Consider the following 57326-nt stretch of genomic DNA (forward strand, 5'->3'; position numbering starts at 1 on the left):
CTGTCGAGCCCTGGCGAGGCTGCGATGGCGGTGGATCAGGCAATACATCTCTAGCGCCTGTACCGCCGCCATCGCAGCCTCGCTAAAGCTCGACAGCTCCCACAGGGATGGGTGGCAGGTCCGGGATTTTGGCCGCGACATGGATCAAATGTGGGAGCTGTCGAGCCCTGGCGAGGCTGCGATGGCGGTGGATCAGGCAATACTTCTCTAGCGCCTGTGCCGCCGCCATCGCAGCCTCGCTAAAGCTCGACAGCTCCCACAGGGATGGGTGGCAGGTCCGGGATTTTGGTCGCGACATGGATCAAGTGTGGGAGCTGTCGAGCCCCGGCGAGGCTGCGATAGCGGTGGATCAGGCAATACTTCTCTAGCGCCTGTGCCGCCGCCATCGCAGCCTCACTCAGTATCAGCCGTGCATCTGGCCGAACTGGCCGGACTGGAAGTCGGCGAAGGCCTGATGAATCTCTTGCTCGGTGTTCATCACGAACGGGCCGTGACCGACAATGGGCTCGTCGATGGGCTCACCGCTGAGCAGCAAGACCATGGCGTCGTTGTTCGACTCCAGGCTGATCTGCTCACCCTCGCGCTCGAACAACACCAGTTGCCCTTCGCGCGCCAGTTCCTTGCCATTGACTTGCACGGTGCCTTTGAGCACCACCAGCGCGGTATTGCGCCCGGCGTACAGGTCCAGGGTCACGGCCTTGCCGCCGTTGAGGCGCAGGTCCCACACGTCAATCGGCGTGAAGGTGCGGGCCGGGCCTTTCTCGCCGGCGAACTCACCGGCAATCAGGCGCAGGCTGCCGGCGCCATCGGCCAGGGGCAGCGACGGAATATCACCGTCGAGGATGGTCTGGTAGCCGGCGTCGCTCATTTTGTCCTTGGCCGGCAGGTTGACCCACAACTGCACCATTTCCAGGGCGCCGCCACTTTTGGCGAACGCTTCGGAATGGAACTCCTCGTGCAGGATCCCCTTGGCAGCCGTCATCCACTGCACGTCACCCGGGCCGATTTTGCCGCCGGCACCAGTGGAATCGTGGTGCTCGACTTCGCCCTTGTAGACGATGGTCACAGTTTCAAAGCCGCGATGCGGATGCTGGCCCACGCCACGCCGTTGAGTGGTGGGGGTGAAATCCGCCGGGCCAGCGTGGTCCAGCAGCAGGAACGGGCTGATATGTTTGCCCATAGTGTCGTAGGAAAACAGCGTGCGAACCGGAAAACCGTCGCCTACCCAGTGGCTACGCGGGCTGGTGTAGATACCAATGATGTTTTTCATGATGATCCTCCAAAGTGAATACACCTTAAATCCAATACCAATAAGGCGGTAGGCGGCGAATATGGCTCGCATCGTTCCATACATGGGACGATCCAATGACAGCGGCGCAAAACGAAAAGCAGGAAGCATGGGCGTAGACCTTCAGGATTGATCTCAAAAGAGAATCATCATCTGCACCCGTTTAACTTGGACAAAGTGTGACAACCACCACCCCGCGTATCCCGTAGTCACTGTCGAGCTTGAAAATGAAGGGCTGGATTTAATTATATTTCGGTCATAATATACGACTTAATATTACGACCGTAATTTTTTAATAGTCCAGCAGCAGGAGCCTGAAATGAGCCCACGTCCTCCCCTTCGCAGCCTTTTCCCGCCCCTGGCGCTGTTGATCCTCCTCAGCGGCTGCAACAGCCCGGCCGATACCGCCGCCCACACACCTGCGCCGCGCCCGGTGCTGGCGGCCAAAGTTGAAACCGCCGCCAGTCAGCAGAGTGCCTATACCGGCGTGGTGGCAGCCCGTACCGAAAGCGACCTGGGTTTTAGGGTCAGCGGCAAGGTGATCGAGCGTAAGGTCGATCCCGGCCAACATGTGTCCCGTGGCGACACCTTGCTGGTACTGGATATCGGCGACTTCGAACTGGCGCTACGTTCGGCGAAAAACCGCGTCAACGCCGCCCAGGCGCAACTGCGCCAGCGCCGTGATGACGCAAGCCGCTACCAACGCCTGGCCAGCACTGGCGCAGTGTCGCGGCAGATTTTCGACCAGTCGGCGACCAACCTGCGGGTCGCCGAAGCCGAACTGGCCGCCGCCCAGTCAGACGCCAGCCAGATCGAAAACCGCCGCACCTACTCCGTGCTCAGGGCCGATAACGACGGTGTGGTCACCGATGTGCGCGTCGAGCGCGGGCAAGTGGTGGCCGAAGGGCAGATTGTCGCGCGCCTGGCCCACGACGGTGCGCGGGAAGCAATCATCAACCTGCCGGAAAACCAGCGCGAGCAGGCCTCGCACAAAGCCCTGGCCCTGCCCTTCGGCGCGCCCGACCAGGCCGTCACGGCGACCTTGCGCGAACTGTCCGCGAGTGCCGATCCCGTCACCCGCACCTATCGTGCACGCTACGTGCTGCACGGCACCTTTGATCGCTTTGCGCTCGGCTCCACCATTACCCTGCGCCTGCAAGGCAGCGGCTCGTTGCCACAGACCCGCGTGCCGATCGGCGCCCTGCATGACACGGGTAGCGGCACTGGCGTATGGCTAATCGGCGATGACGACAAGGTCAGCTTTGCCCCAGTGGTCGTGGCCTACCTGGGCCAGGAAGACGCCGTACTCAGCAGTGGCGTCAGCCCCGGCCAGATCATCGTCGCCCTCGGCGCCCACTTGTTGCACAACGGTGACAGCATAAGGCTGCTGCCCGCCCAGGCGCTGGCACTCAGCCGTCGGCAGGGCCAATGATCATGCGCGGTATCAACCTCTCTGAACTGGCGGTCAAGCACCGCGCCGTGACGTTGTTCCTGATCCTCGCAATCCTGGCGGCGGGGATTTTCTCCTTCGGCAAACTGGGGCGCGCCGAAGACCCGCTGTTCACGGTCAAGGTCATGACCATCACCGCCGCCTGGCCCGGCGCCACGGCCCAGGAGATGCAGGAGCAGGTGGCCGACCGCCTGGAAAAGCGCCTGCAGGAACTGGACTACTACGAGCGCGTCGAAACCATCGCCCAACCGGGTTTTGTATCAATGCGCATGACCTTCCTCGAATCCACGCGCCCCAACGAAATCCAGGACCTGTTCTACCAGACCCGCAAAAAACTCAGCGATGAGGCCGCCAAACTGCCCAAGGGCGTGATCGGGCCGTTCTTCAACGATGAATATTCCGATGTGTACTTCGCCCTGTACGCCCTCGAAGCCGAACACCTGCCCCATCGCCAGCAGGTGCAAATTGCCGAAGCACTGCGCCAGGAATTTCTCAATCTGGCGGGGGTAAAAAAGGTCAACATCCTTGGCGAACAGGCCCAGCGGGTGTTTGTCGAGTTCTCCTATGAGCGCCTGGCCACCCTGGGCATCAAGCCCGAGCAGATCTTCGCCGCCCTCGCTGCGCAGAACGCCGTGGCCCCGTCGGGATTTGTCGAAACCGCTGGCGCCCGCGCCTATATCCGTATCGACGGGGCCTTCGACAGCCTGGCGCAGATCGAAAACGTGCCGCTGCCAGTGGATGGCAAAGTGCTGCGTATCGCCGATGTCGCCACCGTCAGCCGCGGCTACGAAGACCCGCCCAGCTACCGCATCCGCCACCAGGGCGACCCGGCGCTGATGCTGGGCATCATCATGGAAAAACACTGGAACGGCCTGGACCTGGACAAGAGCCTCAAGGCCCAGGAAGCCAAAATCCAGGCTGACCTGCCGTTAGGTATCAACTTCACAAAAGTCGCCGACCAGGCGAAAAATATCGGCCTGGCGGTCAACGAGTTCATGCTCAAGTTCTTTGTCGCCCTGGCCGTGGTGATGATCATCAGCCTGTTGGCCCTGGGCTTTCGGGTCGGGCTGGTGGTGGCGGCAGCAGTGCCGCTGACGCTCTCGATTGTGTTTGTCATCATGCTGTTGACCGGGCGCGAATTCGACCGCATCACCCTCGGCGCGCTGATCATTTCCCTGGGTCTGCTGGTGGACGACGCGATCATCGCCATCGAGATGATGGTGGTCAAACTCGAAGAAGGTTTCGACCGCATCCACGCCGCCACCTTCGCCTGGAGCGCCACTGCGGCACCGATGTTGACGGGCACCCTGGTGACAATCATTGGTTTTCTGCCGGTGGGTTTTGCCCGTTCGGCAGCGGGCGAATACGCCGGCAATATCTTCTGGATCGTCGGCTTTGCCCTGATTGCGTCCTGGTTGGTCGCCGTGGTGTTTACCCCATACCTGGGGGTCAAGCTGCTGCCCGACATCAAGCCGGTGCCCGGCGGCCACGATGGGATTTATGCCGGGCCCTGGTACCAGAAACTGCGCAACCTGGTGCAAACCTGCGTACGCCGTCGCTGGCTGGTGACCGGGCTGGTGGTGACCGCCTTTGTAGTGAGCGGGCTGGGCATGGGCCTGGTGAAAAAACAGTTCTTCCCCAACTCCGACCGTTCCGAACTGATCCTGGAGGTGTATATGCCGCCAGGCAGTGCCTTCAAAAGCACCGAAGCGGTGGCGGCGCAGTTGGAAAAGGCGCTGCTGCAAGAGCCGCAAACCACGATGGTCGACACCTACGTGGGCGGCGGTGCGCCACGCTTTTTCCTGTCGTTGAACCCCGAACTGCCGGACCCGGCCTTCGCCAAACTGATCGTACAAACCCCCGACGCCCATGCGCGGGACGCCTTGAAGCTGCGCATGCGTGAACGCATCGCCGCCGGCGAATTCCCGGCGGCGCGGGTGCGGGTCACGCAACTGCTGTTCGGCCCGCCCGTACCGTTCCCGGTGGTGTTTCGCGTGTCCGGCCCGGACCTGAACGTGCTGCGCAGTGTGTCCGAAGACGTACGCCAAGTAGTCGCCGCCAACCGACTGACCAAGGACGCCTTCCTCGACTGGGGCGAGCGCAGCAGCGGTTATCGCCTGGTGCTGGACCAGGATCGCCTGCGCCTGCTGGGCTTCACCCCCAACGAGGTGAAATCCCAACTCAACGCCCTGCTCAGCGGCAACCCCATCACCGAAGTGCGCGAAGGCAACCGCACCGTGTCCGTGGTGGCCCGCGCCCAGGGCAACCAGCGCGAAGACCTCGGCAACCTCGACAACATGACCCTGACCAACAGCGCCGGCGTATCGGTGCCCTTGGCCCAGGTCGGGCATTTCCAGGCGGTGATGGAAGAGCCGATTCTCAAGCGGCGTAACCGCGCGAGTACCGTCGAAGTGCGCGCCGACATCATCGACGGCGTGCAACCGCCCGATGTGGAAATGGCCGTCTATAAAGACCTGCAACCGCTGATCGCAGGCTTGCCGGCCGGCTATCGCATCGACATCGGCGGCCCGGTGGAAGAAAGCGCCAAGGCCAATGTCGCCCTGGCCGCGCTGTTCCCGATCATGATCCTGCTGACCCTCACGGTGATCATGTTCCAGGTGCGCTCGTTCGGCGTGATGTTCATGGTCTTCGCCACCGCCCCGCTGGGGTTGATCGGCGCGGTGCCGACCCTGCTGCTGTTCAACCAGCCGTTTGGCTTCAATGCCATTTTGGGGCTGATCGGGATTGGCGGGATCCTGATGCGCAACACCCTGATCTTTACCGACCAGATCCGCCAGAACCAGGCGCATGGCATGGCGACCGGCGAGGCGATTGTCGAAGCCACCGTGCGCCGTGCCCGGCCGGTGATCTTGACCGCGCTGGCGGCGGCGTTGGCGTTTATTCCGCTGACCTTGTCGGTGTTCTGGTCGTCGCTGGCGTATGTGCTGATTGGCGGGGTGCTGGTGGGGACGTTATTGACGCTGCTGTTTTTGCCGGCGTTGTGCAGCCTGGTGTTGGGGCGGGACAAGGTGCAGGCGGCAATCCCCCAGACACCATAAACCCCAATGTGGGAGCGGGCTTGCTCGCTCCCACACAAACCCGTTCCTACAGGTAGATCAGCGCTTGGCCAGCTCCATAATCATCCGGCTCAACAGATAAATCCGCGGTGCCACGCTCTCCACCTCGGCATATTCCTGCGCTGTATGGATATTGCCACCGACAATCCCGAACCCGTCCAGCGTCGGGGTGCCAACACCTGCGGACAAGCTGGCGTCCGCCGCCCCACCGCTGCCTTCAATGGTCAGCTTGCGGCCCAGTTCTGCATAGATACCCTGGGCGATAGCCACCAATTTATCGGACTCAGGTGTCTGCGGCATCGGTGGCAAACCCCGTTTCAGACTGGTCGTGACCTGCGTGTCAGGGATCAGCTTGTTGGCGGAAACCCGCGCCAGATCTTTCTCGATCCGATCAAACTCTTCCGGCAACGCTGCCCGCACATCCGCCTTGGCCGTGGCTTGATCGGGGATAACGTTAGTGCGGTCGCCAGCCTTGAGCACGGTGAAGTTGATCGTGGTCTTTTTCTCTTCATCCCCCAGTTTGCCCAGTTGCAGGATCTGGTGGGCCGCCTCCATCGCCGCATTACGCCCCAACTCCGGGGCCACGCCAGCATGAGCGGCCTTGCCTTTGACCTCGACCACCGCCGTGGCGCTGCCTTTGCGCCAGACCACCAGGCCATCGGCCGGGCGACCGGGCTCCAGGTTCAGGGTGACGTCATGGCCCTTGGCGGTTTTGCGGATCAGTTCGGAGGCGGCCTCAGAACCGGTTTCTTCACTGGCATCGAGCAGGAAGGTGATGTGCGCGTAGTCCGTGAAACTCTGGTTTTTCAGCACTTTCAAGGCATAGATTCCGGCGACGATCCCGCCCTTGTCATCCATCACCCCGGGGCCATAGGCGCGGCCGTCCTTGATATGAAACGGCCGCTCGGCCGCCGAGCCTTCCTTGAACACCGTATCCATGTGCGCCATCAGCAGGATTCTGGCCTTGCCCGTACCTTTGAGGGTGGCGATCACATGGCTGTTATTGGCCGCTGCATCCGGCACCAGTTCAATGCTGAAACCCAATTGTTTCAACTCATCGACGGCAATGTCGCGCACCTGGGTCAGGCCGGGCTCGTAGCCAGAGCCCGAGTCGATATTCACCAGACGCTCCAGCAACTTCAAGGCCGGCGCCTTGTACTGCTCGGCATCGGCCTGGATCTGCTGGTGAGGTTCGGCGCTGAAGGCCGGCATGGCGATGCCCAGGGAAAGCGCCAAGGCGGCGGACAGCATCGTGCGGTGGAGGTTGAAAGTCATGAACGGATCCTTGTTTTTTATTGGAGGGGGAATCTCATACCCTACCTGACAAGCATCGCTTTATTCATCCTCAAACCGACCTGACCCAACTCCCCTGCACCGACCTCACCCGGTTGCGCCCACTGCTCTTGGCCTCATACAACGCCTGATCCGCATCACTGAGCCAACTGGTCGCATCGCCGTGGGACGGTTGATACGGCGCCAGGCCGATGCTCAGGCTGGCGCGCAGGGTCGGGTCCTGGGCATAACCCAGGGAGCTGAAGCGATCGCGCAAGGCATCCATCACCTCCGTGGCGCGGCCCAGGGGCATGTCCGGCAGGATCACGCAGAACTCATCGCCGCCATAACGCCCCGCCAGGTCGGTGGCGCGCAGGTTCTGGCGCAGGACTTTGCTCAATTGGCGCAACACGATATCGCCGGTGACATGACCGTAGGTGTCGTTGATGATCTTGAAATGGTCGATATCGATCAACGCAATCGCGGCGCTTTGCTGGCCGCCGCGGCAGCGCTGGAATTCGAGCTCCAGATGGTCTTTCCAGGCGCCGTGGTTGAGCAGCCCGGACAGGCTGTCGGTGCGGCTCAGGGCCAGTAGTTCGCGCTTGTGCCGGGCCAGGGTGATGGCCTGGCGATAGCAGATCCAGCCCAGCGCCAACGGATAGAGCATCAGGATCGGCAAGCAGGCGTAGAGTTGGGTCGAGGTGGTCAGGGCGATATAGGCCGGGGCGAATATCAGCATCGCCACACCAACGCCCAACGCCTGGGCCACCCAGCCCAGCAGCATAAACCGCGGCCCGCCGATGGCGACGTTGTTCATGGTCATCATCGACAGTGTGGTGACACTGGGCAGCGGGTTGAAGTGCATGGCACCGACCCAGAAACCGCCACAAAACGAGTCAAACAATAAATTGCGGCGTTCAGTGCGCAGGGAGTTTGCGGCACGGCGTGAGCATTGGTAGGCCACGTGCGGCCAGACGAAAGCGTTGATCAACATCCACGCCCAGACCCATTTTGGCGGGTCCAGTGGGTACATACCGGCGACCACACACACAAACCCGAGCGTCAGCCCCAGGGCCCGCGATTTGTACAGGCGTTTGGCGAGCGGAAGTCCTTTCCCTCCTGCGGCTGGCATGATCTGGCTGATCCTGGATGAATGCTGGAAGTCTATCAGGGCAACGGCAAATAGCCACTACCGCTCAGAGGCTTATCCCGCGTGCAGGCCGCAGTGCCAACGACTTGGCGCCATTTCCTACTGGGAGAACCCACGCGCCAGCAGCATCGCCACGGCCAGCAGCAGCACTGCCGTGACCTTCTGCAACAGCACACGCTTGCGCGGCGACTCCAGCACATGCTTGATCCGTTGGCCGAAATAGCAATACAGGCAGCCACTGGCGAACTGCAGGATCAGGAATGTCAGGCCAAGGATGGCAATGTCGCCCACGGCGCTGTCCTGGCCCACGGCGGCAAATTGCGGGAACACCGCGCTGAACAAAATAATGGCCTTGGGGTTGGACAACCCGGTCAGCAGGCCCTTGCCGAACAGGCCACGGCGCGTCTGCGGTGCTTGCCCGGCAGTGCTGATCTGCACGCCGCTGCTGGTCCACTGCTTGTAGGCCAGGTAGAGGATGTAGGCCACGCCCACCAGTTGGATGCCTTGGGTAATCAGCGGGTAGCCCCTGATCAACTCGGAAAAACCCACGGCAAAGATCAGGATCGAAATCAGGTACGACACGCTGGCGCCAAACTGCGCCGGCAGCGAATGGCGCAAGCCGTCCTTCAGGCCAAGGCTCAATAGCAGCAAGGTCATGGGCCCGGGGCTGAAGGCCAACGTGCTGCACAGCAGCAGGAAGTACAGGAAGGATGACAGCGTCAGGGCGGTGACCATGGTGGGTAATTTCACGACAGGGGGGAATGTTGTGCAGTCTAGGGCGCGGACTCGACGGCGGGCAGGTAAACTCTGCGGTTATTCACGCAGACTTTACCGGTAAAGTGACCGGCAAACATCAGGACGTCGCGATGCCCCTTCCGCAGATACGCTTCCATGACCAAGGCCCCAAGGTCCAGCAAATCGTCGAGGCCTTTGCCCGTGCCATTGAGCAGGGCGAACTGGCCGCCGGCAGCAAACTGCCTTCCGTGCGTGAATTGGGCGAGCAACTGGGCGTCGGCAAATTCACGGTCAATGAAGCCCTCGACCGTCTGCGCGGCCAGCACCTGCTGACCTCGCGCCAGGGCCGTGGGCATTTTGTTGCCCAGCGCCAGGCACAGCCGTCGTCCAGCAACTGGGTCGACCTGCTGCCCCAGGATCTGCTCAGTGTCCTGCGCAGGCCCATGCTCATCGGCCAAGGCGAACTGCGCCCCGGTGGTGGTCACCTGCCTGAAGACTGGCTCAACTGCGAAGCCATGCGCCAGGCCATGCGCAGTGTGGTGCGGGCGCCGTCGCTGCGCATAGCCGGCATGGGCACCCCGGCGGGTTTCCTGCCGTTGCGCCAGGCCCTGCAGCAAAAACTGCAGGGCGATGGCCTGGCGGTACCGGTGGAACAGATCATCACCACGCCCAGCACCCTGCAGGGGCTGGATATGTTGATGCGTTTGCTGGCCCGCCCCGGCGATACAGTGCTGCTGGATGCGCCGTGTTACTTCAACTTCCACGCCAACCTGGCACTGCATGGAGTCAAGGTGGTGACGCTGCCACGGGGCCCGGACGGTTTCGACTTGGCCGCCCTGGAACAATTGCTGATCTTCGAGCAGCCCAGCCTGTATCTGACCACCGGTATTTTGCACAACCCCACCGGCCATTCCTTCAGCGCCGCCCAGGCCTTTGGGCTGTTGCAACTGATGCGCCAATACCACTGCCATATCATCGAGGATGACCTCTACGGCGACCTGCACCCCAACCCGCCGCCACGCCTGGCAGCACTCGCCGGCCTGGACCAGGTGACCTACCTGTCGGGCTTCTCGAAAACCCTCAGCGCCAATACCCGCGTCAGCTATGTGGTGGCTGCGCCGCAATTGGCGGCCAACCTGACCAATATGAAACTGATGAGCGGCGGTGTGACGTCAGAGTTGTTCGAGCAGATTGTCTATCGCTTGCTCAATGAGGGCAGCTATGCCCGGCACCGCAAGCGTATGGCCCAGCGATTGCTCGAAGCCGGCGCACGGGTGGAGCAGTGGCTGCGCCGTTGTGGCTGTGAACTGCCCATCGCCTATACGGCCGGGATGTTTATCTGGGCGCGCCTGCCGGCTGGGGTCAATGGTGAGCAACTGGCCGAGGCAGGGCTCAAGCGCGGCATGGTGTTGGCGCCGGGGGCGTTGTTTGGATATGAGCCAGGGCTACGGGATTTCATGCGGTTTAACGTGGCGCATTGTGATGACCCGCAGGTGTGGGCGGCGGTCGAGCAATTGTTGCGCTGATCCATTGTGGGAGCGGGCAAGCCCTAATGCCAGTCAGTTAAACGGATTCTGCTTTCTGTAGGAGCGAGGGGGACGCCTAGTTCTTGCTCGCGAAGGACGTCAACGATAACGCGTGTTTGCTAGATAAACGCGGCGCTCTCAAGTTCTTCGCGAGCAAGAACTAGGCGTCCCCCTCGCTCCTACAAAAAAACCTTAACTGACTGGCATTAGGGTAAGCCCGCTCCCACAGTCGTGGCCGTTGAGTGCACACAAAAACGCAACACTGCACCGCCTCGATTGTGATGGTCGATACCCCGGCAGGTTTATATAGTCCAGATCAACAGCCACCCGCCATGAGCCCCAAGGCCCATCACCAGGAAGCGCTCAATGACCGATCTTCACGACCTCACGGCCGCCCAGTTGCTGGAGCAATTCTCCAGCCGCCAGCTCTCCCCCATCGACTACTACGACCATCTGCTGGCCCACATCGACCGCTGGGAGCCGAAGATCCGCGCCCTGTATGCCTTCGACCCAGAGCAGGTGCGCCAGCAAGCCCAGGCCTCCACCGAGCGCTGGAACAAAGGCCAGCCCAACGGTGTGCTCGATGGCGTGCCCGTGACCATCAAGGAATTGGTCGCCACCGAAGGCACGCCGATTCCCCTCGGCAGCGCCGCCACCCGCCTGACCCCGGCCCTCCGGGACGCACCACCCGCCGCACGGATGCGTGAAGCCGGGGCGATTGTGCTGGCCAAGACCACTGTCCCGGATTTCGGCATGCTCTCCTCCGGCCTGTCGAGTTTCCATGGCATCACGCGCAACCCGTGGAACACCGCCAACAATACCGGCGGTTCCAGCTCAGGCGCCGCCGCTGCCGCCGCCGCCGGTTACGGCCCACTGCATATCGGCACCGATATCGGCGGTTCGGTGCGCCTGCCCGCCGCCTGGTGCGGCCTGGTGGGGTTCAAGCCGACCCTGGGGCGTATCCCGATTGATCCGTACTACACCGGCCGCACCGCCGGGCCCATGACCCGCACGGTCGATGACTGCGTATTGATGATGCAGCACCTGGCCCGCCCCGATGCCCGCGACGCCACCAGCCTGCCGCCTCTCACCCGCGAGTGGAGCAACCAGCCGCTGTCGGTCAAGGGCTTGCGCGTAGGCCTGATGCTGGAGCCCGGTGCAGGCCTGCAACCGGAAGGCTTCGTATGTGAAGCAGTCGAGCAAGCCGCGCGACTGTTCGAAGCCCATGGTGCCAAGGTCACGCTGATCCCGCCGATCATGGACCGCGCCCAACTCGACGGCCTCGACCAGTTCTGGCGCGCCCGGCAATGGGGCGACTTGTCGGCCTTGAGCAGCGAGCAGTTCGATAAGGTCTTGCCGTACATCCGCGACTGGGCCGCGCCCGGTGCCGACATCAGCGGTGTACAGGCGGTGCAGGGTTTCAACCAGACCTTTGAAATGCGCCGCCGTGCTGCCCAGGCCTTCAGCGACCTCGACCTGATCCTGTCACCGACCAACCAGGTCAATGCATTCCCAGCGCAATGGCCGTCACCGAGCAATGATCCGCAACTGCCGTTCGAACACATCGTGTTCACCGTGCCCTGGAACATGGGCGAGCAACCGGCGCTGTCGATCAACTGTGGTTTCGCCGCCGATGGCATGCCCATCGGCCTGCAGATGATCGCACCCCGTTTCGCCGATATCTGGCTGCTGCAAATCGCAAAAACCTATGAGAGCTGGCGTGGCGCAATCCACCAATGGCCGAACCCGATCTGACCTTGACGCTGTAACTGAACTGCCCACCCACACGCCCGTTCCCAGGCCCCAAGGCCGGGGCCTGGGCGACCTATAACTAAAACCGAGGGGCTGGTATGCACACTGAACAATTGACTCGCGAGGGTCCCGAGCACACACCTGAAACGCCATCGCCGGACGCCGGCCGCAAGAGCATCTTCGCCGTGGTGCTGGGCAATGCGGTGGAGTTTTTCGACTTTGGGGTCTACGCGACATTCGCGGTGATGATCGGCCACACGTTTTTCCCGTCCGACAGCGCCTTCGTCAGCTTGATGCTTTCAGTCACCGCCTTCGGCATCGGTTTTATCGTACGGCCCCTGGGCGCGGTGCTGATTGGCGCCTACGCCGACCGCGTCGGACGCAAGCCGGCGATGTTGCTGACCCTGGTGATGATGGCGGTGGGCACCGGCAGTATTGCGATATTGCCTGGCTACGAGACCATCGGGATTGCCGCACCGATCCTGCTGGTGGTCACACGCATGATCCAGGGCCTGGCCTGGGGCGGTGAAGCGGGCCCCGCCACCACCTACATCCTCGAAGCCGCTCCACCGCACAAGCGTGGCACCTATGCCTGCTGGCAAGTGGTAGCCCAGGGCGTCGCTGCCATGGCGGCCGGGCTGGTGGGTTATACCCTGACCAAAGTGATGTCCCCCGAAGACCTCAACAGCTGGGGCTGGCGCGTGCCGTTCGTGTTCGGCCTGCTGGTATTGCCGATTGGTATCTATATCCGCCGCAACCTGGCCGAGACCTTCCACGGCCAAGGCGAAACCACCAGCACGGGCGACCTGGTGCGCGAAGTCTGCGGCAAGCATCGGCGTGCCCTGGTCCTGGGTTTGCTGATTCTCTCGGGTAGCACCATCACCCAGTACTTCCTCAACTACATGACCACCTTTGCCCTCACCGAGCTGAAGTTACCCACCAGCATCTCCATGCTCTCGACCCTGGTGGCCGGCGCCGCCATGGCGGTGTGTGCCATTGCCGGTGGCATGTTGTGCGACCGCTTCGGGCGCCGCGCAATCCTGATGACGCCACGGGTAGTGCTGTTGCTGATCCTGTTCCCGGCGCTGCAATTGATGACCGAACACCCCAGCCCCTCGACCTTCCTCCTGACCCTGGCAGTGCTGTCCGGCCTGCATGGCATGAGTGGCGCGGCGTTGATCGTGTTGCTGGTAGAGAGCTTTCCCAAGTCCGTGCGTTCCACCGGGTTCTCGATTGTCTACGCCTTCGGTGTGGCGGCATTTGGCGGCACCGCGCAGATCATCATCACCTGGCTGATCGGCACCACGGGCGACCCGATGTCACCGGTCTGGTACCTGTTGATCGCCAACCTGGTGTGCCTCACCGCCGCCTGGTTCGCCAAGGAAACCCGGCCCGTGCTCCCCGGCTCGCAGAAGCCCCGGTTCGCAGAACAATGCGTATAGGCCCTCCTTTGTAGGAGCGAGCTTGCTCGCGAAGATCGTCAACGATAACGCGCGCATTCTGGATGCACGCGGCGGTCTGCGGTTTTTCGCGAGCAAGCTCGCGCCTACAGTTCCTTTTTTGTGTGGGGATTGACCATGTATCCACGTCTTTTCCTGGCCGCCACCCTGGCGGCCGGCACCCAGGCTTATGCGCAAGAAAACGCCCAGGCCAGCGCTCCCGGTTTTATCGAGGGCAGCAGCCTGGACCTGAACCTGCGTCACTACTATTCCAACCAGCACACCCAGCGCAGTACCTACCTGAGCATCAAGAAACCCGGCGGCATCGAACGCACCCGCGTGCGTGAAACCTGGGTACAGACCGCCATGCTCAAGTACAGCTCCGGCTATACCCAAGGTGTGATCGGCGTGGGTGTGGATGTGGGGGTGTTCAGTGCCGTCAACCTGCAACGCGGGCATGGCAAGGTGGCCAATGGCGGCGACCGCGTGCTGGTGGACAGCGACGGCGACGCGATCCCGACCTGGAGCCGGCTGGGGGTGGGCGATGTGCGGTTTCGCCTGTCCAACACCGAGCTCAAGGCCGGGCGCTTGATGACCGAAAACCCGATCCTGCGCTACAAGGACAACCGCGCCCTGCCCTCAAGCTTCCAGGGCGTGGGCCTGTACAGCAACGAACTGGACTGGCTGTCGATCCAGGGCGGCAGCTTCGACCGCGCAATCCCACGTACCGGTACCGGCGCCGAGCGCCTGACCACCACCTTCGGCAACCGCGCCTACAGCGGCGCGCGCATCAGCTATCTGGGGGCCACGTTCAAGCCCGGCCATGGCCTGGAAGCCAGCCTCTACGGCTCGCGTTTCGAGGACATGTGGGACCAGTATTACCTGGGGTTGACCCATCGCGTCGGCGACAAAAATGCGCTCGCCCTCAAGACCGCCCTGCACTACTACCACACCCAGGATTCCGGCCAGCAGCGCCTGGGCTACATCGACAACGACGCCGCCAGCCTGGCCGTGACCGCCAACCACCAGGCCCACAGCCTGACCCTGGCCTGGCAACAGGTGTTCGGCAACGAGTACTTCGACTATGTGTGGGAGTCCACCGGCAACTACATGGCCAACTCGTTGTATTCGGACTACAACGGCCCCAACGAAAAATCCTGGCAACTGCGCTACGACATTGACCTGGCCGCCTACGGCGTGCCCGGCCTGACGGCGAGCCTGTGGCACGCCAAGGGCTGGGGCATCGACGGCACGCACTACGAGGGTGATCGCAACGGCCACAACACCGGCTACAACGTGCGCGGGCTGGACAACGCCAAGCACAACGAAAACGGCTTGATGCTGGCCTATGTGGTGCAATCCGGGAAACTGAAGAACACCGTGGTGCGCACCATCGTCTACAACCACCGCGCCAGCGGCGGGCAGATTGATGGCAGCTATGACGAATTCAGGATCGTTGGCAACTTTCCCATCAACCTGTTCTGACAACCGCCCGTCGGCACCAGTCAATGCCGACGGGAAATATTCAGAATTCTTACACCCTGCATAAGATTGCTCCGGCATTGGCTCATCGCCGCACTTGGTAAAAAGTCTGCCCCTATGGACGGTTACCCAGGAACGCGGATGAATCCTTTGAAAACAGCAGCGCTTTGCATCATCAGTAGTTTGATGATGCTCTTGAGTTCACCCAGCCACGCCGCGCCGCCGGGTATCGAATGGCTGGTCGATTGCCCGCGCCTGCCCGGGCGGGCCCTGGATCAGGAGGTGGTCGCGCGCACCCAGTGCGGCATTGTCACCGTGCCACTGGACCATCAAGCCCCTGACGCACGCACCTATCGCCTGACCATCACTCGGGTCGGTGCCCGGCAGCCCCTGGAGCGCCGAGGTGTAATCTTCGCCCGCCCCGCCACGCCTCAAGCAGATTTACGCGGAGTCTTTGCGGTGCATCTGGCGACGGTCTGGAAGTACTACAACACTGAGGCGTACCGCACGTTGACGCGTTTCTACGATGTCATCGAGCTAAGCCCACGCAATGGAGCGGCCGACGAACAATCGGCCTGGGACATGGAGTTCGTACGCCTGCAACTGGGGGAGCAACGCATCAGCTTCCTGGGCATCGCCCAAGGCAATTTGCTCGGCGCCGGTTATGCCGCATTGTTTGCCGACCGCGTCGAGCGCATGGTGCTGATCGAGCCCGTCGAAGCCACCGCCCAGGCATTCGAGGCTCTGCCCGCCACCCTGCGGCTCAAGGGCCCGTACCTACAGAGCACAACCACGGATGCCAGCCAGTGCGTGAACCGCTGGGTCGGCACCTACCTGGCCCAGGGCAGGCAGCCGCCATCGTCGACCCGTTGCCTGGCCGACTAGTCCACCAGCGCGCAACGCTGCATCGCGCTGGCGAGCATTTCCTGGCACTTGAGTACCGCCACCGAGCGTGGCCGGTTGCGGTACCCGCACAGGTCGATGCGAATCCGCCCCAGGTGTTCATCGGCAATCGGCACCGCGACGAGGCCATCGCCCAGGTCACGGGCATCGGCATCCACCTGGGGCAGGATCAACACCGCCGCCCGTTGCCGGGCCAGGCTTTTCTGCACTTCCAGAGAGCTGGTGGTGAACACCGGCTGGATCGTCACCCCACGCTTTTTCGCCGCAGCCTCCAGGGCCTGGCGCACACCGTAAGCCGAGTCGGGGATGGCCAGGGGTTGGCCTTCAAGCTCACGCAGTTCAATGCTGTCGCGCTGGGCAAAAGGGTGTTCGGCACTGACCAGCACCCGGTGCCACAGCTCGCATTGCGCGGTGACTTCAACATCGGCCCGCTCCTGCAGATAGAACGCCAGGCCCAGATCGGCCTCACCGCTGCACAGGGCATCCAGGGTGGCCGAGGCGCTGGCGATCACAATATTGAACGTGACCTTGGGATGGGCGCGGTAGAACGCCGCGAGCACCGGCGCCAGAACCGTGGAAACGATACTTTCTGACACATGGATACTGATGTTACCCGCCACCTGGCTTTGCCGGCTGGCGATCACATCGCGCACTTGATCGAGACCACGCAGGGTGCTGGTGACCTGCTCAGCCAGGCACTCACCCTCCACCGTCAGGCGGATGCCACGCGGGCCGCGCTCAATCAGGGCGGCGCCAAAGAAGTGTTCCAGGTGCTCGATCTGCCGACTGACGGCAGTGGGCGTGACGTACAAACGCTCGGCCGCCTTACGCAACGAGGCACAGCGCGCCACCTCGTGAAAATACCGCAAGGCTCGTAATTGCATGGTCGGGTGCTCCTGCACAAAGACTGGACCCAGAAGGGAGGCAATTACTGCGCCAGACTCAATTTTGTGAACGCTCCCACATGGGTTTGAATTGGTCTGGTAGTCAAAAGGTGGTTTACGACCTGTTTTACCTGAAAACGACGCCTGCCGTTGACGCTTCTGCCCAACCCCTATTAAGTGCTATTTATCCGCATTAATACGATAAATTGAAAACCATGCTCAGCCGCCCCCTGCGACGCAAACGCCAGAAGCTTTCCGATGTGATTGTCGAGTCGGTCAAGCGCTCAATCGTCACCGATGCCTTGAAGCCCGGCGACCGCTTGCCCACCGAACGCGAGTTGATGGAAAGCTTCCAGTGCTCCAAGGGCTCGGCCCGCGAGGCGCTCAAGGCCCTGGAAGTCGAAGGGCTGGTCAGCACCCGCACCGGCCCCACCGGTGGCGCCTATCTGAACCAGGCCGGCACTGAGCCTGCCAGCCGTGCTTTGCGCAACTACCTGCACTTCCAGCATCTGGACGGTGAGCAGGTGTATCAACTGCGCAAGGTGATCGAGGTGGAACTGGCAGTGTCGGTGCTGGGCCGCTTGAGCGAAGACGACTATCGTGCCCTGCAAGACAACGTGGATTTTTGCAGCGCTCCGGAAGACAGCGAAGCCGGCCAACGTGAGCAGCGCCTGGCGGAACTGGAGTTCCACAACCTGCTGGCCAGGGCCTGCCCCAACCCGTTGCTGAGTTTCATGGCGCAGTTCCTCAACGACCTGCTGCGCGACCTGGTGGTGTTGAAAAAGGCCTACAAGCCCAAACGCAAGCAGTTCGACGCGGCCAACCTGGACTATCACAAACAACTGCTGAGCGCCTTTCGCGCCGGCGATGAAACGGCCGTGCGCAGCCTGATGCATGAGCACATGTGCGACGCCGAACACCACATGACCGCGCTGGAAGGCCAGGTCAGCCCGCACTTTCTGCTGGAGTTCGATCACTCTTAAACACACCAAAAATCCCTCTGTAGGAGCGAGCTTGCTCGCGAAAATCGTCCCCCCAACGCAACGATTCGCTTGGAATACCTTCGCGAGCAAGCTCGCTCCTACAGTTGACCGTGTACACCCGATAGACCGCTCCACCCAATAAAAGGCCTGCCCACAGGCCGTGCTCCACCGTATCGCCATTGCCACTCCTGCCAATAACTAAACCAGGGAGTCACCCCATGCAGCGTCGTACGTTGTTGAAAGCCAGCCTCACCGCCGCCGCCGCGCTCAGTCTTCCGCTGAGCGTGCGCCACGCATTCGCCGCCGAACCGTTTACCTTTTACGGCCTCAAGTCCATGTCTGGCGCGTTTGCCAGTTATGGCAAATTTGCCGACATGGGTTCACGCCTGGCCGTGGCGCAGTACCCAGACGTGTTGGGGCGCCCGTTGAACTACAAGGTGATCGACACCGAAGGCAACGCCGGCAAGGCGGTACGCAAGGTCCAGGAGGCGATTGGCCAGGACGGTGCGCGGTTCTTCCAGGGCTGCACCCTGTCTTCCTCGGCGCTGGCGGTGGCCAAGGAAGTGGGCAAAGTCGGTGGCGTGTTCATGACCCCGGTGGGCGCCGATGAAGTCACCGGCAAGGACTGCAACAGCGCGACCTTCCGCTGGTCGGTGCCCACCTATGGTGCGATCCGCGAAACCCTGGTGCCGCTGACCAAGCTGCTGCCGGACGCCAAGCGCTGGTACACCATCACGCCGCAGTACGTGTTTGGTGAAGCCCTGCTCGAAGGCGCCAAGACGGTGCTGGCCGAAAACGGCCTGGAACATGTCGGCAACAGCTACCACTCGTTGCAGGAACAGGAGTTCTCCGGTTACCTGACCAACGCCATCGCCGCCAAGCCCGATGTGCTGGTGTTGCTCAACTTCGGCAGCCAGTCGTCCAACACCCTGCGCCAGGCGGTGAACTTCGGCATCAAGGAGCGCATGAAAGTGCTGCTGGTATGGTCCGCCGGCCTCGACCAGTTCCAGGAACTGGGCAGCGATGTGCTCGAAGGCGTGTACCTCGGCGCGCAGTACTGGCACCAGGTCGACACCCCGCTCAATCGCGAACTGGTCAAGCTGACCCAGGCCAAATACGGGATCAACCCCACCTATCCGTTGGCGGCCGACTACATCAGCACCAAGGTCATGCTCGACACCATCAAGGCCACCGGCAGCTTCGACGGCCCCACTGTGGCCAAGGCCATGCAGGGCCTGAGCTACGAGGGCCCGACCGGCAAGGAAACAATCCGTGCCGGCGACCACCAGGTGATCAAGGATTACTACCTGCTGGTGGGCAAGGCCGCAGGCGACATGGCCGACAAGGATGACCTGGCCAAGGTCCTCAGTGCCGGCCAGTCATTCCCACCGGTAGAAGCCACGGGCTGCACGCTCGGCTGATCCGCCCCTTTCACCGGTAATACACGACAGGGCCGTTGACCGCGGCCGTCTGTTGGAGGATTCCTGCATGCTCAATCTTTACCTGTTCCAGATTCTCAACGGCCTGGGCCTGGGGATGATCTACTTCCTGATCGCGGTCGGGCTGACGATCATTTTCGGCCTGTTGAACTTCGTCAACTTTGCTCACGGCGCGTTTTTCCTGCTGGGCGCTTACATCTGCTACACCGCCGTCAGCCTCACCGACAGCTTCTGGCTGGCCCTGCTGATCGCACCGCTGGTGGTGGCCGCGCTGGCGTGGCTGATCGAGCGATTATTGATCCAGCGGATCTATCACCTGCCGCACATGTTCCAGATCCTGGTGACCCTGGGCATCGCGCTGATCATCCAGGAAGCCAGCGTGATGATCTGGGGCCCGGTGGGCAAGAGCGTCGCCGTGCCGGAATTGCTACGCGGGGTGCTGGTGGTCGGCGACTTCGTGTACCCCTACTACCGCCTGTTCCTGATTGTGTTTTCTGCGCTGGTGGGTCTGGGCCTGTGGCTGCTGCTGGAGCGCACGCGCTTTGGCGCCCTGGTGCGGGCCGGCAGTGAGAGCACCGAGACCGTCTCGCTGCTGGGCACCAATATTTTCCGTCTGTTTTCCATGACCTTCGCCCTCGGCGTGGCCCTGGCCGGCATCGCTGGGGTGCTGTTTGCCCCCTTGCGCGGCGCCCAGCCTTTTGTCGGTCCGGAAATCCTCGGTATCGCCTTCGTTGTAGTGGTGATCGGTGGCATGGGCTCGTTCGGCGGCGCCCTGGTGGGTGGCCTGCTGGTGGGCGTGGTGCAAAGCCTGATGACCACACTCTGGCCCCAAGGCGCGAGCCTGATGATCTACGGCGCCATGGCCGTGGTGATTCTGGTGCGCCCTTACGGCTTGTTCGGGAGAGTCTGACATGAGCGAGAAAAATCCCCTGCCGTTTGCCAAGACCCAATCCAAAGCCATGTTGCTGTGGGTGCTGGCGGTGTTGATCGGCCTGCCGTTGATATTGCCTTCGGCGACCCTGGCCACCGAGATCCTGATCTTTGCCCTCGCCGCCCTGGCCTGCAACCTGCTGCTGGGCTACACCGGGCTGCTGTCGTTTGGCCAAGGCATCTTCTTCGGCGCCGGCGCCTATTGCGCAGCCTTGCTGATGATCCACCTGCAACTGGGCCTGTTCAGCGCGCTGCTCGGCGCGGCGCTGGCCGGTGGGTTCCTGGCGTTCCTGGTGGGCGCCCTGGCGATCCGTCGCACCGGTATCTACTTCGTGATGCTGACCCTGGCCTTCAGCCAGATGGCTTACTTCATCGCCTACACCCTGAGCGACTGGACCGGTGGCGACAACGGCCTGCTCAGCGTGCCGCGCCCGGAAATCCGTATTGGTGACACCGTACTGCTGTCCCTGGCCGACGCCCGGGTGTTCTACGGTTTTGTCGCGGTGCTGTTCCTGTTGATCTTCATCGGCGCACGCCGGGTGATTGCCTCGCCGTTCGGCAGCACGCTGATGGCGATCCGCGAAAACGAAACCCGCGCCTCGGCCATCGGCTACGACACCCGCCATTTCAAGATCCTCGTGTTTGTGCTGTCTGGCGCGGTCACCGGGATTGCCGGGGCGCTGTACGCCATGCTCCTGCACTTTGTGCCGCTGTCCAATATCGACCTGGTGATGTCGGAGAACATCCTGATCATGACCATCGTCGGCGGCACCGGCTCGCTGTTCGGCTCGTTGCTGGGGGCCGGGTCCATTGTGCTGCTGGGGGATTTTCTCTCCGACCTGTGGCCGCGCTGGCTGATGCTGCTGGGGGTGATCCTGATCCTGGTGGTGATCTTTATGCGCGGCGGTTTGTGGGGCGGCCTGTCGGCGCTGTTCGAACGTGTACGTGGCAGCCGTAAGGCCACCGCCGTGACCAAGGAGGAGCTGCTATGAGCATCCTGCTGGAAACCAAAGACCTGGAACTGGCCTACGGTGCATTCCGTGCGGTCAACGGTGTCAACCTCAAGGTCGAAGCCGGCACCATCCATACCATCATCGGCCCCAACGGTGCCGGCAAGACCAGCCTGTTTCACTGCCTGACCGGCGAGCGCCAAGCGACTGCAGGCGCGATTCATTTCGACGGCCAGAACCTGATGCGCAAACCGGCCCACAGCCGCGTCGGCCTGGGCATGGCCCGTTCGTTCCAGCTCACCAGCCTGTTCCAGAACCTTAGCGTGCGCGAGAACCTGCGCCTGGCCGCACAGGGCCGCGACGGCGTCCGCGCCCTGAACTTCTGGCGCCGCGTGGACAGTAAGCGCGAACACCTGGAGATGGCCGACCAAGTCCTGGAACGCCTGCAACTCACCGCCCGCGCCGACACCCTGGCCGGCGAACTGTCCCACGGTCAGCAACGGGTGCTGGAGGTGGGCATGTCGATCTGCTCCAGACCCAAGCTGTTGATGCTCGACGAGCCCACCTCGGGGATGGGCATCGACGATATCCCGATCATGACCCAACTGATCAGCGACCTCGGTCGTGACCACACCGTGCTGTTGATCGAGCACAACATGAGCATCGTCATGTCCATCAGCCAGCGCATCACCGTGATGAGCCACGGGCAGATCCTGGTGGAAGGCACGCCGGAATTCGTACGCGCCGACGAGCGCGTGCGCACTGCTTACCTGGGAGAGGCCGCCTGATGCTGACCGTCGACAATATCCATTCCTACTACGACAAGAGCCATGTCCTTGAGGGTGTGTCCCTGACCGTCAACCCCGGCGAACTGGTGACCCTGCTCGGCCGTAACGGCGCCGGCAAGACCACCACCCTGCGTAGCATCCTGGGGATTATCTGCCCGCGCCAGGGGCAGATTCATTTCAACGGCCAGCCGCTGGTGGGGCAGAAAATCTTTGAAATCGCCCGCCAGGGGTTGGCGCTGGTCCCCGAAAACCGCGGGATTTTCCGTTTGCTCACCGTGGAAGAAAACCTGCGCATCGCCGTGCGCAAGACCAGCCGCTGGCAGATGGAAGACGTGTACGCCATGTTCCCGCGTCTCAAGGAGCGGCGCAAAAACGCCGGCCATGCGTTGTCCGGTGGCGAGCAGCAGATGCTCGCCATCGCCCGCGCCCTGCTCAACGACCCCAAGCTGTTGATCCTCGACGAACCCACCGAAGGCCTGGCCCCGGTGATCGTCGACGAACTGGTAAAGATCCTGCGCAAGATCAAGGACGACGGCCTGCCGGTGCTGCTGGTGGAGCAGAACCTGCTGGTCTGCGACAAGCTCGCCGACCGCCACTACGTACTCGAACAGGGCCGCGTGGTCTACGAAGGCAGCGCCGAGGCGTTCCGCGCCGACCCGACTATCAAGAACCGCTACCTGGCCCTGAGTGCCTGACCGGAGTTTGCAAATGAATAGTTTTACGCAACCGCTCAAGAGCAACGCCCCGCTGATCAACCGCGACCGTCTGTGGCAATCCTTGATGGACCTGGCCCAGCTCGGCGCCACGGCCAAGGGCGGCGTGTGCCGCCTGGCCCTGACCGACCTGGATCGCCAGGCCCGCGACCTGTTCGTGCAATGGTGCGAGGCCGCCGGCTGCAGCGTCAGCGTGGATGCCATCGGCAATATCTTCGCGCGCCGCGCCGGACGTAACCCTGACCTGCCACCGGTGATGACCGGCAGCCATATCGACACCCAGCCCACGGGCGGCAAGTTCGATGGCTGCTATGGGGTGATGGCCGGCCTGGAAGTGATCCGCACCCTCAATGACTTGCAGATCGAGACCCAGGCACCGATTGAAGTGGTGGTGTGGACCAACGAGGAAGGCTCGCGCTTCCCGCCGTGCATGATGGGTTCCGGGGTGTTTGCCGGCAAATTCGACTTGCAGGAGACCCTCGACAAGCAGGACGAGCAAGGCCTGTCGGTGGGCGCCGAACTGCAACGCATCGGCTACGCCGGCCCGCGCGCAGTGCTCGGGCATCCGGTGGGCGCCTATTTCGAGGCGCATATCGAACAGGGCCCGGTGCTCGAAGACCAGGCCATCACCCTCGGCGTGGTCATGGGCTGCCTGGGCCAGAAGTGGTTCGACCTGACCTTCACCGGCGTCGAAGCCCACGCCGGCCCGACACCGATGCGCCTGCGCAAGGACGCCCTGGTAGGCGCCGCGCAGGTGGTCAGCGCGGTCAACCGGATTGCCCATGAACAACAACCTCATGCCTGCGGCACCGTCGGCTGCCTGAGCCTGCACCCGGGTTCACGCAACGTGATTCCCGGCCAGGTGCAGATGACCATCGACCTGCGCCATCTGCATGCCGACAAGCTGCAAGCGATGGTCGATGAAGTGCGCGAGGTGATCGAGGCAACGGCCAAGCAGCATGGCCTGCGCTATGAACTGACGCCCACCGCCGACTTCCCGCCGCTGGACTTTCACCCTTCTTGCGTCAACGCCGTGCGCGATGCCGCGAATGTGCTGGGCCTGAGCCATATGGACATTGTCAGCGGCGCCGGGCACGACGCGATCTTTGTCGCCGAACTGGGCCCGGCCGGGATGATCTTTGTGCCGTGCGAAGGCGGCATCAGCCACAACGAAATCGAAAACGCCGCACCGGACGATCTGGCGGCAGGCTGCGCGGTATTGCTGCGGGCCATGGTCAATGCAGCCCGGGGAGGTCACGCGGCATGAGTGATATCGCCAACCTGACGGCCGTGGAACTGCTGGCACGCTACCGGGATAAAAGCCTGTCGCCGGTGGAAGTGACCGAGGACACGTTGCTGCGCATCGAACGCTACAACCCGGTGGTCAACGCGTACTGCCACGTCGACCCCGAGGGTGCCTTGAGCGCAGCACGGGCCTCGCAGCAGCGCTGGCTCAAGGGCCAACCCTGCGGTGCATTGGACGGAGTGCCGGCCTCGATCAAGGACTTGACCCTGACCGTCGGCATGCCCACCCGCAAGGGCTCGCGCACCTCATCCGCTGCCGGGCCGTGGGACGTGGACGCGCCTTTTTCGGCGTTAATGCGCAAGGCCGGCGCGGTGCTGCTGGGCAAGACCACCACCCCGGAATTCGGCTGGAAAGGCGTGACCGACAACCCGCTGTACGGCATCACCCGCAACCCGTGGGACACACGCACCACGGCGGGTGGTTCGTCCGGCGGCGCGGGCGCGGCGGCGGCGCTGAACCTTGGCGTGCTGCACCAGGGCAGCGATGCGGGCGGCTCGATCCGCATTCCCTGCGCGTTTACCGGCACCTTCGGGATCAAGCCGACCTTCGGTTATGTACCGCAATGGCCGGCCAGTTCGATGACCATCCTCTCGCACCTGGGGCCGATGACCCGCACCGTGGAAGATGCCGTGCTGATGCTGCAAACCGTGGCGCAACCGGATGCCAGGGACGGCCTGATCGGCGCACCACGCACCACGCCCTGGCTCACACCGGGCAGTGATCTGAAAGGATTACGCATCGCCTACAGTCCGGACTTTGGCTATGTGAAGGTCGATCCGCAGGTGGCCAAAGTGGTCGCGCAAGCGGTCGCCGGCCTGGTGCAACTGGGGGCACAGGTGGAACAGATCGACCCGGGTTTCAGCGATCCGCTGGAGGTGTTCAACACCTTGTGGTGTGCCGGCGCGGCACGCCTGACCGGGCCACTGACCGGCGCCCAGTGCGCACTGCTCGACCCCGGCCTGCTGCGTATCGCGCAACTAGGCGAACGCCTCAGCCTGGGCGACTACAACGCGGCCCTGGAAGCACGGGCAGCGCTGGTGGCACGCATGGCCGCCTTCCATGAGCACTACGACATACTGGTCTCGCCGATGTTGCCGATCACCGCATTTGACGCCGGGCACAACGTGCCACCGGGCTCCGGTCTGGGTGAATGGATGGAGTGGACGCCGTTCAGCTACCCCTTCAACCTCACCCAGCAACCGGCGGCCTCGGTACCGTGCGGGCTAGCGGCCAATGGGCTGCCGGTGGGGTTGCATGTGGTCGGCGCGCGGTTTGCCGATGAGCAGGTGCTGCGGGTGTGCCAGGCCTATGCCCAGGCATTCCCGACCCAGCACTTGCAAGAACCCCGGACACCCAGCTGAAACCTGCCTCGCAGGAATCGGCTTGACGATTCCTGCGAGGCAGCGCTGTTGGCTTATTGTTTTATATCAGGCCCTTCTAGAGACTGCTTACTATCAATCTTGAGTAAGAAGTCGGCACGACGATCTCCGTCCAGATCAATCTGCAGCGTGGCCTGCTGGCGTTGATAGTCGTAGCCCAAGATGGCCTGTCGGCCTTCACCGGTAAACTGGCGGGTAAACGTCATGCGTTTTTTCGCTATGTCACGTCTCGGAATTGATTCGGCGCCATACAACCGTGCGGCTGGCAAAGGGAGAAATACTAAACGTTGCTGAAGTCGACATATTACGTCTCCTTTTCACTGGTTCAGTGAAATCATGAGAAACGCCATGTGATCTGGTACTTGGAAAGCGTTAGATGCCTGTGATATTAGAAACAGACACTTAGAAGCTCAGCCGCTTTAGGGTCGATCTAATGCCCTATCTGGTCAGAGCAGACAAGGTGATTGAGTTTCTGATTAGCACAGAGGACAGCAGATGGAGCTTGTGTGGGCTACTGAGGAATTTGTAATTGCTGGGCAAGGCTATAAGTAGGCTCATCACAAAAGCCGCTGGAAGCGCGAGCACAAGCCTGTTGGGGAAATCGAACTGTCTGCCGACTACCGGTGCCACGAAAATGGCAACATAAAAAACCACCTTCCCAAAGTAATCCCGTATCCACCATCCTCTCGTGTTTCGACGGCCAATCCTCAGAAGCACCCAAAAAAGTCCGAAAATCATAGCTGTAGCCAGAACCGTCGCAATCATGCTTGCCTCTAATTTCCGTTATTGGGCCAGACGATAGAATAAGTTGGGTGAAGGCTCAATTATCAGGGCGTCATCCTTCGTTGAATAAAAAATCTTGGGGCCGATCCCTGTCTTCGCGTTTAAGTAACCATCTGCTATCTCACCGACACTCACCCCGAGCACAACGTTGTTTTTTGCGTATAGCTCCTTAACGGTAAAGTGGCGGCCGTCTTGATCGATGACCAACTTCAATCCGCCGCCGCTGCGCTCATTGGTCCACTCACCAACGTATTTGCTTACACCATTGGAGGTTTCAGTAGGATCAGAGCAGCCCACCAAGGTAAGCATGAGCGTAAAGCCCAGCAAAGTAAGCTTCATATCGATTTCCCCTTCACTTGGGATTGGTAGTAAAACCCTTGTTTAAACCGCTATCGGCTCACGTTGCCTGAGCGCACGTCGAGGTACAGGCGATTAGCTTTGGTCATACCGCCGCAGTACATGAAATACATACCCTGACCTTTGTCGGGGGATGCCATCCATCCACCGATCTCCTCGAAGTCAGCAGCGGTACAAGCACCCTTTTCGATGAGCTCACGGGCTGCTTTCGCAAACTGTGATCGGTAGAGGCGATAATCGTCCGAGTTTTTGATCAGCACATCGTCACCGGTTGCCCCCTCTCCTGGATCTGCAGGTCTGTCTTTTGTAAGCGACTTTTTAGAGACCCACTCTGCGAACATCCCATTTTTAATGCCATTACTCTCGACGCATGCTGAGTTACCGTTGTCGACGTATGCACTGGTACCACCCGAGCAAGAGGCCGAGTAGGATTTCGATACTCGGACCCAGGATCCTTTTGTCTCGAAAACCTCGACGCCTTCGCGAAACATTAGCTTCCCAACAACGCCACATTTATCGGACGGGCAGGTATGCCGCGCCACTCGGTCGTTCGAAACCCAGAGACTTGGTTCTGCAACAGCAATGTTAGCGGTCATCAATATGGCCACGGCAGTGAGCAAGGTAGGTAATTCCGTGTAACGCCGCATTCCGGATGCTATAGCCATGTCGTTTTTCCTTCGCTCGTAGCTGCATTGGCAAAGCGCTCAATGACTGTCCCCGACCAGCTTGATTGGGCAATGAACGCTTTCCGATGCAGCCCCGTAGGGCTGTTCGGCTTACCTGGGCATTATCTGGATCGTTTAGTCGTAGCTAGCTAGTAGGTCGTCATATGCTTCGATCATGCAGTGAGCCTCTTGCCACTTGTTGTGCATTGAAAGCAGCACCTCTAGAACATGAGCTCCTGTCCTCATGGCTTTCCCAATACCCCAAAGCAGGTAATCCAGGGTTACCACAGTATTACCAACCTCAAAGGCGTAGGTGTTATTGATTGGCGCATGGTTCGGAAATTTCTGATTAGCGCGGTCAACAGCTTCAGCTAGTAGGGGGCTCTTATGCATCAGCGAAAAATGCTGATGAGCTTTATTCTGTTTAGAAAGATCCTCTAAAGCATGCTTCATGACAGCCAGTTCGCTCCTTAGAGCTTCCATCTCAGCGTCTTCGGGTTTTTCTACCGGCGTTGCGGGGCCAAGGGCGCGAAGTAAAAGATCAAACATTGGTTTGTAAGAAGTGGGATCGGTGAAGTCAGCGTAAAATTTTCCTTTCAGAAAACCTGGCAACGCCACTTTTTGCACCAACAGAGGGAGAACAACCACTCTGCGCTCTTCGATCTCCCGGTTTGACGCGATTTCCAGTTCCCTCTGCACCCAAGCGCTACCAATTGAGTGTTCACTGAGGACCGCTGCCACAAAATCTACTTCATCGAGACCTTCACGAATTTTCCCTATGAGGGAGTCACCGATGTTTATTTCGGCTTCATCGACCCAAACAGAATGACCCGCTTGGCGAAGATCGCTCGCGAGACGCCTTGTAAAAGGTTTGTCCGCATGGTTATGACTTAGAAACACCTTACTCATCGTCTAACCTCCATCAAATGACTCTCCGAACTATGTCACCTAGCAACGCAGGATCTTGTAGGAGGTTATGCATTTTGAGGGGGAAGCGAAAGCGATTGCTCGCTCCCCCTTGCTAAAACGCATTTTGCACGCTCCACAGTCAGCAGGCGTGTGGATTATCTCCTGCGGATTTTTTCTGTTCCTTTGACCCAGCCGGATAAATCGGCGTACTCATTTGCTGATCTATTAATCCAGAGTTGCCTTCTCGTGGAGTTACTTACCAAGGCAAGATCGGCATATGGGTATAACCCTAGGTACTCCTCACCCTTAAATTCACTTTGAGCGTACTGGGTGACCGGAAGAATACCCACTGAGCCTCTCAGTGCATCGAAGTAACCGAGCTCCCAAGGCATCCAGCGAGATGTAGCCGAGTGACGGCTGTAAACGTACAAAAGCGATTTTGATGACTTCATGCGCATCCGCAGAGTTTCAGCTGTCTCAGGTGTGACGTGATCTGGGGAAAGCTGAGGATCATCGACTTTATCAATATAGACGCTCAAGTTTGCGTCTTCCAGATACCCTTTTATTCCGAATATGATGTTGTCGGGCTCGTTGGAGGAGTGACTCAGGAAAACGTCATACGTTTGCGTGCTTGCGGTGGCCTTAAATAAATTCCTTGCCCGACTGACTGAGTGTGAGCGGGAAATAACTTCTGCTTCCGTGAGTAGTGACATATTGCGCTCTAGTCTCTCAGTGCTTCGACCCGGTTATCGGTATGAATATTCATCAGCCCCCGAATAACCAAAACAATTGCTTGGTCTATGTGAGGGGTATTGGCAAGTGCCGTATTTTCTTCAGTAGTAAGCCCGTTCCTCAGGTCTTCAAGTTGGTACTGTTTAAATTCGTCTGAATACGGCCAGCATGGGAATGATGCATCGAACTGGTTATCAACACCCATCAAATCTAGAATCTCTCTTGTACATCCACCGAATCCGCCTAGCAGATATACAGGCTTATGGCTCTGCAGAGATATAAGTACCTCCTCCGCTATACCTGGCATACTGCCGTTGAATTTCGATGTTTTTCCCCCGAGGACTATCCTAGCTGTCGACTCGGCGGTAATTATTCTCCGCATGGCGGTTAGCCCTGAAGACCAATCAAAAGTTGAGCTGCGCATCAGAGAGCTAGCGTCCTTAAGCGATAATGGATTGCATTGCTCGTCAATTATTTTTATCTCGGCCGTTCCTTCCATTTCGCCGCTCAAAGCAAAAAGATCGTCGATATTGGAGTTCATGAAGACTGGCCAGGCAAGGTAATTGATTACACTTGCCAGGTTCTTGTTGTCACATGAGTCTTTTCGATATCTACAGACGAGTTCGTACAGTATCCTGGTGAAACCATGAGTTCGTAGGTCACCTCCATAAGTAACCGTTGCCCCCAAAGCTAGCATGTGACGTGCTGCCTCACACATCGCATCCACCAAATGCGCATGACTTAGACCCAGGGCTGGCATGCTTTCGCTTTCCGATATCGAAATTGAAATCTTTGAGCCGTCGAGTACTTCTTTATAACTCATCTGGTAGCCCCCGCTTTCCATTCAGCTAGGCTCCTAAGCTGCACATTTGGCGAAACCCTATTGATGAGTCGTTCCTCCTCCGTGCTCAATGGAGGATCTGGGTAAATAAGTATAGTTTCTTTAGAGTCAACCTCGGCCTGCTCGCCCCCCTGAGGAATGGACGATAGAGAAATCAACTCCGGCGGGCGTGGGATGAGGAATGCTTTTCTAGGTAGCTGTTTCTTTATTTCATGTGTCTGACAACGCCACAGAAAATCCTTCAAAACCTCATCGAGGAGCCTACTTATGACAATATCTATTCGAGAAACATCTGTCGGGTCGTAACCGAGACGAACTACCGGTACATTCCCCATGTAAGGAAAACCTCTTTCGTCCATATTGTTTATGCTGTTGGCGACTACGAGGGGAATGTTCCAGATTTTGGCCTCAATGATTTCTTTTCGACACCACTCTCTTGATGAATAGGAGTCTGTGTGAATCGCGACCATTGCGCTGATACGTATTTGTTCCAGCAGTACTTCGTCAAACCTCAGGCCTGCCGGGATGTCATTTACATCAAAAAATGAGGATAATCCATGCCCTTCATAGATCCTCATTCTTATAGCTGTGGCAATTTCGATTCCGTCCTCATCATGTTTTGAATGGCTCAAGAAGATTTGTACTTTTTTTAAGTAGTCTTGTAGGTTTTTGTGGGATGGGCTCTCAAGTTGAGCCAAGTGGTGCCTGAGCATTCGGCAGAACTCATAGGTGAGTTCGCTTATTAGGCGCGTTATTCTTTCCGCGTCATCACCCTTCCATAAATCCCATCTAAGCGCCTGCTCTTTCAAGCTTGCTCTTTGCAATGTTGCTTTGTTGAAAGATACAGGAAATAGGAGGTTGTTAAATCCAGTTTTGTTGGATTCACCTGTTTTTAATGAGAGAGTATTGAGGTAGTCAACCCAGTCTTGCGATTCGCACAAGTTATCGTCGAGGAGTGCAATGATTGCGGACGCTTCAGAGTCTTCAGGGGTTACCGATATGGGGGTATCACTACCCGGCATACAGACACTACGGAATACCACCGGAATGCCTGCGCCCCCTACAATATTTCTGTATAGATCGCGCCGAAAATGTTGCATCATAGTTCCGGCAACTTTTTCCCCTAACTCAAAGCTAGGATGCCATACGACATAGATCACAAAAAAAGGCTTTGCGAGATCGTTCTCTTTTGCCTCACCCATTGCGCTGCTTCTTTTCGCGGCTGTTGACTATGAGGGATTTGTATTTGGATTTGGCCTCGGCGACGTATTTTTCCAAAGATTCTGGTGATGCAGTGGCGTTTTCCCAGCTTGTAAAAACCGCATAACCACTTTGGACGTTGTCATGTAGTCTGCCCGGCACACTAATGCGATTTTCAGTTCGCGGTGCTGATGGGAGATAGATCCCAAGGATCGCGTGTTCCTTATCAAGTGTTGCCTTAATTTCCCAGTCGATATACTTCCTTTGATACGTTTCAGCACCAATTAGTACTACGGTACAGGAAGTGCCTGTTATATATTCTTCGCGAATCCGTCGAAGTACATAGTCAACGTCGTCGCTGTCTATTTCGCTGTCCAATGATGCGTCGTGTATCGATTCGTAGGTATCATGAAACTTTGTCGAGAATGCATCGTAATATTTTTGATCTAATTTGTGATGATAGCTCACGAAAATTTTGTGCTTGACTGGCTTTTCCAGAGACTTAAGAAGTTCTTGAAGATTCATTGATATTTCGGTCCTTGAGATTTTTGTAGATACCCCGACGCACAGAGTAGTGCCGGGTGGCTATTTAATATCAAAGCCTGGATAGGTAGTGCAATCTCTTTCCGCAGGATTCTCGCGCGGAATTTTGAGGATTGACACCTGCGCCATCTCTGTAGGCCACCGAAGGGGCAATACCTGAGTGATATTGAGCAGGAATCGTCAATCTAGACCCACAAGATGACTGTCAATGTTTTTTGCGAGGATGCCTGAAAGCGGCATCCTTTCTGACCCAAGCTTGTCAAGCTTTGAGGCCGCAATGGATACCAAGCACGTGGTGCAGATTGATGCCTAGGCGCTTCAATTTCACTGCCAGAGTGAATGCGCCTGCCCTCGATCCCAGCGAGAGTGAACAAACGGGCATGCAACGAGCTGATTCGCGCTGTAGTACGCCTTGCCATCCCGACGCTGTGCGCTGGTTTTTAATCCTTCACACGAGATTCGGGATCGAGACCACGGAAAGACCAACTGGCACTTGGGGTGCATTACCCCCGAACATAAGTGGCCGTCATGGCCTAACATCCACTTCAGACGAGCTCAAAATGAGAGGTTACGATGGAATTGCACTTGTGCAGATTGGCAGTCACTCACTCGTTACGCACGTAAAAAACATGAAAAAAGTTAAATTAGGTAAGTGACTGATTTATGGAAGATAAAACACATGTAACAGTTAGCAAGGCTCCGGAACATCTGGATGAGTCCACCCAGGCACGCCCCAAACTAGCGCTGCACAACGTGAGTCGGCATAGGTCTTTCCTTAACTCGCAAGTACACCTGGCACCCTCACGCGCGGAGCGTGAGCAACGCATTCATCGAGGATGCCCGTGTTATCGTTCACACTTTCGCGAGCACACTCGCTCCTGCCCCGGGACCGACATGGACATCGAACTGGCACGCACCTTCCTGGAAATCACCCGCTGCGGCAGCCTGGCCGCAGCCGCCGAGAAACTGCACGTCACCCAGACCGCCATTACCGCACGGGTGCAGAAGCTCGAAAGCCAGCTCGACAGCACGCTGTTTGTGCGCAACCGCGCCGGGGCGCGGCTGACCGCCGATGGTGAGGCGTTCGTGGTGTATGCCAATCAACTGGTGCAGACCTGGGAGGCCGCGCGCCGCGACCTGCCGCTGCCCGAGGGCTATCGCAATGTGTTGCATATCGGCGGCGAAGTCAGCCTGTGCAACCCGCTGATGCTCGGTTGGGCCAAGGCCCTGCGCGAGCACATCCCCAGCCATGCCCTGCGCACCGAAGTGCGTGACGGTGAATACCTGTTGCGCCAGCTGGAACTGGGCGTGCTGGACGCCGCGCTGGTGTTCCAGCCGCAGTACTGGCCGGGGCTGCAGGTAGAGCAGGTGCTGGAAGAAAAACTGATCCTGGTACGCCTGGCCGCCCGCCCCGATCCCTATGTGTATATCGACTGGGGCCCGGGCTTTCGCCAGCAACATGACGCCGCCCTGCCCGACAAGGCCCGCGCCGCCGTGAATTTCAACCTCGGGCCGCTGGCCCTGCAGTACATACTGGAGAATGGTGGCAGCGGCTATTTCCGCACACGGGTGGTGCAGAGCTACCTCGCCAGCGGTGTGATGGAGCGCGTGCCCAAGGCCCCGGAGTTCAGTTTCCCGACCTACCTGGTGTACTCGCGCGAACGTGATTCGGCGATCCTGCAGCAGGCTCTGGTGCTGCTGCGCGCAGTCGTCAAGGCCGAGAGCGATTGGTCTCAGCGCTGGGATCCGGTGCTTTGAACCGGTGCCCATGTTAGCCTCCTGATGTTTTCTCCTGGTCTCCCCTGTCGATGAACAAGAAAAAATCCGTCACCATCAGCGACATCGCCAAACGGGTCGGCATGACCACCATCACGGTGTCCCGGGCGCTGAGCAAACCTGACCTGGTCAAACCCGCCACCCTGGCGCGGATCCTCGAAGTCGCGCGCGAGCTTGACTACGTGCCCAACACCTTCGCCCGTGGGCTCAAGCGCAGCGAAAGCCTGATCATCGGGGTGATCACCGCCTCGGTGGACAACCCGTTCTACAGCGAGATGATCAAGGCGATTTCCCGCGAGGCAAAAAAGCACGGCTACACCATCATGCTGGTGGACACCGACGAGCTTGAAGAGCTGGAAAGCAAGGCTGTGGATACGCTGCTGGGCTACCGTGTGGCGGGGATTATCTTGTCACCGGTCTCCGACGAGCCCGACTACCAGCCCGATTACCTGGAACGCCTGGGCAATGGCAAGACCCCGGTAGTGCTGCTCGATCGCACGATCCACGACAGCCCGTTCAGCCGTGTGGTGCTGGACAATTACCACAGTGGAATCGAGGCAGCGCAGTACCTGTTGCGCCAGAACCCGGCGCTCAAGCGCTTGTTGGTGCTGACCGGGCCCGAGCATTCACGGATCACCGTGGAGCGCCTCAAGGGCCTGCGCGAAGTGCTGGTCAGCCACCCCCAGGTGCACGTCGAAGTGTGCGCCGGCGACTACACCCTGATGCCCTCCTACCTGCACACCCTCGACTACCTGGCCGCGCACACCGCACCGGATGCGATCATGGGTTTCAACCAATTGATCACCCTCGGCGCCTTGCGCGCCTTGCGCATGCACAACATCCCCCACGACAGCCTGACCATCTGCGGCATCGACCGCCTGCCCTTCGCCGATATCTTCGGCGTGCCGATTGCCTGCGTGGCCCACGATGCTTCGCTGGCCGGCAGCAGGGCGGTGCGCCTGCTGCTCGACCGCCTGCAAGACCCGTACAAACCCCGAGACAAGGTGGTGATTGCCGGCACTCTGGAGAACGGCTAGCGGCTGGTGTAGCCACCATCGATTGGCAGGCTGACACCGCTGATCATGCTCGCCGCCGCGCTCAACAGAAACAGCACCGGCAACGCCACTTCGTGCGGCTGGGCGAAACGTCCCAAGGGTATCGCCGCCAGCGCCGGGTCGCGCTTGGCCGGATCGGACCAGGCCTGTTGCGCCATAGGTGTCAGGGTCACGGTGGGGTTGACGCTGTTGACCCGGATCCCGAAGCGCCCCCATTCGGCACATTGCACGCGAGTGATCGCATCCAGGGCAGCCTTGGACGCGCAATAGCCGAGGTGATCGTCCAGCGCCACCAGTGAAGCCTGACTGGAGACGTTGACGATGCTGCCGGCAATCTGCGCTGCGATCATTGCCGCCGCGACCCGACTGGCCACTTGCGCAGCGGCGCGCGCATTGACGTTCATCACCTGATCGAAGGCCGCGCTGCTGATAGCCGCTGCTGGTTCCAGGCGCGAGATACCGGCGCAGTTGACCAGGCCGTGCATGGCCGGCAAATCCTTGAGGGCCAAATCCAGGACCGCGCTGTTGGCGATATCCAGGCACAGGGTTTCGCAACCCAATTGCGCGAGGGCGTTGGCGTCACGGCCGATGGCGAAGACCTGGGCCCCGCTGGCGATCAGTTGCACGGCGATTTCCCGGCCAATGCCACTGGTGGCGCCGGTGACGAGGATGCGTTGGTCGGTGAAGTCGAAGGTGGTGGTCATGAATGAATATCCCAAAAACAATAAAGATCAATGTGGGAGCTGGCTTGCCTGCTCCCACATTTTGGTCCGTGTGCACTTAGTGGCTTTGCAAACTGTGCATGACGGGTTTCAGCGCGGGATAGAGCTGCAAGTAGTCGGCAAACGCCCGGTCATAGACCTGCACATGCTCAGCCTTGGGCTCAGCTCGCAGCTCCAGTTGTACCCAGCCCTTTTCCATCTGCGCCGTGTCCACCAACCCCACCGTATGCGCAGCCAGCAACGCCGCCCCCAGCGCTGCTTCCACTTCCTGGACAATCGTGTACACCGGGTAGCGGGTGACATCCGCAATAATCTGCATCCACAAATCCGAATGGCTCGCCCCGCCCACCACGATCAACCGCGGGTCCAGTGAATGCGCGCCCTGCGTGCCCGCCTCGATGTTGTGCCGCAGGGCAAACGTCACTCCTTCCAACACCGCGCGATACAGGTGAATACGGCTGTGATACAGGTTCAGGCCGACAAAACTGCCACTGGCACGGTCATCCCATACCGGACTGCGTTCGCCCATCAGGTACGGCAGGAACAGCAGCCCTTCACTGCCGGCCGGAATCTTCGCCGCGCTCTGCTCCAGCAACCACAGGCTATCCTGGCCGGTGTCCCGGGCCTGCTGCTCCTCGGCCTGGCAGAACTGCTCGCGAAACCAGCTCACCGAGGCCCCGGCGGTAATCGTCCCGCCAAAGATGTACAGGTCCTGCTGGCCGTTGTAGACATGGGGCATGCTCACCAGACCGTGATGAGCATCGACCTGTTGGTTGAGATAGCCCCAGCACATGCTGGTGCCGATCATCGCCACGTGGTTGCCCGGCCGGGTAACACCGGCCGCCAGGGTGGCCATGGCCGCGTCGACACCACCGGCGAGGATCGGCATGCCCACCGGCAAGCCCAGGCGCCGGGCCCATTCAGGCAGCAGGCCACCCACCACTTCGCCGGAGTACAGCAAGCGCTCGGGCATCATCGCCAACGGGATATCCAGCGCCGCCAGCATCTCGGCGGACCAGCTCCGCGCGGCCACATCGTAGACGCCGCCGATATTGCCCGCGCTGCTGTGATCCACCGCCACCTCACCGGTCAGGCAGTAGTTGATATAACTGTTGGGCGGTAGCAAATAGCGTGTGCTGGCCCAGACCTCAGGTTGGTGCTGCTTGAGCCAGAGCATCTTGGTAAAGCCGTAGTAGCTGTCCAGCGAATTGCCGGTAACCTCGAACAGACGCTGCTGGTCGACATGCTCACGCACCCAGGCCACCTGCTCGCCGGCACGCCGATCCATCCAGATCAGGCACGGATGCAGCGGCTTGATAGCGGCATTCACGGCAATTCCCGAGCCGCCGTAAAGGCTGCTGATACACAACGCCTTGACCGCATCCGTTGGCACACCGGCCTTGGCCATGCACTGGTTGACGCAACTTTCGACCGCATCCAGCCAGACCTGCGGCCACTGTTCGGCCCAGCGTACTTTCGGGGTATCCACACGATAACCCTGGCTGTGCTGGGCGATGATCCGGCCCTCGCCATCCACCAGCAACGCCTTGGTGCTTTGCGTGCCGATGTCCACACCCATGACGTAGTTCATCGTCACGGCGCCGGTTTCAACAGGACTTTGATCGACTTCACCGAGTTGGCCAGGTCGAACGCTTCGGCCCAGTTATCCAGTGGAAAGTCATGGGTGACGATGCCCTTGGACGTCACCAGGCCACGCTCGAACAGGTCGATAGCCACCGGATAGCAATAGGGGCCCAGGTGCGCACCGCGTACGTCCAGCTCCTTGCGGTCGCCGATGATCGACCAGTCGGCGCTGGTCTCGGCACCGAACACGCTGAACTCGACAAAGCGCCCCAGTTTGCGGATCAGTTCCAGGCCCTGGGTCACACCGGCCGGCACCCCAGTGGTCTCGATGTACACGTCGCACCCGTAGTTGTCGGTCAGGCCATTGATGATCTCGCGGGCGTTGTCGCGGGACGGGTTGATCACCACATCGGCGCCGTATTTTTTCGCCAGTTCCAGGCGTTCGTCGACCATGTCGATGACCACCAGTTTTTTCGGGGTTTTCAGTGCCGCCACCTGGACCATGCACAGGCCCAGGGTACCGGCACCGGCAATCACCACCACGTCATCAAGTTGCAGGTCACCACGGTTGACGGTATGGATCGCGCAAGCCATCGGCTCGATCAACGCCGAATCTTCAAGGGACACCGACTCGGGAATCTTGTGCACGATGGCTGTCTTGGGGATACGCATGTACTGGGCCATGCCGCCTTCGGCCACTTCGCGCTGGAAGCCAAAGATATTGTGCACCTCGCACATCCAGTACTTGCCGGACTTGCAGAAGCGGCACTTGCCGCAGGGCACGATCTGCTCGGCGATCACCTTGTCGCCAACCTTGACCTCAAAGTGCTCCTCGGCGCCCTCGCCGACTTGTTCCACATAGCCAAAGAACTCATGCCCCGGCACTACCGGCGCCTTGACCCACGGGTTGTCGCCGCCCCAGAACATCGCCGCGCCCGAGTGGCATTTGCAGTCACTGGCGCAGATCCCGCAGGCGGCAATGCGGATCACCAATTCATTGGGCCGCGCCTGGGGTTTGCCGATGCGCTCCAGGCGGTAGTCTTTCGGGCCGTGGCAGACGACGGCTTGCATTTGGGTGTGCTTATCCATGGTGTACTGACCTTTATTGAAGATGAGAGAGCCCGTCGCGGCCACGGCGGCCGAGTTGCGGTGATGCGTTTTTTTACTTGTGGCGCTGGCGGCTGATAAAGATCGCCAGCAAAATAATTGCGCCCTTGATCACGCTCTGCACATAGGGCGAGACCCCGAGCATGTTCAGGCCGTTGTTCAAGACCCCCAGCAGCATGGCGCCGAGCAAGGTGCCGACAATCACCCCGCGCCCACCGGCAATCGAGGCGCCGCCCAGGACCACGGCGGCAATCGCATCCAGTTCGAAACCGATGCCTGCGTTGGGCTGGCCACTCATCAGGCGCGAGGTCAGCACCAGTCCGGCAATCGCTGCGGTCAAACCGCTGAGGCCGTATACCAGCAATTTGAAACGCGCCGCCCGCACCCCGGACAAACGCACGGCCTCTTCATTGCCGCCAATCGCGTAGATATAACGGCCGATGCGCGTGTGTTGCAGCAGCACATAAGCCACGAGATAGGTAACCAGCATGATCAGGATCGGCACCTGGATGCCGAACAGGCTTTCGCGGCCAAAGAAGCCGAACCACTCCGGCAACCCGGAAATCGGATAGCCGTCGGTGTACATCAGTCCAAAGCCACGGGCGATGCCCATGGTCGCCAGGGTGACAATGATCGGAGGCATATGCAGGTAGGCCACGAACAGACCGTTGCCGATACCAAACGCCACGCCGATCAGCAGCCCGGCACCAATGGCCAGGCCGGGCGGCAGGCCCGCGACCATCAGGCCGGCGGTCAACGTGCCGGACAAGGCCATCACCGGCCCCACCGACAAGTCGATGCCGCCCGTGAGGATCACGCAGGTCATGCCCACCGCGATGATCGCGTTGATCGACACCTGGCGCGCAATATTCGAAAGGTTGCTGGCAGTGAGGAAGTTGTCACTGGCCACGATCATCACGGCCGTGACCACCAATAGCCCGATAAACGGATAAAACGCTGGCGAGCGCACCAGCCGCGCCAGGTTCAGGCGCAGCCAGCCGGTCTCGGCGCGGTTAATGGACGTATTCACTTGAGCCCCCTGTTGCATGGCGCATGACCTCTTGTGGGTTGACGGCGGACGCTTCCAGTACCTTGACGATGGCGCCCTTGTGGAACACGGCGACGCGGTCGCACATGCCGATGATTTCCGGCAGCTCCGAGGAAATCATGATGATTGCGTAGCCTTGCTCGGTGAGCTTGCGCATCAGCGCGTAGATCTGTGCCTTGGCGCCGACGTCAATGCCACGGGTGGGTTCGTCGAACACCAGCACGTCGCAGTGATGGTTGATCCAGCGCGCAATCACCACTTTCTGCTGGTTGCCGCCACTGAGGTTGAACACCCGGCTTTCGCCGCTCGGCGCCTTGATCGATAGCTGTCGCATCAGTTCATCGACACTGGCGCACTCCTTGGTCTTGTCGATCAGGCCGCTGGCGCCCTGGTACTTGCGCAGGTTGTTGATCGAGATGTTTTCGCGAATGCTGAAATCGGTGATCAGGCCTTCGCTCTTGCGGCTTTCCGGTAGCAGGCCGATGCCCTGGGCCAAGGCTTGGGCCGGGTCGTCGAGGCTGACTTTTACCCCGCGTAGCCACACATCCTTGGTCACTGACGGCAGTGCGCCCATCATGCTCAGGGCCAATTCGGTGCGGCCCGAACCGACCAACCCGGCAAAGCCGAGGATCTCGCCCTGATGCAGTTGGAACTGGTTGTGCGGACCATTGCGCTTGAGCTGGATGTCCTTGACCTCCAGCAGCAGCGGCCCGCGCTCGGCTGTAGGCTTGGCTGGGAAACTGCACTCCAGGCGCCGGCCGACCATCATTTCTACCAGGCGGTCGATATCACTGTCGGCCACATCGGTGACCCCGGCATTGCCGCCGTCGCGCAGCACGCTGATGCGGTCGCAGACCTGGAAAATCTCCTCCAGGTGATGGGAGATAAATATCACTGCCACGCCCTGGCGCTTGAGTTCACGCATGATGTCGAACAGCAGTTCGGCCTCGCTCGGCGTAAGGGTGGCGGTGGGCTCATCGAGTACCAGCAGCCGCGCGTCCAGGGCCAGGGCCTTGGCGATTTCGACAAACTGTTGCTCGGCCACGCTCAGGTGCTTCACCGGGCATTGCAAGTCGATGCTCACCCCCAGGCGCTGGAACAACGCCTGGGACGCTTGATGCATGTCGCGCTTGCGCAGCAGGCCAAAGCGGTTGTTCAGCTCGTGGCCGAGGAAGATGTTTTCCACCGCCGTGAGGTAGGGAATCAGGCTGAACTCCTGGAACACAATGCCGATGCCAGCGGCGATCGCATCGCGGTACGTGGCGAACTGCTGCGCCTGGCCGTCAATCAGGATGCGCCCTTCGTCCTGGTGCTCGACTCCGCCGAGGATTTTCATCAGGGTCGATTTACCCGCGCCATTTTCCCCGAGCAAGGCGTGAATCTCACCGCGCTCCACTTGCAGATTGATGGACTTGAGGGCTTGCACCCCCGGGTAGCGCTTACAGATATTTTCCAGTTGCAAAAGACTGCTCATACCGCCGACCTCTCGTTCAGAAGGATGCCCGATGCCCCACGATTGACGTGGGGCACGGACGGTTTACCAGCTGAAGTCCTTGGCCTTGGCCTGATCGATCAGGGCAATATCCACCGGGATGGTGGCCGGCACTTGCGAGCCCCACTTCTTGGCCAGGGCGATGCCCAGGGCCAGGCGGATCTGGTCGCGTGGGTACTGCGCCGACGTGGCAATGAACTTGCTGCCAGGCTTGAGGATGGCCTTGATCGCTTCCGGCGCACCATCGACGCTGACCAGCTTGACGTCCATGCCGCTGGCCTCGATGGCCGACAGTGCGCCGAGGGAGCCGTTGTCATTGACGCTGAAAATGCCCTTGAGCGTGGGTTGGGCCTGGAGCATGTTTTCGGTCACGGTCAGCGCCTGGTCACGCTCCTGCTTGCCGTTCTGGATACTCACGATCTTGATCTCCGGGTGCTTGGCCACCGCCTCCTTGCAACCGCGCACCCGCTCCAGGATCGGCACCACGGCGATGCCGTCGAGGATTGCGATATTGCCTTTGTCACCGATGTTTTTGGCCAGGTATTCACAGGCCTGGAAGCCGGCATCGAAGTTCTTTGAGCCAACAAAGGAGTCCAACGGACCATCGGCCTGGGCATCGACTGCGACCACCACCACACCAGCGGCATGGGCCGATTTGACGGCGGACTGCACGCCCACCGAGTCCGTGGGGTTGATCAGCAGGATATCGATACCTTTTTGCAGCATGTCCTCGACGTCACTGACCTGTTTGGACACGTCGTGGCGGGCATCGGTGATGATCAGTTGTGCACCAATAGTCGCTGCCGCTTCTTGCAGGGCGTCTTTCATGGTGACGAAGTAAGGGTTGTTGATTTCCTGGAAGGATGCGCCGACACGCAGAGGCGCAGGCTGGGTGTCGGCCAGGGCGACGGTGGAGATGCTTAGAGCCAACAAACACAGGGTTTTCGGAAGCATTTTCATGGCGTGGGTCTCTGTTTTGTTTTTATTTTTAGAGCAAATGTTATCGTTAACATTTTGTCAGAAGCTAACAAGGAAATGATGGCGGTGCAAGCCCCTTGAGATATCCCCAGGCCGGACTAAGCTTGGTCCCCAACAAAAAATATAACGAGCACCGCCATGACCCATCCCACCGAGGCCTTTCGCGAACGCTACCGCGCCGCTGTCCACCCGCGCTACAACCCGTGGCTGCATGCCGGCTTTGTGCTCAGCTACGGTTTGCTCTGCATCATCATGGCCTGGGGCAGCACCCAGCACATTCAGGCTTGGGAATGGCTGGCCGTGCCCCTGACGCTGGTGTTCTTCAACCTGTGTATCTACCTCGTCCACCGCCACCTTGGCCATCATAAACACGGGTTTGCCAAGCTGTTCTATGCGCGCCACACGGGTGATCATCACAGTTTCTTCACCCCCGGCCATATGACTTACGACAGCCCCAGGGACTGGCGGGTGATCCTGTTTCCGGCCTGGCTGATCATCCTCCACAGCCTGGCCGTCACCCTCCCCGCCTGGTGGCTGCTCAAGCAGCTCAATCCCAACGTCGCCGGGTTGTTCGCCGGATGTATGATCCTGGGCTACCTACTCTACGAAATCTTCCATGCCTGTGAGCACCTGCCACCCGACCATCCCCTGGCCCGCTTGCCGTGGATCCGGCATATGCACCAACTTCACGCGTTGCACCACCGTCGCGAGTTGATGCAAGGCCGCAACTTCAACATCGTGCTGCCGCTGATGGATTATCTGTTCGGCACGTTGCACTGGGAGCCCGCCACGCGCCCCTCCAAAGACTCTCGGGAAGCACCATGAGCCAAAAATTCCGTCATTTGCTGTTGTTGGTATTGATCGCCGTCGTGGCCTTTCTGCTGCTGATGCCCACCGAGGTCCAGCCGGTCAATTGGGCACCGCCCAAGGCACCCTCGATGCAGGATGGGCCTTACAGCGAGAACCTGCGCCTGAAGGATGTCCAGCGCATCGGCGCCCAGGACATTGCCGGGCCCGAGGCGTTGCTGGTGGATGCCCAGGGTTTGCTGGTCACCGGCCTGCATGATGGACGGATCATCCGCACCGCGCCCGACAGCCAGACCCTGGAAGTGCTGGCCAACACCGGCGGCCGCCCGCTGGGCCTGGCACAGCATCCGGACGGGCGCCTGATCATTGCCGATGGGGTCAAGGGCCTGCTGGCGCTGGACGCCCAGCGCAAACTGACCACCCTGAGCACCAGCGCCAATGGCGTGCCTTTCGGTTTCACCGATGATGTGACGGTGGACGCCGCCGGGCGCTACGCCTATTTCAGCGACGCCTCCAGCCGCTGGGGTTATGGCCAGGATGGAGAGGCGGTCATCGAACATGGTGGCGATGGCCGGCTGCTGCGCTATGACTTTCACAATGGCCAGACCGAGCTGTTGCTCGATCAACTGCAATTCGCCAACGGCGTAGCGCTGGGACCGGATGAAAGTTATGTGCTGGTCAATGAAACCGGGGCCTATCGCATCAGCCGCTATTGGCTCAAGGGCGACAAGGCGGGCACCCATGATCTGTTTATCGACAACCTGCCGGGGCTGCCAGACAACCTCACCTTCAACGGTCGGGATCGGTTCTGGGTGGCGCTGTACTCACCGCGTAACCCACTGCTCGATGGCTTGGCCGGTTACCCCGCGATACGCAAGATGATGGTGCGGGCGCTGATGGTGGTGCCCAAGCCCATCGAACGCAAAGCCTTTGTGCTGGGGCTGGATGTACAGGGCCAGGTGGTCGCCAACCTGCAAGATGGCAGCGCGGGCAACTATTCACCGATTACCAGCGCCCGCGAACATGGCGAGTGGCTGTACCTGGGCTCGCTGAAGAACACCAGCATGGCGCGCTTGCCGCTGAAACTGGCATTGGCTTTGTAGGAAACGACGAAGCCCTCAAGACTTGAGGGCTTCGTCGCCGGCAAGCCGGCGCCTATAGAGGTGGGCGGGGTTAACGCACGATGGTCTGGCTGCAAATGTGGCCCAGGCTTACGTACTGCGTGATGTTGCCGCCTACGCCCACGCCCGGGAACTCCTTGAGCTCGATACGCCAGCCGCCCATGTTGAACCAGGTCCGCCAGTTGTACGTCTGGCCGGACGAACTGTCCGGGTAGACCACATTCAGATCGCCGGAGCAGGTACCCAGGTCGACACTGCCAGAGGCCGCGCCGGTGATGCCAGTCTTGGCCTCGTAGTCGACCCAGTGGTAGTTGATGGTGTCATCAAAGCGCTTGTCGACCCGCAGCACCGGGGTCACGCCGCGCAGCGGCTCGCCGGTGCTGTCCGACCATTGGGTGCTCCAGCTCAGGCTGCGGGCGGCCTGGGTAGCCAGTTGCATGATCGAGCTGGGGATACGCACCACGTTGTCGCCGTTCACATTGTTCTGGTTCAGTCGTGGCGCCGAGCCAAAGGACAGGATGTAGCGCGCCTGTGGGTTGAGTGCCACTGCCGGGTTGGCCCGTACCCGTACCTTAACGGTGTAGCCAGGGGTCAGGCTTGGGTAGGTGGAGGTGTTGTTCGGCTGGATCACCACCCAGTTGTTGCCATCGAAGCGCTCGAAGATCCACTGGTTGCGAGTGCCCTCGCCATCATCGCCCAGGAACATGCCCACGCCCTGGCCACGCAACGAGGTGAAGTCGAAGTAATCGACATCGTTGACGCTGTCGAGGTTACCGGCCACCTGGTTCAAGGCATCCGGCAACGCGAACGCGGTTTGCGCAGTGTCGTTGGGCTCGAAGGCGTCGATATTGCTGTCCACGGCGACACCAAAGCTGAACTGCCCATTGCTCGCGGTGTTGGCCACCATGTACCAGTAATAGTCGCCGGCGGGCATCACGCCATTGAGGTATTCGTCGGCGCTGCCTGCGTTATCAGAGGTGCCCAGTAGCGTCAGGTTGCCCTGGCCGTCGTCATGAAACAGGCTCAGCGACATATTGGTGCCGGCACTCTGGTTCAGCAGTTGCAGCTGGATGCGCGCGCTTTGCGCCAGGTTGAAGTGGTAGGCAACTTCCGCCCCGGTTTCCACGCCGGTCACGTTGTACAGGGTGTTGATATCCAGGGTCGGGAACAACGGTGCAAAGGCTGCAATCGCTGCGCCTTGCAGTTGTTTCTCATTGGGTTTTTTCAGCTCGCCAACCACCGTATCCACCGGCGCGCTGCTGACTGCGGCCTTACTTGCCACAGCCCTGGCCTTGCCGGCCTTGGCCGCCTTGAGCTTTTGCTTGATTTCGGTCGCAAGCTTCGACGGCTCAACCTGGCCACCGATTTTAAGCGCCTGCTCGACCGCACGCTTGACCGCCTGCGCGGACAGTTTGGCAGGGGTTTGCGAAGGGTATTGCTCGGCCAGGGCAAACGCCGAAACAAAGCAGGAGGCCGCCATGGCCGCACCCAGCATAAAGGCTTTTTTTGATTTCATTTTTTATCCATCCATAGTTAAAAAATTTGTGGCTTTGGTGCGCGGTGAAATCCGTTCACCTGGGATGGACTGTAGGCAATTACTGTATACTTGTACAGTATCTTTTGAAATGAATGCGAGAAAGATGCGCGCAGTGCCGTAGGAAGAAACGACAAAGCCCAGGCAGTGCTGGGCTTTGGTTCGCTAGGCTACCACTTGCGCCAGATGACCCAAGCCGTCAAAGCCACGAAATAGATTGCCGAGAAATAAAATGGCCACGTTGCCCAGCGTTTGAGTGCCAATGGGACTGACCCCAACTCCTCCCTGCTCACTTCATTGCTCTTCATATGGGTTTTGGGCTGCATGAAAAAGCCAATGAGTATGCTCATACGCATGGTTCTATCGATACGTGTGTTCCTTCCCCAAAAACGCTTGTTGCCTTGGACCGCCTCGTTCTCGCTGAAATAGCTTTCTATCTCATCCAGTTTTTTATACTCGGCGTATAGGAGCAAGCCCAAAGAAACGAACATTCCAAGTGCCAGCGCTATCAGGATCAAGGTGTATAACGACATGTTTATATCCCTGCTGGCTTGTACAAAAGATCGCCCATCTCTTCTCCAAAAATCCCGCCCTCGGTCCCCCCGCCATACCCACCAGCAGCGCCTCCGATAATCCCGCACGCCAACTTCCCTTGACCTTTCATAACCACACCCAGGACAACGTTGCAGATGGACCGCGCAAGGTGAGCCCCGATTGCTCCACCCGCTGCTGCCCCCGAAACACCACCCACCAACCTCCCCCCTTCCACATACCTCGCCCTGCTGCACAGCTCCCCCCGATCCTTCATACACGCCTCCTTGATCTCCAACCCCGCCCCCCCCACATCCAGCGCCAGCCCCACATACGTGCCATTGCCTAAAAACTTCGACGTCTGGGCAATGCTCTTGATGCGCTGGGTGTAACCGGCGATCTCACTCTTATCCAGATAGCTCCTGGTCGAAATCCCCAGCACTTTTTTCAACGATTTATGGCTCTGCAAACTGGTACCAAACCGTGCCGCACCTTGTAGTTGCACCTCCAGCCTGTTGAACAGAACCTGGCGATGGCGTACAAAATTGTTGCGATCCAGCACCCCGTCCTTGAGCTGTCGGTGCAACCGTTCAACCTCCTCCAGCGTGTGCTTGACCTCATCCAGATGCCGACCCCACGCCGAGGTGGCACTGCCGACACCTAAAGAGCTGTAGCCGAGCAGGCTTTGCAGCAAATCATACTTGCCGACCACCGCTGTCCCAAGTGCCGTGTCCTGTTCCAGGCCGCGGCGGATGTCCTCGGCATGGCGCATCAACCAGGCATCGTTGAAGGTGCAGGCCATGCCGTAGTCATTGGGAATAATCACCATCTGCCCAGGTGTGACCAGGCCGTGGCGCAAGTGCAGGTTCAACGCATCGAACTGCGCCGACAGTTGGTTGTAGGAGTCCTTGAGCAAACTGGATTTCAAGCTGTGAAAATCTATGGTCCGGTCATTGATATACGCCTGCGCCATCGCCCGCATCCCTGATGCAATGAATAGGGCGTAGGAATATAAGTAAGCAGAACGGGCCTGGCACAAGCCCAGGGATGAAAAGCGGCTTGTCGATTACATTTGGGAAGTTGCCTACTATGCGAGCGATCAAGACCTACAGACAGTCCGCCATAACTCCCCCCGAATGCCAACTTTGTAGGGGCGAGCTTGCTCGCGAAGCTCTCAGAGCTGCACGGTTTATCCAGAATGAACGTGTCGTCTGGAGGTTTTTCGCGAGCTAGCTCGCTCCTACAGTAGTAACCGTGCGCCGCGCGATTTTTTCACATTGATTTCACTGCCTGCCCACGCCCCGGGATCTAGATTGCCCGCCAACGCCAAAGGCAATACCAAAGCTTCCCAGGGTGAACAGTGTGGTTGACATGATCCAGGCCAAACCCCGCGCAGATCGGGGCTTGGCGAAAACGCTCAGACAGCTGTGGCTGCGGTTCATCGCACTCATCGCCCTGTGCCTGCTAGTGATGGGGGCCATGCTCTGGCCGACTTCACCGCAGGATCTGGGGGCCGACAATCGCCTGGTCACTTCAGGGGCCCTGGCGGCCTGGCGCAGTGGCAACCTGATCGTGCTGGTGCGCCATGCAGAACGCTGCGACCGCTCCAGCAATCCGTGCCTGGGCCCTGCGGATGGCCTGACCCGATCCGGCAGCGTCTCGGCAGCCACCGTGGGCTCCGCGTTCCGCACCCTGGGCATGTCCCACAGCGATGTGTTGAGCAGTCCTACCACTCGCACCGTGCAAACCTCACAGTTCATGTTCGGCGACGTCCATGTATTACCTGACCGCCTGACCTTGTGTGGCGCCACACTCACGCACGACCTGCCTGCACGCAAGGTCGCCGGACGCAACCTGCTACTGGTCACCCATAGTGAATGCATCGGCGACCTGGAGCGGGTACTGGGCTACCCCCATGCTGACGGTGCCGAATACGGCAGTTCGCTGTTTGTCCAGGTGCGCAGCAACGGCAAGCTCAAGGTACTGGGCGTACTCAACAGCCAGGACTGGGCCACAGCCCTTGGACACCTCTGACGGTCAGCTCACGATATCGCTACGCCGCAGTTCACCCTGCACTTGCAGCACGAAGGTCGGATCGTTGGGCTCCCCAGCAACCTGCAACGTGCTCAGGTTCAACCGCCGGTCATAGGCGACGATGGCTTCACCGCTCGCCCCGGAAAACCGGCTGACAAACTGCAGCGGCTTATCACCCAATTGCACCCTGATACCTGATACATCGACTTTATCCTGGCCGCTGACAAAATCCTCGATCCGGTCCGGTGCCGCCGCGCTGGACTCGTTGATCTTGCCATAGACAAAGGTGTCATTGCCCTTGCCGCCCCACAACCTATCAGCCCCCTCGGCGCCGTAGAGCACATCGTTCCCGTCACCACCGCGCAACTCGTTATTCGCGGTGTTACCGACCAGCCAGTCGTTGCCTGACCCGCCAATGGCGTTCTCGATAGTGGCGCCATAAGCAATGGAAACGTTACCTTTAAGAGCACCCACATCGGAAAACGTACCCTCTTTGAGACTGATTTTTTGATCCTGGACGTAGCCCGAAAAATCTAGCGTGTCATTACCACCACCATCCCAAATGGCGGCGAGCATTTTGTCGTCCTTGGTATTGACGCTGAGGAAGTCACGATCGGTATTGGAATTGAAGCCGTAAGTGGTGTCGTCTTTGCGGGTTTGGTGATTGGCGCCATATTTCGATTGGTAGGCAGAAATATCGTCGAGTTGGGGAGCCGATGCCCGGAAACCACCGTGATTGGCATAGGTCGTTCGTTCACCCCGGTAACTCATGACGCTATGGCTTTGAGAGTCCTCATGGGAGTCGATCTTCGACCGATCAAGAATGCCATTGTAGTTACCCGGATGCGTAAGTCCCATCGCGTGGCCCAGTTCATGGGTGATCGTGTGGCGACCGGCATCACCATGGTGAGCCTTGGGCACCGACATTTCTTCAGCATTGTTCACAAACCAGACAGCGCCTCCCCGGCCTTTATTATCCGGCAGTTCCGTATGGGGTTGAGCGTCGATGGATTTATTATTCTTATCAAATCTCTGACCATAGTTACCGATTGCAATATGCCCTTCACTCTTGACGGTCCTAGGCCCTTCGTTGAACTTGACGTTTGCGACATCGGCAATTGATTGAAGGCTGAGTTCGGTTTGCTTCCTTTGATTTTCAAGGATCGATGTGAACCCTGACCTGCCACCCCGTTTCAGTTTTTTATCAGCGGGAGCAGATAGAAACTCGTAGCTGACATCGTACGTGCCGTCACCGTTTTTATCTGGCCATCCGGGACTTCTACGCCACAGCTGCCGTGCGGCCTCTTCAGTGGTTTTGGACTGCAATCCGTTGTGCTTGATCGTACCGCCGCGGTCATCGCGATGCCGGAACTGGTCAATATCCTGGAGCGTGCTGCTTACTCGTGGTGTAACTGCGGACATAAATACCCTCACTGAGCCAGTAACCCTTTTTCAAAGCTGAACCGAACAGCGTGGTGCTCGCTTCAAACATGAACTTGAAGGGTTACGGCGGGGCAAGAAATACGATTTGTCTTTGAAACGAGCAGGAAAGAATAAAGCCCCGCACAAGGCTCACGCCCGTCCTATCACCCCGGCAACGGAATCACCCGCAACGGTCTGACCGATTTGTAGGAAAAACTCGAATATATTTCCTTCACACACGGCAATGTCTGCAACACCTCGCGGGCAAATTCGCCGAAGGACTCCAGGTCCCTGGCCACCACTTCCAGCAAAAAATCATAGCGCCCGGATACGTTATGGCAGGCGACGATTTCCGGGATATCCAGCAGCCGCTGTTCAAACGCCCGGGCGATTTCCTTGGAGTGGGTGTCCATCATGATGCTGACAAACGCCGTCACCCCGTAGCCCAGGGCCTTGGGCGAAAGAATCGCCTGGTAGCCGCTGATCACACCGCTGTCTTCAAGGTTCTTGACCCGGCGCCAGCACGGCGAGGTGGTCAGGGACACCCGTTCGGCCAGTTCGGCGACGGTCAGGCGCGCGTTGCCTTGCAGGGCGTTGAGCAGGGCTTTGTCGGTACGGTCCAGACTGCTGGGCATGTCTTGCCTCAAATCATTATTTTTATGGGGTTTCATCCTTCGCCACAGGTTTTTCTCGGCAAAGTAGGCAACGTTCGGCCTCGGTTATGAGCATAGCATTGTAGGAAATAAGGAGCGTCCGACATGAAAAATAAACACAACACATTCGGCTTTTCCACCCGTGCCATTCACTACGGCTACGATGCGCAAGACCACCATGGTGCCCTGGTGCCGCCGATTTATCTGTCGGCGACCTTTGCCTTCCCGACCGCCGAATACGGCGCCGGGTGCTTTGCCGGTGAAGAAAGCGGGCACTTTTACACGCGTATCTCCAACCCGACCCTGGCGCTGCTGGAGTCGCGCATGGCCACCCTGGAAGGTGGCGAAGCCGCAGTGGCGTTCAGCTCCGGTATGGGGGCGATTGCGGCAACCTTCTGGACCTTGTTGCGCCCCGGCGATGAAGTGATCGTCAGCCAGACGCTGTACGGCTGCACCTTCGCCCTGCTGCACCACGGCATCGCCGAGTTCGGGATCAAGGTGCGCCATGTCGACCTGTCGGACCTCGACGCCCTGCGCGCCGCACTCTCCCCTGCGACCCGCATGATCTACTGCGAAACCCCGGCCAACCCCAACCTGCAATTGATCGACATTGGCGCCGTGGCCAAGATCGCCCACCAGCAACCCGGCATTACTGTGGTGATCGACAACACCTACTGCACCCCGTACCTGCAACGCCCGCTGGAACTGGGTGCCGACGTAGTGGTGCACTCGGCCACCAAGTACCTCAGCGGCCATGGCGATATCACCGCAGGTATCGCCGTCAGCCGCCACGACCTGGCGCAACGGATTCGCCTGCAAGGCTTGAAAGACCTGACCGGTGCCGTGCTGTCGCCCCAGGATGCGTTTTTGCTGATGCGTGGTCTCAAGACCCTGGCCCTGCGCATGGAGCGTCATTGCAGCAATGCCCAGGCGGTGGCCGAAGCGTTGCAGGCCCACCCGGCCGTGGAGTCGGTGACCTACCCCGGCCTGCGCTCCTTCCCACAATACGAGCTGGCAGCACGTCAGATGAAACTGTCGGGCGGCATGATTGCCTTCGAACTCAAGGGGGGGATCACCACGGGCCGACGCTTCATGAACGCGCTCAAGCTGTTCAGCCGCGCGGTCAGCCTGGGCGATGCCGAATCCCTGGCCCAGCACCCAGCGAGCATGACCCACTCCACCTACACCCCGGAACAACGTGCCCAGCACGGAATTTCTGAAGGCCTGGTGCGGTTGTCGGTGGGGCTGGAGGACATCGCGGACTTGCTGGCCGATATCGAGCAGGCCCTGGCTCATTGCGTCAAGCGTGCTCCCGCGCTCAAACAGGCGACGCACTCTGTGTAATGACGGGTTATTTGACCAGGCGGGTTTCCTTCGACGGCCGATAGCCGAAATAGGCGCTGTAGCATTTACTGAAGTGGCTCGGCGACACAAACCCGCAGGCCACCAGCACATCGACCTGGGACAGTTCGGTGTGCTGCAACAAGCGTCGCGCCTCGGTGATGCGCAGTTCCAGGTAATAGCGCTGCGGCGTGGTACCCAATTGCTCGCGGAACAAGCGCTCCAACTGGCGCCGTGACCGCCCGGCATACAGCGCCAGTTGCTCCAGGGCCAGGGGCTCTTCGAGGTTGGCATCCATCAGGCGCACCACCTCGCGCAACGGCGCACTGACGCAGATATTTTCTGCGGGTTTGATCCGCCGGTAGCGCGACTCCTCAAAGGCCAGGATATCTTCGATACCTTCCACCAACGCTTTGTCGTGCAGGCTCTTGATCCAGTCCAGGGCCATATGGAACGCCCCCGAAGGACTGGATGCGCTCAGGCGATCGCGGTCGATCACATAGGGCTCGCTACTGACCTGCGTGGCCTTGGCGATTTCCGTCAGGGCCGGGCGATGTTCCGGGTGAATGGCACAGCGATAGCCGTCCAGCACCCCGGCCTTGCCGAGGAACCACGCACCGTTCCATAAGCCGGCAAGGATCACCCCCTGTTGCGCCGCAGCCTTGAGCAGTTCGATAAAGGTATCGCTGGCCTTGAGCTGGGTGCGGTAACCGCCGCAGATCACCAGCAGGTCAAGCTCCGCCAGCGCGCTGTGGTCGAGGCGTGCGTCGGGGCGAATCACCAGGCCCAGGTCGCTGATCACCTCCTGCTCGCCCAGGCCGAAGGTGCGCGAGGTGAACAGCCCCGGACGTAACAGATTGGCCGTGATGAAGGTGTCCAGCGCCTGGGTGAAGGCCGGCAGTGAGAAATGCTCCAGCAGCACAAACCCCGCACGGATCAGGCGCGGGGCCTGGCCCGGGGTTTCGTTCAGGTAGCGCAGGTTCTTGCCTTTCATGCCGCCGCTGAATTGCCGTCTTTCCATGATTGTTTGACCTGCCTACGACGCGCCATCGCCAGTCAAGCCGGCGTTTACAAGCGATTAAGGCTTGATGTTCTTCAACTGGTTGAGCAGTTCAAGCAACTGCTGCAACTGCTCTTCGCCAAACTGTTCCTGAATCTTCTGGTAATTGCTTTCCATCCCGGCGCTCATCTCGACGAAGCACTGCTGCCCCTGCTCGGTGAGGTTCACGAACACGCGGCGCTGGTCTTCGCTGGACTTGCGGCGGCGCACGAGGCCGTCGCGTTCCAGGCGTGCCAGGACGCCGGTCATGCTCGGCTTGAGGATGCAGGCCAGGTGTGCCAGTTGATGGCTTTCCAGTTCGCCTTGCTGGCGCAGGATACGAATCACCCGCCACTGCTGCTCGGTCAATTGATGTTCATTGAGCAACGGCCGGAAAAACGCCATGGCCGCTTCGCGGGCCTGCAGCAGGGTCAGTGTCAGGGAAGGTCTGGGAGTGGACATGGTTCACGCGCAAAAGAGATCGAAGCGTCGAAGCTTAGGGTCGGCTCCATGGGCATGCAAGCCGGCCGCCGCACAAACTCGTTAATCTCGACATGAATTATTTACAAGAAGCACAAATTTTCTACCCACAATAAATATAACATGTTAACAATATGCCAATCCCTTCAGCGATCAGAAGGGTGATACCTACAAAAACAACAAAAGGAATCTGTCATGCATTTGCGCCTCCTCCCCTTGGCGGCCAGCGCCGGCCTGTGCGCTACGTTCAGCCCCTTGAGCGCCTACGCCGAGTTTATCCAGGACAGCAAGGCCAGCCTCGACCTGCGCAACTTCTATATGAACCGCGACTTTCGCCAGACCAACGCGCCGCAGAACAAGGCCGATGAGTGGGCCCAGGGCTTTGTGCTGCGCCTGGAGTCGGGCTACACCGAAGGCCTGGTGGGTTTTGGCGTGGATGCCCTGGGCGAGTTGGGGGTCAAGCTCGACTCCAGCCGTGACCGGCGCGGTACCGGCCTGCTGCCTTATGGCGCCAGCCAGCAGCCCGTCGACAACTACAGTGAACTGGGCCTGACGGCCAAGGTGCGGGTGTCGAAAACCGTGCTCAAGGCCGGCACCCTGCAACCGCAGTTACCCGTCGCCGCCTACAACGACACCCGGCTGCTGCCCTCGACCTACACCGGTGAACTGCTCACCTCCCAGGACATCGCCGGACTGACCCTGAACCTCGGCCGCCTGGAAAAACAGAACCTGCGCGACTCGTCCAGCAACGATCAGATGAGCTACGCTGGCGTCGACAGCAGCCACCTGGACCTCGCCGGTGGCACCTATGCAATCACCCCGCAGTTAGCGACGACCTACTACTACGCGCAGATGCAGGATATCTACCGCCAGCACTTTATCGGCCTGGTACATGACTTGCCGCTGGCCGAAGGCATCAACCTGCGCAGCGACCTGCGTTACTTCGACACGCGCGAGCAAGGCAGCCATGCACTGCGTGGCGCCTCACGGGTGGACGGTGGGCGGATCGACAACCGTTTTTTCAACGGCATGCTGAGCCTGTCGATGGGCGGCCACAAGGTTGGCCTGGGCTATCAGAACCTCTCGGGCGACGGCGATTTCGCCTACCCGGGCCTGGACCCCTATTCGGTCAACCTGGTGACCATCAACGTGTTCACCAAGGCCCAGACCGATGCCTGGCAGGCGCGCTACGACTATAACTTCGCCGCCTTCGGCCTGCCGGGCCTGACCTTCATGACGCGCTATGTCGATGGCAGCCATGTGCAGACCGCCAGCGTGCGCAATGGCCGCGAATGGGAGCGCGATACCGACCTGACCTACACCGTGCAGAGCGGGCCACTGAAGAACGTCAACGTGCGGCTGCGTAACGCAACGCTGCGCTCCAGCAACGGCCTGACCAGTGATATCGACGAAAACCGCATCATCGTCGGCTACAGCCTGGCGCTGTGGTGATCAACGCAGGCCGGATTGGCGCAGGCGGTATTCCCCCGGTGTGGCCTGCGCATAACGCTGGAAAAACCGGCTGAAATAGGCCGGGTCCTTGAAGCCCAACTGGTAGCAGATTTCATTGGCGGAACTGCCGGTAAACAGCAACAGGCGCTTGGCCTCCTGCATCAGCCGTTCAAGCACCAGGCGCTTGGACGGCAGGTCGGCAATGCGCCGGCATACGTCATTGAGCCGCGCTTCGGTGACGCCGATGGCTTCGGCGTAGGCCGACAGCGGCCAATGCAGCAGATAGTGGTCTTCGATCAGCTCATTGAAGCGATGGAAGATGCGCAGGTCTTCATGACGCGCCGGGCGCGCTTCCAGGGAGTTGGCACTGAGCCGCAGCAAACTGATCATGATCAGCCGGGTCAGGCTTTCCAAGGCCGTTGCACGACCGGCTCCGGCGCTGTTGATTTCGTTGCACAACTCGTCAAACAACCATTCCAGGCGCTTGATCTCGGGCTGGAACTGCGACCCCAGGCGGGCCAGCGCCACGCAGGCCGACGGCACTTGCGGGCCGGGCGCAAGGCTGGGGTCGGCATCGATCAGCGCCCGCACCAATTGCTGGCGTACGGTCAATACATGGCCGTCGGCGTCGGCTTCGGTGACGAAGGCATGGGCCACCGTCGGTGGCGTCAGGAAAAACATCGGCCCGGATTCCAGGTATTGCTGGTCGTCGAGGTAGACCCGCACCGCGCCACTCTTGACGTAATGCACCTGGAAAAACCGGTCATGGCGATGCACGGGCATGTTGCGCCCGAAAAATCCCGCCAGGTTGCCGAGCCGGTCGTAATGCACGTCGGCATCGCTGTAGCGCTGGTCGTAGACCTGGCCGATGTTGATATTGGGGATCGGTTTCACAGGCATCTCTTTATTGTTTTTTGCACCCGATGATTTTGCCACGCTTGACGGTAGTTAACATATTAATTATAACGTTAACACATTAACGAACTGCCTCCAGAGCAGTCGCCATCGCCAGGAGAAATCCATGAGCCGTACCCTGCATGATGTTGCCAGCGGCACCCTGTTCGGCGTCGCGCTGAACTACCAGGGCTTGCTGAACCAGCGTCTCGCTGAATTCGAACAGCCGCCGTACCAGAAGCCGCCGGTCAAGCCGGTGCTGTTTATCAAGACGCCCAATACACGCAACAGTCATGACGGCGTGGTGTTTCATCCTGCTGGCCAGCGCCTGCAACCTGGCCCGGCCCTGGGCGTGGTAATGGGTAAAAGTGCCAGCCGCGTCAGCGTGGAAAATGCCCTGGACTATGTGGCGGGCTACACCATCGTCAATGAATTCAGCCTGCCGGAAGACAGCTACTACCGCCCCGCCGTCAAAGCCAAGTGCCGCGACGGGTTCTGCGCCCTCGGCCCGCAACTGGTGGCCCGCGAACAGATTGCCAACCCCCATCAGTTGAGCCTCAAGCTGTTCGTCAACGGCGAACTGCGCCAGCAGAACACCACCGCCAACTTTGTGCGTGATATTCCCCGCCTCATCGCCGAAATCAGCGAATTCATGACCCTGCATGAGGGCGATGTGCTGATCACCGGCACGCCTGAAGGCCGGGTGGATGTGCACCCCGGCGACACCGTCGAAGTCGAGATCAGCGGCCTGGGCCGCCTGGTCAACCACATCCAGGCCGAGGAACAGCCATGAAACACGCGCGTATCCGTTTTGAAGGCCAGGTCCATCAGGTCCACGTCGAAGAGTTCAATGCTGTGCGCCTGGCTGATGGTCGGTTGCTGGCCGAAGACCAGGTCGAGTGGCTGCCACCGGCCACCGGCACTATGTTCGCCCTGGGCCTGAACTACGCCGACCATGCCGCCGAACTGGCCTTCGCCCCGCCGACCGAGCCGCTGGCGTTCGTCAAGTCGCCAGGCACCTACACCGGGCATAACCAGGTCACCTGGCGCCCCGACAACATCGTCTACATGCATTACGAGTGCGAGTTGGTGGCGGTGATCGGCAAGCCGGCGCGCAACGTCAAGCGCGAGGACGCCCTGGAGTACCTGGCCGGCTACACCGTGTGCAACGACTACGCGATCCGCGACTACCTGGAAAACTACTACCGCCCCAACCTGCGGGTGAAAAACCGCGACGCCACCACCCCGGTTGGCCCGTGGATCGTCGATGTGGCCGATGTGCCAGATCCGAGCAACCTGACCCTGCGCACCTGGATCAACGGTGAACTGCGCCAGGAAGGCAGCACCCGCGACATGATTTTCGATATCCCGTACCTGATCGAATACCTGTCCAGCTTCATGACCCTGCAACCCGGCGACATGATCGCCACCGGCACCCCCGAAGGCCTGGCCGATGTGGTGCCTGGCGATGAAGTGGTGGTGGAAGTCGAAGGCGTCGGCCGCCTGGTCAACCGAATTGTCAGTGAGGCGGACTTTTTCACCGCCGCCAAAGAGGCTTGAGCACCATGATCAAACATTGGATCAACGGCCGTGAGGTCGAAAGCAAAGACACCTTCATCAACTACAACCCCGCCACCGGCGAGGCGATTGGTGAAGTGGCCAGCGGCGGCGCCGAGGAAGTCGCCCAGGCCGTGGCTGCCGCCAAGGAAGCCTTCCCCAAGTGGGCCAATACCCCGGCCAAGGAACGTGCGCGCCTGATGCGCAAGCTCGGTGAACTGATCGAGCAGAACGTGCCCCGCCTGGCCGAGTTGGAAACCCTGGACACCGGCCTGCCGATCCACCAGACCAAGAACGTGCTGATCCCGCGGGCTTCGCACAACTTCGATTTCTTCGCTGAAGTCTGCACGCGCATGGACGGCCACAGCTACCCGGTGGACGACCAGATGCTCAACTACACCCTCTACCAACCGGTGGGTGTGTGTGGCCTGGTGTCGCCGTGGAACGTGCCGTTCATGACCGCCACCTGGAAGACCGCACCGTGCCTGGCCCTGGGTAACACAGCGGTGCTGAAGATGTCCGAGCTGTCGCCGCTGACCGCCAACGAACTGGGGCGCCTGGCGGTTGAAGCGGGGATTCCCAATGGCGTGCTCAACGTGATCCAGGGCTATGGCGCCACTGCCGGCGATGCGCTGGTGCGCCACCCCGATGTGCGGGCGATTTCCTTTACCGGCGGCACCGCCACCGGCAAGAAAATCATGCAGACCGCCGGCCTGAAAAAATACTCCATGGAGTTGGGCGGCAAGTCGCCGGTGCTGATTTTTGAAGACGCCGACCTCGAACGCGCCCTGGATGCCGCGCTGTTTACTATCTTTTCGCTCAATGGCGAACGTTGCACCGCCGGCAGCCGGGTGTTTATCCAGGAAAGCGTATACCCGCAGTTCGTCGCCGAATTTGCCGCCCGCGCCAAGCGCCTGATTGTCGGTGACCCGCAAGACCCGAACACCCAGGTCGGCTCGATGATCACTCAAGCCCACTATGACAAAGTCACCGGCTACATCAAGATTGGCATCGAAGAAGGCGCAAGCCTGGTGGCGGGCGGCCTGGAACGTCCGGCCAACCTGCCGGCGCACCTGGCACGCGGGCAGTTTATCCAGCCCACCGTGTTCGCCGATGTAAACAACAACATGCGCATCGCCCAGGAGGAAATCTTCGGCCCGGTGGTGTGCCTGATCCCCTTCAAGGACGAAGCAGAGGCACTGCGACTGGCCAACGATACCGAG

General features: G+C 60.0%; 52 protein-coding genes (1 of these 52 running past the window's edge). 25 read left to right on the forward strand and 27 right to left on the reverse strand.

Annotated elements, in window-relative coordinates; genetic code table 11:
* Positions 1-403: 403 nt before the first annotated feature.
* A complete protein-coding gene (locus H097_RS26830) occupies positions 404-1270 on the reverse strand; it encodes a pirin family protein (RefSeq protein WP_032863661.1) in 867 nt (288 codons plus the stop codon).
* A gap of 337 nt (positions 1271-1607) precedes the next feature.
* Here H097_RS26830 and H097_RS26835 point away from each other — a divergent pair, with 337 nt between their 5' ends.
* Positions 1608-2720 (forward strand): efflux RND transporter periplasmic adaptor subunit, encoded by a 1113-nt coding sequence (locus tag H097_RS26835; protein WP_032863663.1) that lies wholly within the window; start codon positions 1608-1610, stop codon positions 2718-2720.
* 2 nt (positions 2721-2722) lie between these two features.
* Positions 2723-5797, forward strand: a complete 3075-nt coding sequence (locus H097_RS26840) for an efflux RND transporter permease subunit (RefSeq protein WP_032863780.1) — start codon at positions 2723-2725, stop codon at positions 5795-5797.
* A 57-nt stretch (positions 5798-5854) separates the two neighbouring features.
* Here H097_RS26840 and H097_RS26845 read toward each other — a convergent pair whose 3' ends face one another.
* The 3 genes from H097_RS26845 to H097_RS26855 form a co-directional block, all read right to left on the reverse strand.
* On the reverse strand, positions 5855-7090 hold the full coding sequence (locus tag H097_RS26845; protein WP_032863665.1) for a M20/M25/M40 family metallo-hydrolase: 1236 nt from the start codon (positions 7088-7090) through the stop codon (positions 5855-5857).
* Between the two features lie 70 nt (positions 7091-7160).
* The gene (locus tag H097_RS26850; RefSeq protein ID WP_032863667.1) at positions 7161-8219 is read right to left on the reverse strand and encodes a diguanylate cyclase; all 1059 of its coding nucleotides are present in this window, start codon (positions 8217-8219) and stop codon (positions 7161-7163) included.
* A gap of 117 nt (positions 8220-8336) precedes the next feature.
* Positions 8337-8972: a LysE family translocator gene (locus tag H097_RS26855; protein WP_032863670.1), complete on the reverse strand. Its 636-nt coding sequence runs from the start codon at positions 8970-8972 to the stop codon at positions 8337-8339.
* 131 nt (positions 8973-9103) lie between these two features.
* Here H097_RS26855 and H097_RS26860 point away from each other — a divergent pair, with 131 nt between their 5' ends.
* The 5 genes from H097_RS26860 to H097_RS26880 all read left to right on the forward strand — a co-directional run bounded on the left by H097_RS26860 (position 9104) and on the right by H097_RS26880 (position 16056).
* Positions 9104-10498, forward strand: a complete 1395-nt coding sequence (locus H097_RS26860) for a PLP-dependent aminotransferase family protein (protein ID WP_032863671.1) — start codon at positions 9104-9106, stop codon at positions 10496-10498.
* Positions 10499-10864: 366 nt separating this feature from the next.
* Positions 10865-12253 (forward strand): amidase, encoded by a 1389-nt coding sequence (locus tag H097_RS26865; protein ID WP_032863673.1) that lies wholly within the window; start codon positions 10865-10867, stop codon positions 12251-12253.
* Between the two features lie 95 nt (positions 12254-12348).
* Positions 12349-13692, forward strand: a complete 1344-nt coding sequence (locus H097_RS26870; RefSeq protein WP_032863674.1) for a citrate-proton symporter — start codon at positions 12349-12351, stop codon at positions 13690-13692.
* Between the two features lie 135 nt (positions 13693-13827).
* Complete coding sequence (locus H097_RS26875; protein ID WP_032863675.1) at positions 13828-15174, forward strand: OprD family outer membrane porin; 1347 nt, start codon at positions 13828-13830, stop codon at positions 15172-15174.
* Between the two features lie 138 nt (positions 15175-15312).
* A complete protein-coding gene (locus H097_RS26880; protein WP_032863676.1) occupies positions 15313-16056 on the forward strand; it encodes a hypothetical protein in 744 nt (247 codons plus the stop codon).
* Here H097_RS26880 and H097_RS26885 read toward each other — a convergent pair.
* The gene (locus tag H097_RS26885) at positions 16053-16958 is read right to left on the reverse strand and encodes a LysR family transcriptional regulator (protein ID WP_032863678.1); all 906 of its coding nucleotides are present in this window, start codon (positions 16956-16958) and stop codon (positions 16053-16055) included. The two genes, H097_RS26880 and H097_RS26885, sit on opposite strands and share 4 nt — an antisense overlap.
* 215 nt (positions 16959-17173) lie before the next feature.
* On the opposite strand from H097_RS26885, the gene H097_RS26890 reads away from it, so the two are divergent.
* The 8 genes from H097_RS26890 to H097_RS26925 all read left to right on the forward strand — a co-directional run bounded on the left by H097_RS26890 (position 17174) and on the right by H097_RS26925 (position 25428).
* A complete protein-coding gene (locus H097_RS26890) occupies positions 17174-17941 on the forward strand; it encodes an FCD domain-containing protein (RefSeq protein WP_032863680.1) in 768 nt (255 codons plus the stop codon).
* 218 nt (positions 17942-18159) lie between these two features.
* On the forward strand, positions 18160-19362 hold the full coding sequence (locus H097_RS26895) for an ABC transporter substrate-binding protein (protein WP_032863681.1): 1203 nt from the start codon (positions 18160-18162) through the stop codon (positions 19360-19362).
* Between the two features lie 67 nt (positions 19363-19429).
* On the forward strand, positions 19430-20290 hold the full coding sequence (locus tag H097_RS26900) for a branched-chain amino acid ABC transporter permease (protein ID WP_032863683.1): 861 nt from the start codon (positions 19430-19432) through the stop codon (positions 20288-20290).
* Between the two features lies 1 nt (position 20291).
* Complete coding sequence (locus tag H097_RS26905; RefSeq protein ID WP_032863685.1) at positions 20292-21302, forward strand: branched-chain amino acid ABC transporter permease; 1011 nt, start codon at positions 20292-20294, stop codon at positions 21300-21302.
* On the forward strand, positions 21299-22048 hold the full coding sequence (locus H097_RS26910) for an ABC transporter ATP-binding protein (protein WP_032863687.1): 750 nt from the start codon (positions 21299-21301) through the stop codon (positions 22046-22048). The genes H097_RS26905 and H097_RS26910 overlap by 4 nt, the downstream gene beginning before the upstream one ends.
* The gene (locus H097_RS26915; RefSeq protein WP_032863689.1) at positions 22048-22743 is read left to right on the forward strand and encodes an ABC transporter ATP-binding protein; all 696 of its coding nucleotides are present in this window, start codon (positions 22048-22050) and stop codon (positions 22741-22743) included. The genes H097_RS26910 and H097_RS26915 overlap by 1 nt, the downstream gene beginning before the upstream one ends.
* Before the next feature lie 13 nt (positions 22744-22756).
* The gene (locus tag H097_RS26920; RefSeq protein ID WP_032863691.1) at positions 22757-24028 is read left to right on the forward strand and encodes a Zn-dependent hydrolase; all 1272 of its coding nucleotides are present in this window, start codon (positions 22757-22759) and stop codon (positions 24026-24028) included.
* A complete protein-coding gene (locus tag H097_RS26925; RefSeq protein ID WP_032863693.1) occupies positions 24025-25428 on the forward strand; it encodes an amidase in 1404 nt (467 codons plus the stop codon). Before H097_RS26920 ends, H097_RS26925 begins: the two co-directional genes overlap by 4 nt.
* Before the next feature lie 53 nt (positions 25429-25481).
* Here the strand turns inward: H097_RS26925 and H097_RS28295 are convergent, their stop codons facing one another.
* From H097_RS28295 to H097_RS26965, 8 genes are all read right to left on the reverse strand, one after another.
* Positions 25482-25652, reverse strand: coding sequence for a M10 family metallopeptidase C-terminal domain-containing protein (locus H097_RS28295; RefSeq protein ID WP_156356831.1), 171 nt, complete (start codon positions 25650-25652; stop codon positions 25482-25484).
* Positions 25653-26229: 577 nt separating this feature from the next.
* A complete protein-coding gene (locus H097_RS26935; protein WP_032863697.1) occupies positions 26230-26568 on the reverse strand; it encodes a hypothetical protein in 339 nt (112 codons plus the stop codon).
* Between the two features lie 50 nt (positions 26569-26618).
* Positions 26619-27251, reverse strand: coding sequence for a hypothetical protein (locus H097_RS26940; RefSeq protein WP_082445682.1), 633 nt, complete (start codon positions 27249-27251; stop codon positions 26619-26621).
* Positions 27252-27386: 135 nt separating this feature from the next.
* Complete coding sequence (locus tag H097_RS26945; protein ID WP_032863698.1) at positions 27387-28160, reverse strand: TIR domain-containing protein; 774 nt, start codon at positions 28158-28160, stop codon at positions 27387-27389.
* Positions 28161-28315: 155 nt separating this feature from the next.
* On the reverse strand, positions 28316-28873 hold the full coding sequence (locus tag H097_RS26950; protein ID WP_050593459.1) for a TIR domain-containing protein: 558 nt from the start codon (positions 28871-28873) through the stop codon (positions 28316-28318).
* 8 nt (positions 28874-28881) lie between these two features.
* Positions 28882-29715, reverse strand: coding sequence for a hypothetical protein (locus H097_RS26955; protein WP_156356832.1), 834 nt, complete (start codon positions 29713-29715; stop codon positions 28882-28884).
* Positions 29712-30935, reverse strand: coding sequence for a toll/interleukin-1 receptor domain-containing protein (locus H097_RS26960; protein ID WP_032863699.1), 1224 nt, complete (start codon positions 30933-30935; stop codon positions 29712-29714). Before H097_RS26960 ends, H097_RS26955 begins: the two co-directional genes overlap by 4 nt.
* Positions 30928-31458 carry a TIR domain-containing protein gene (locus H097_RS26965; protein ID WP_032863700.1) on the reverse strand — a complete coding sequence of 177 codons (531 nt, stop codon included), beginning with the start codon at positions 31456-31458 and terminating at the stop codon, positions 30928-30930. Before H097_RS26965 ends, H097_RS26960 begins: the two co-directional genes overlap by 8 nt.
* 912 nt (positions 31459-32370) lie before the next feature.
* Here H097_RS26965 and H097_RS26970 point away from each other — a divergent pair.
* Both H097_RS26970 and H097_RS26975 read left to right on the forward strand, forming a co-directional pair.
* Entirely contained in the window at positions 32371-33234 is an 864-nt protein-coding gene (locus tag H097_RS26970; RefSeq protein WP_032863701.1) for a LysR family transcriptional regulator, read from the forward strand.
* Positions 33235-33284: 50 nt separating this feature from the next.
* Positions 33285-34289: a LacI family DNA-binding transcriptional regulator gene (locus H097_RS26975; protein WP_032863702.1), complete on the forward strand. Its 1005-nt coding sequence runs from the start codon at positions 33285-33287 to the stop codon at positions 34287-34289.
* Here H097_RS26975 and H097_RS26980 read toward each other — a convergent pair.
* The 6 genes from H097_RS26980 to H097_RS27005 form a co-directional block, all read right to left on the reverse strand.
* Positions 34286-35011: an SDR family oxidoreductase gene (locus H097_RS26980; RefSeq protein ID WP_032863703.1), complete on the reverse strand. Its 726-nt coding sequence runs from the start codon at positions 35009-35011 to the stop codon at positions 34286-34288. The two genes, H097_RS26975 and H097_RS26980, sit on opposite strands and share 4 nt — an antisense overlap.
* Before the next feature lie 76 nt (positions 35012-35087).
* Positions 35088-36620, reverse strand: a complete 1533-nt coding sequence (locus tag H097_RS26985) for an FGGY-family carbohydrate kinase (protein ID WP_032863704.1) — start codon at positions 36618-36620, stop codon at positions 35088-35090.
* Positions 36621-36622: 2 nt separating this feature from the next.
* Positions 36623-37702, reverse strand: a complete 1080-nt coding sequence (locus H097_RS26990; protein ID WP_032863705.1) for an alcohol dehydrogenase catalytic domain-containing protein — start codon at positions 37700-37702, stop codon at positions 36623-36625.
* Positions 37703-37775: 73 nt separating this feature from the next.
* Entirely contained in the window at positions 37776-38768 is a 993-nt protein-coding gene (locus H097_RS26995) for a ribose ABC transporter permease (protein ID WP_032863706.1), read from the reverse strand.
* Entirely contained in the window at positions 38734-40242 is a 1509-nt protein-coding gene (locus H097_RS27000; RefSeq protein WP_032863707.1) for a sugar ABC transporter ATP-binding protein, read from the reverse strand. The genes H097_RS26995 and H097_RS27000 overlap by 35 nt, the downstream gene beginning before the upstream one ends.
* Positions 40243-40305: 63 nt before the next feature.
* On the reverse strand, positions 40306-41220 hold the full coding sequence (locus tag H097_RS27005; protein WP_032863708.1) for a substrate-binding domain-containing protein: 915 nt from the start codon (positions 41218-41220) through the stop codon (positions 40306-40308).
* Between the two features lie 156 nt (positions 41221-41376).
* Here H097_RS27005 and H097_RS27010 point away from each other — a divergent pair, with 156 nt between their 5' ends.
* The gene (locus tag H097_RS27010; protein WP_032863709.1) at positions 41377-42063 is read left to right on the forward strand and encodes a sterol desaturase family protein; all 687 of its coding nucleotides are present in this window, start codon (positions 41377-41379) and stop codon (positions 42061-42063) included.
* Positions 42060-43148: an SMP-30/gluconolactonase/LRE family protein gene (locus tag H097_RS27015; protein WP_032863710.1), complete on the forward strand. Its 1089-nt coding sequence runs from the start codon at positions 42060-42062 to the stop codon at positions 43146-43148. The genes H097_RS27010 and H097_RS27015 overlap by 4 nt, the downstream gene beginning before the upstream one ends.
* A gap of 70 nt (positions 43149-43218) precedes the next feature.
* On the opposite strand, the gene H097_RS27020 is transcribed toward H097_RS27015, so the two are convergent.
* The 3 genes from H097_RS27020 to H097_RS27030 all read right to left on the reverse strand — a co-directional run bounded on the left by H097_RS27020 (position 43219) and on the right by H097_RS27030 (position 46204).
* Positions 43219-44682 carry a hypothetical protein gene (locus H097_RS27020; protein WP_032863712.1) on the reverse strand — a complete coding sequence of 488 codons (1464 nt, stop codon included), beginning with the start codon at positions 44680-44682 and terminating at the stop codon, positions 43219-43221.
* Positions 44683-44870: 188 nt separating this feature from the next.
* A complete protein-coding gene (locus H097_RS27025) occupies positions 44871-45233 on the reverse strand; it encodes a hypothetical protein (protein WP_032863713.1) in 363 nt (120 codons plus the stop codon).
* 2 nt (positions 45234-45235) lie between these two features.
* On the reverse strand, positions 45236-46204 hold the full coding sequence (locus H097_RS27030) for a hypothetical protein (RefSeq protein WP_032863787.1): 969 nt from the start codon (positions 46202-46204) through the stop codon (positions 45236-45238).
* Between the two features lie 506 nt (positions 46205-46710).
* Here H097_RS27030 and H097_RS27035 point away from each other — a divergent pair.
* Positions 46711-47265 (forward strand): histidine phosphatase family protein, encoded by a 555-nt coding sequence (locus tag H097_RS27035; protein ID WP_308425964.1) that lies wholly within the window; start codon positions 46711-46713, stop codon positions 47263-47265.
* 3 nt (positions 47266-47268) lie between these two features.
* On the opposite strand, the gene H097_RS27040 is transcribed toward H097_RS27035, so the two are convergent.
* Positions 47269-48687: a serralysin family metalloprotease gene (locus H097_RS27040; protein WP_082445683.1), complete on the reverse strand. Its 1419-nt coding sequence runs from the start codon at positions 48685-48687 to the stop codon at positions 47269-47271.
* Between the two features lie 164 nt (positions 48688-48851).
* The gene (locus H097_RS27045) at positions 48852-49322 is read right to left on the reverse strand and encodes an Lrp/AsnC family transcriptional regulator (protein WP_032863716.1); all 471 of its coding nucleotides are present in this window, start codon (positions 49320-49322) and stop codon (positions 48852-48854) included.
* 123 nt (positions 49323-49445) lie between these two features.
* Between H097_RS27045 and H097_RS27050 the strand changes: the two genes are divergently transcribed.
* Positions 49446-50684 (forward strand): methionine gamma-lyase, encoded by a 1239-nt coding sequence (locus tag H097_RS27050; protein WP_032863717.1) that lies wholly within the window; start codon positions 49446-49448, stop codon positions 50682-50684.
* A gap of 7 nt (positions 50685-50691) precedes the next feature.
* Here H097_RS27050 and H097_RS27055 read toward each other — a convergent pair whose 3' ends face one another.
* Entirely contained in the window at positions 50692-51702 is a 1011-nt protein-coding gene (locus tag H097_RS27055; RefSeq protein WP_032863719.1) for a GlxA family transcriptional regulator, read from the reverse strand.
* Positions 51703-51759: 57 nt separating this feature from the next.
* A complete protein-coding gene (gene hpaR, locus H097_RS27060; RefSeq protein WP_032863720.1) occupies positions 51760-52182 on the reverse strand; it encodes a homoprotocatechuate degradation operon regulator HpaR in 423 nt (140 codons plus the stop codon).
* A gap of 213 nt (positions 52183-52395) precedes the next feature.
* Between hpaR and H097_RS27065 the strand changes: the two genes are divergently transcribed.
* Positions 52396-53652 (forward strand): OprD family porin, encoded by a 1257-nt coding sequence (locus H097_RS27065; RefSeq protein WP_032863722.1) that lies wholly within the window; start codon positions 52396-52398, stop codon positions 53650-53652.
* Here H097_RS27065 and hpaA read toward each other — a convergent pair whose 3' ends face one another.
* Complete coding sequence (gene hpaA, locus H097_RS27070; protein ID WP_032863724.1) at positions 53653-54552, reverse strand: 4-hydroxyphenylacetate catabolism regulatory protein HpaA; 900 nt, start codon at positions 54550-54552, stop codon at positions 53653-53655.
* A gap of 121 nt (positions 54553-54673) precedes the next feature.
* Between hpaA and H097_RS27075 the strand changes: the two genes are divergently transcribed.
* The 3 genes in view from H097_RS27075 to hpaE are tightly spaced (at most 5 nt apart) and all read left to right on the forward strand, a layout consistent with a single transcriptional unit that may run on beyond the window.
* On the forward strand, positions 54674-55339 hold the full coding sequence (locus H097_RS27075; protein ID WP_032863726.1) for a fumarylacetoacetate hydrolase family protein: 666 nt from the start codon (positions 54674-54676) through the stop codon (positions 55337-55339).
* The gene (locus tag H097_RS27080) at positions 55336-56106 is read left to right on the forward strand and encodes a fumarylacetoacetate hydrolase family protein (RefSeq protein ID WP_032863727.1); all 771 of its coding nucleotides are present in this window, start codon (positions 55336-55338) and stop codon (positions 56104-56106) included. The genes H097_RS27075 and H097_RS27080 overlap by 4 nt, the downstream gene beginning before the upstream one ends.
* Before the next feature lie 5 nt (positions 56107-56111).
* A protein-coding gene (gene hpaE / locus H097_RS27085) for a 5-carboxymethyl-2-hydroxymuconate semialdehyde dehydrogenase (RefSeq protein ID WP_032863729.1) crosses the window boundary here: on the forward strand, positions 56112-57326 show its 5' portion. Its footprint extends 246 nt past the window's final position; 1215 of the gene's 1461 nt are visible here — the first part of the coding sequence; its start codon is at positions 56112-56114; the stop codon falls past the right edge of the window.

Source organism: Pseudomonas sp. FH4 (assembly GCF_000510915.2).
GTDB lineage: Bacteria > Pseudomonadota > Gammaproteobacteria > Pseudomonadales > Pseudomonadaceae > Aquipseudomonas > Aquipseudomonas brenneri.

Excerpts from the sequence above, each read along its gene's own strand:
- H097_RS26900 (WP_032863683.1), top strand. The coding sequence starts at position 19,430 with ATGCTCAATCTTTACCTGTTCCAGATTCTCAACGGCCTGGGCCTGGGG.
- H097_RS26915 (WP_032863689.1), top strand. The coding sequence starts at position 22,048 with ATGCTGACCGTCGACAATATCCATTCCTACTACGACAAGAGCCATGTC.
- H097_RS26955 (WP_156356832.1), bottom strand. The coding sequence starts at position 29,715 with ATGAGTTATAAAGAAGTACTCGACGGCTCAAAGATTTCAATTTCGATA.
- H097_RS27025 (WP_032863713.1), bottom strand. The coding sequence starts at position 45,233 with ATGTCGTTATACACCTTGATCCTGATAGCGCTGGCACTTGGAATGTTC.
- H097_RS27065 (WP_032863722.1), top strand. The coding sequence starts at position 52,396 with ATGCATTTGCGCCTCCTCCCCTTGGCGGCCAGCGCCGGCCTGTGCGCT.
- H097_RS27035 (WP_308425964.1), top strand. The coding sequence starts at position 46,711 with ATGCTCTGGCCGACTTCACCGCAGGATCTGGGGGCCGACAATCGCCTG.
- H097_RS27080 (WP_032863727.1), top strand. The coding sequence starts at position 55,336 with ATGAAACACGCGCGTATCCGTTTTGAAGGCCAGGTCCATCAGGTCCAC.
- H097_RS26995 (WP_032863706.1), bottom strand. The coding sequence starts at position 38,768 with ATGCAACAGGGGGCTCAAGTGAATACGTCCATTAACCGCGCCGAGACC.
- H097_RS26990 (WP_032863705.1), bottom strand. The coding sequence starts at position 37,702 with ATGGATAAGCACACCCAAATGCAAGCCGTCGTCTGCCACGGCCCGAAA.
- H097_RS26880 (WP_032863676.1), top strand. The coding sequence starts at position 15,313 with ATGAATCCTTTGAAAACAGCAGCGCTTTGCATCATCAGTAGTTTGATG.
- H097_RS26970 (WP_032863701.1), top strand. The coding sequence starts at position 32,371 with ATGGACATCGAACTGGCACGCACCTTCCTGGAAATCACCCGCTGCGGC.
- H097_RS26835 (WP_032863663.1), top strand. The coding sequence starts at position 1,608 with ATGAGCCCACGTCCTCCCCTTCGCAGCCTTTTCCCGCCCCTGGCGCTG.
- H097_RS28295 (WP_156356831.1), bottom strand. The coding sequence starts at position 25,652 with ATGACGTTTACCCGCCAGTTTACCGGTGAAGGCCGACAGGCCATCTTG.
- hpaR (WP_032863720.1), bottom strand. The coding sequence starts at position 52,182 with ATGTCCACTCCCAGACCTTCCCTGACACTGACCCTGCTGCAGGCCCGC.
- H097_RS26945 (WP_032863698.1), bottom strand. The coding sequence starts at position 28,160 with ATGAGTAAGGTGTTTCTAAGTCATAACCATGCGGACAAACCTTTTACA.
- H097_RS26895 (WP_032863681.1), top strand. The coding sequence starts at position 18,160 with ATGCAGCGTCGTACGTTGTTGAAAGCCAGCCTCACCGCCGCCGCCGCG.
- H097_RS27005 (WP_032863708.1), bottom strand. The coding sequence starts at position 41,220 with ATGAAAATGCTTCCGAAAACCCTGTGTTTGTTGGCTCTAAGCATCTCC.
- H097_RS26910 (WP_032863687.1), top strand. The coding sequence starts at position 21,299 with ATGAGCATCCTGCTGGAAACCAAAGACCTGGAACTGGCCTACGGTGCA.
- H097_RS26885 (WP_032863678.1), bottom strand. The coding sequence starts at position 16,958 with ATGCAATTACGAGCCTTGCGGTATTTTCACGAGGTGGCGCGCTGTGCC.
- H097_RS27010 (WP_032863709.1), top strand. The coding sequence starts at position 41,377 with ATGACCCATCCCACCGAGGCCTTTCGCGAACGCTACCGCGCCGCTGTC.
- H097_RS26890 (WP_032863680.1), top strand. The coding sequence starts at position 17,174 with ATGCTCAGCCGCCCCCTGCGACGCAAACGCCAGAAGCTTTCCGATGTG.
- H097_RS27000 (WP_032863707.1), bottom strand. The coding sequence starts at position 40,242 with ATGAGCAGTCTTTTGCAACTGGAAAATATCTGTAAGCGCTACCCGGGG.
- H097_RS26830 (WP_032863661.1), bottom strand. The coding sequence starts at position 1,270 with ATGAAAAACATCATTGGTATCTACACCAGCCCGCGTAGCCACTGGGTA.
- H097_RS26985 (WP_032863704.1), bottom strand. The coding sequence starts at position 36,620 with ATGAACTACGTCATGGGTGTGGACATCGGCACGCAAAGCACCAAGGCG.
- H097_RS27055 (WP_032863719.1), bottom strand. The coding sequence starts at position 51,702 with ATGGAAAGACGGCAATTCAGCGGCGGCATGAAAGGCAAGAACCTGCGC.
- H097_RS27020 (WP_032863712.1), bottom strand. The coding sequence starts at position 44,682 with ATGAAATCAAAAAAAGCCTTTATGCTGGGTGCGGCCATGGCGGCCTCC.
- H097_RS26905 (WP_032863685.1), top strand. The coding sequence starts at position 20,292 with ATGAGCGAGAAAAATCCCCTGCCGTTTGCCAAGACCCAATCCAAAGCC.
- H097_RS27045 (WP_032863716.1), bottom strand. The coding sequence starts at position 49,322 with ATGCCCAGCAGTCTGGACCGTACCGACAAAGCCCTGCTCAACGCCCTG.
- H097_RS26845 (WP_032863665.1), bottom strand. The coding sequence starts at position 7,090 with ATGACTTTCAACCTCCACCGCACGATGCTGTCCGCCGCCTTGGCGCTT.
- H097_RS27075 (WP_032863726.1), top strand. The coding sequence starts at position 54,674 with ATGAGCCGTACCCTGCATGATGTTGCCAGCGGCACCCTGTTCGGCGTC.
- H097_RS26920 (WP_032863691.1), top strand. The coding sequence starts at position 22,757 with ATGAATAGTTTTACGCAACCGCTCAAGAGCAACGCCCCGCTGATCAAC.
- H097_RS26870 (WP_032863674.1), top strand. The coding sequence starts at position 12,349 with ATGCACACTGAACAATTGACTCGCGAGGGTCCCGAGCACACACCTGAA.
- H097_RS26980 (WP_032863703.1), bottom strand. The coding sequence starts at position 35,011 with ATGACCACCACCTTCGACTTCACCGACCAACGCATCCTCGTCACCGGC.
- H097_RS26860 (WP_032863671.1), top strand. The coding sequence starts at position 9,104 with ATGCCCCTTCCGCAGATACGCTTCCATGACCAAGGCCCCAAGGTCCAG.
- H097_RS26960 (WP_032863699.1), bottom strand. The coding sequence starts at position 30,935 with ATGGGTGAGGCAAAAGAGAACGATCTCGCAAAGCCTTTTTTTGTGATC.
- H097_RS26950 (WP_050593459.1), bottom strand. The coding sequence starts at position 28,873 with ATGTCACTACTCACGGAAGCAGAAGTTATTTCCCGCTCACACTCAGTC.
- H097_RS26865 (WP_032863673.1), top strand. The coding sequence starts at position 10,865 with ATGACCGATCTTCACGACCTCACGGCCGCCCAGTTGCTGGAGCAATTC.
- H097_RS26855 (WP_032863670.1), bottom strand. The coding sequence starts at position 8,972 with ATGGTCACCGCCCTGACGCTGTCATCCTTCCTGTACTTCCTGCTGCTG.
- H097_RS26935 (WP_032863697.1), bottom strand. The coding sequence starts at position 26,568 with ATGAAGCTTACTTTGCTGGGCTTTACGCTCATGCTTACCTTGGTGGGC.
- H097_RS26965 (WP_032863700.1), bottom strand. The coding sequence starts at position 31,458 with ATGAATCTTCAAGAACTTCTTAAGTCTCTGGAAAAGCCAGTCAAGCAC.
- H097_RS26925 (WP_032863693.1), top strand. The coding sequence starts at position 24,025 with ATGAGTGATATCGCCAACCTGACGGCCGTGGAACTGCTGGCACGCTAC.
- H097_RS26850 (WP_032863667.1), bottom strand. The coding sequence starts at position 8,219 with ATGCCAGCCGCAGGAGGGAAAGGACTTCCGCTCGCCAAACGCCTGTAC.
- H097_RS26875 (WP_032863675.1), top strand. The coding sequence starts at position 13,828 with ATGTATCCACGTCTTTTCCTGGCCGCCACCCTGGCGGCCGGCACCCAG.
- H097_RS27030 (WP_032863787.1), bottom strand. The coding sequence starts at position 46,204 with ATGGCGCAGGCGTATATCAATGACCGGACCATAGATTTTCACAGCTTG.
- H097_RS27040 (WP_082445683.1), bottom strand. The coding sequence starts at position 48,687 with ATGTCCGCAGTTACACCACGAGTAAGCAGCACGCTCCAGGATATTGAC.
- H097_RS26940 (WP_082445682.1), bottom strand. The coding sequence starts at position 27,251 with ATGGCTATAGCATCCGGAATGCGGCGTTACACGGAATTACCTACCTTG.
- H097_RS27050 (WP_032863717.1), top strand. The coding sequence starts at position 49,446 with ATGAAAAATAAACACAACACATTCGGCTTTTCCACCCGTGCCATTCAC.
- H097_RS26975 (WP_032863702.1), top strand. The coding sequence starts at position 33,285 with ATGAACAAGAAAAAATCCGTCACCATCAGCGACATCGCCAAACGGGTC.
- hpaA (WP_032863724.1), bottom strand. The coding sequence starts at position 54,552 with ATGCCTGTGAAACCGATCCCCAATATCAACATCGGCCAGGTCTACGAC.
- H097_RS27015 (WP_032863710.1), top strand. The coding sequence starts at position 42,060 with ATGAGCCAAAAATTCCGTCATTTGCTGTTGTTGGTATTGATCGCCGTC.
- H097_RS26840 (WP_032863780.1), top strand. The coding sequence starts at position 2,723 with ATGCGCGGTATCAACCTCTCTGAACTGGCGGTCAAGCACCGCGCCGTG.